Origin of the sequence: Demequina maris, assembly GCF_000971155.1 — a bacterium.
In the GTDB taxonomy this organism is placed as follows: domain Bacteria; phylum Actinomycetota; class Actinomycetes; order Actinomycetales; family Demequinaceae; genus Demequina; species Demequina maris.
Genome location: NZ_BBLX01000003.1, coordinates 55,869 through 112,510, shown reverse-complemented (window position 1 = coordinate 112,510; position 56,642 = coordinate 55,869). Strand labels below are relative to the sequence as shown.

General features: G+C 71.3%; 55 protein-coding genes and 1 riboswitch (2 of these 56 cut by a window edge). Of the genes, 42 read left to right on the top strand and 13 right to left on the bottom strand.

What is annotated here, in order from left to right:
• The 8 genes from ftsZ to AOM02_RS04465 all read left to right on the top strand — a co-directional run.
• A protein-coding gene (gene ftsZ, locus AOM02_RS04500; RefSeq protein ID WP_062297104.1) for a cell division protein FtsZ crosses the window boundary here: on the top strand, positions 1-1,078 show its 3' portion. The gene continues 95 nt to the left of window position 1, outside the view; the window shows 1,078 of its 1,173 coding nt (coding positions 96-1,173); the start codon falls outside the window, past its left edge; its stop codon occupies positions 1,076-1,078.
• Positions 1,079-1,084: 6 nt separating this feature from the next.
• Positions 1,085-1,816: a purine nucleoside phosphorylase YfiH/LACC1 family protein gene (locus tag AOM02_RS04495; RefSeq protein WP_062297102.1), complete on the top strand. Its 732-nt coding sequence runs from the start codon at positions 1,085-1,087 to the stop codon at positions 1,814-1,816.
• A 60-nt stretch (positions 1,817-1,876) separates the two neighbouring features.
• The gene (locus AOM02_RS04490; RefSeq protein ID WP_369344285.1) at positions 1,877-2,356 is read left to right on the top strand and encodes a cell division protein SepF; all 480 of its coding nucleotides are present in this window, start codon (positions 1,877-1,879) and stop codon (positions 2,354-2,356) included.
• 21 nt (positions 2,357-2,377) lie between these two features.
• Positions 2,378-2,674: a YggT family protein gene (locus AOM02_RS04485; RefSeq protein ID WP_082099683.1), complete on the top strand. Its 297-nt coding sequence runs from the start codon at positions 2,378-2,380 to the stop codon at positions 2,672-2,674.
• 102 nt (positions 2,675-2,776) lie between these two features.
• Positions 2,777-3,676, top strand: coding sequence for a DivIVA domain-containing protein (locus tag AOM02_RS14620; protein WP_169746597.1), 900 nt, complete (start codon positions 2,777-2,779; stop codon positions 3,674-3,676).
• A gap of 100 nt (positions 3,677-3,776) precedes the next feature.
• The gene (locus AOM02_RS04475) at positions 3,777-4,229 is read left to right on the top strand and encodes a TraR/DksA family transcriptional regulator (RefSeq protein ID WP_062297099.1); all 453 of its coding nucleotides are present in this window, start codon (positions 3,777-3,779) and stop codon (positions 4,227-4,229) included.
• Positions 4,226-4,825 (top strand): signal peptidase II, encoded by a 600-nt coding sequence (gene lspA / locus AOM02_RS04470; RefSeq protein WP_062297097.1) that lies wholly within the window; start codon positions 4,226-4,228, stop codon positions 4,823-4,825. The genes AOM02_RS04475 and lspA overlap by 4 nt, the downstream gene beginning before the upstream one ends.
• Complete coding sequence (locus tag AOM02_RS04465) at positions 4,818-5,735, top strand: RluA family pseudouridine synthase (protein ID WP_062297094.1); 918 nt, start codon at positions 4,818-4,820, stop codon at positions 5,733-5,735. The genes lspA and AOM02_RS04465 overlap by 8 nt, the downstream gene beginning before the upstream one ends.
• A gap of 2 nt (positions 5,736-5,737) precedes the next feature.
• Here AOM02_RS04465 and AOM02_RS04460 read toward each other — a convergent pair whose 3' ends face one another.
• The gene (locus tag AOM02_RS04460) at positions 5,738-6,667 is read right to left on the bottom strand and encodes an alpha/beta hydrolase (RefSeq protein WP_062297092.1); all 930 of its coding nucleotides are present in this window, start codon (positions 6,665-6,667) and stop codon (positions 5,738-5,740) included.
• A 10-nt stretch (positions 6,668-6,677) separates the two neighbouring features.
• Complete coding sequence (hrpA, locus tag AOM02_RS04455; protein ID WP_062297090.1) at positions 6,678-10,832, bottom strand: ATP-dependent RNA helicase HrpA; 4,155 nt, start codon at positions 10,830-10,832, stop codon at positions 6,678-6,680.
• A gap of 196 nt (positions 10,833-11,028) precedes the next feature.
• Here hrpA and dnaE point away from each other — a divergent pair, with 196 nt between their 5' ends.
• The 4 genes from dnaE (at position 11,029) to AOM02_RS04435 (ending at position 18,269) form a co-directional block, all read left to right on the top strand.
• A complete protein-coding gene (dnaE, locus tag AOM02_RS04450) occupies positions 11,029-14,574 on the top strand; it encodes a DNA polymerase III subunit alpha (protein WP_062297567.1) in 3,546 nt (1,181 codons plus the stop codon).
• A gap of 154 nt (positions 14,575-14,728) precedes the next feature.
• Positions 14,729-15,106, top strand: a complete 378-nt coding sequence (locus AOM02_RS04445; protein ID WP_062297088.1) for a DUF4260 domain-containing protein — start codon at positions 14,729-14,731, stop codon at positions 15,104-15,106.
• Between the two features lie 9 nt (positions 15,107-15,115).
• Complete coding sequence (gene hisD / locus AOM02_RS04440; RefSeq protein ID WP_062297086.1) at positions 15,116-16,420, top strand: histidinol dehydrogenase; 1,305 nt, start codon at positions 15,116-15,118, stop codon at positions 16,418-16,420.
• Positions 16,421-16,580: 160 nt separating this feature from the next.
• A complete protein-coding gene (locus tag AOM02_RS04435; protein ID WP_062297084.1) occupies positions 16,581-18,269 on the top strand; it encodes an Rv1352/Rv1906c domain-containing protein in 1,689 nt (562 codons plus the stop codon).
• 121 nt (positions 18,270-18,390) lie between these two features.
• Here AOM02_RS04435 and AOM02_RS04430 read toward each other — a convergent pair whose 3' ends face one another.
• Complete coding sequence (locus AOM02_RS04430) at positions 18,391-20,622, bottom strand: RecQ family ATP-dependent DNA helicase (protein ID WP_062297081.1); 2,232 nt, start codon at positions 20,620-20,622, stop codon at positions 18,391-18,393.
• 257 nt (positions 20,623-20,879) lie between these two features.
• Between AOM02_RS04430 and AOM02_RS04425 the strand changes: the two genes are divergently transcribed.
• The 9 genes from AOM02_RS04425 (at position 20,880) to AOM02_RS04385 (ending at position 27,916) form a co-directional block, all read left to right on the top strand.
• The gene (locus AOM02_RS04425) at positions 20,880-22,145 is read left to right on the top strand and encodes an Nramp family divalent metal transporter (protein ID WP_082104875.1); all 1,266 of its coding nucleotides are present in this window, start codon (positions 20,880-20,882) and stop codon (positions 22,143-22,145) included.
• 88 nt (positions 22,146-22,233) lie between these two features.
• Positions 22,234-23,328: a histidinol-phosphate transaminase gene (locus AOM02_RS04420; protein ID WP_062297080.1), complete on the top strand. Its 1,095-nt coding sequence runs from the start codon at positions 22,234-22,236 to the stop codon at positions 23,326-23,328.
• The gene (gene hisB, locus AOM02_RS04415) at positions 23,325-23,924 is read left to right on the top strand and encodes an imidazoleglycerol-phosphate dehydratase HisB (RefSeq protein ID WP_062297077.1); all 600 of its coding nucleotides are present in this window, start codon (positions 23,325-23,327) and stop codon (positions 23,922-23,924) included. The genes AOM02_RS04420 and hisB overlap by 4 nt, the downstream gene beginning before the upstream one ends.
• A complete protein-coding gene (locus AOM02_RS04410) occupies positions 23,921-24,373 on the top strand; it encodes a hypothetical protein (protein WP_062297075.1) in 453 nt (150 codons plus the stop codon). Before hisB ends, AOM02_RS04410 begins: the two co-directional genes overlap by 4 nt.
• Positions 24,370-25,026: an imidazole glycerol phosphate synthase subunit HisH gene (gene hisH, locus AOM02_RS04405; protein ID WP_062297074.1), complete on the top strand. Its 657-nt coding sequence runs from the start codon at positions 24,370-24,372 to the stop codon at positions 25,024-25,026. Before AOM02_RS04410 ends, hisH begins: the two co-directional genes overlap by 4 nt.
• 10 nt (positions 25,027-25,036) lie before the next feature.
• The gene (locus AOM02_RS04400; protein WP_062297564.1) at positions 25,037-25,762 is read left to right on the top strand and encodes a formylglycine-generating enzyme family protein; all 726 of its coding nucleotides are present in this window, start codon (positions 25,037-25,039) and stop codon (positions 25,760-25,762) included.
• A gap of 108 nt (positions 25,763-25,870) precedes the next feature.
• On the top strand, positions 25,871-26,608 hold the full coding sequence (gene priA, locus AOM02_RS04395) for a bifunctional 1-(5-phosphoribosyl)-5-((5-phosphoribosylamino)methylideneamino)imidazole-4-carboxamide isomerase/phosphoribosylanthranilate isomerase PriA (protein WP_062297073.1): 738 nt from the start codon (positions 25,871-25,873) through the stop codon (positions 26,606-26,608).
• Between the two features lie 59 nt (positions 26,609-26,667).
• Positions 26,668-27,159: a hypothetical protein gene (locus tag AOM02_RS04390; protein ID WP_156156081.1), complete on the top strand. Its 492-nt coding sequence runs from the start codon at positions 26,668-26,670 to the stop codon at positions 27,157-27,159.
• 31 nt (positions 27,160-27,190) lie between these two features.
• Positions 27,191-27,916 (top strand): SseB family protein, encoded by a 726-nt coding sequence (locus AOM02_RS04385; RefSeq protein WP_062297071.1) that lies wholly within the window; start codon positions 27,191-27,193, stop codon positions 27,914-27,916.
• 18 nt (positions 27,917-27,934) lie between these two features.
• Here the strand turns inward: AOM02_RS04385 and AOM02_RS04380 are convergent, their stop codons facing one another.
• The 5 genes from AOM02_RS04380 to AOM02_RS04360 are packed head-to-tail and all read right to left on the bottom strand — an operon-like array spanning position 27,935 to position 31,211.
• Positions 27,935-28,645: a S1 family peptidase gene (locus AOM02_RS04380; RefSeq protein WP_062297070.1), complete on the bottom strand. Its 711-nt coding sequence runs from the start codon at positions 28,643-28,645 to the stop codon at positions 27,935-27,937.
• Complete coding sequence (locus AOM02_RS04375) at positions 28,638-29,237, bottom strand: coiled-coil domain-containing protein (protein WP_062297069.1); 600 nt, start codon at positions 29,235-29,237, stop codon at positions 28,638-28,640. The genes AOM02_RS04380 and AOM02_RS04375 overlap by 8 nt, the downstream gene beginning before the upstream one ends.
• Positions 29,234-29,980: a S1 family peptidase gene (locus AOM02_RS04370; RefSeq protein WP_369344275.1), complete on the bottom strand. Its 747-nt coding sequence runs from the start codon at positions 29,978-29,980 to the stop codon at positions 29,234-29,236. Before AOM02_RS04370 ends, AOM02_RS04375 begins: the two co-directional genes overlap by 4 nt.
• Positions 29,977-30,810 carry a hypothetical protein gene (locus AOM02_RS04365; RefSeq protein WP_062297067.1) on the bottom strand — a complete coding sequence of 278 codons (834 nt, stop codon included), beginning with the start codon at positions 30,808-30,810 and terminating at the stop codon, positions 29,977-29,979. The genes AOM02_RS04370 and AOM02_RS04365 overlap by 4 nt, the downstream gene beginning before the upstream one ends.
• Positions 30,811-30,857: 47 nt before the next feature.
• The gene (locus AOM02_RS04360) at positions 30,858-31,211 is read right to left on the bottom strand and encodes a DUF1844 domain-containing protein (protein ID WP_062297065.1); all 354 of its coding nucleotides are present in this window, start codon (positions 31,209-31,211) and stop codon (positions 30,858-30,860) included.
• A gap of 315 nt (positions 31,212-31,526) precedes the next feature.
• Between AOM02_RS04360 and infC the strand changes: the two genes are divergently transcribed.
• The 5 genes from infC (at position 31,527) to AOM02_RS04335 (ending at position 34,176) form a co-directional block, all read left to right on the top strand.
• Positions 31,527-32,189 carry a translation initiation factor IF-3 gene (gene infC / locus AOM02_RS04355; RefSeq protein WP_082099687.1) on the top strand — a complete coding sequence of 221 codons (663 nt, stop codon included), beginning with the start codon at positions 31,527-31,529 and terminating at the stop codon, positions 32,187-32,189.
• Positions 32,190-32,283: 94 nt separating this feature from the next.
• Positions 32,284-32,478, top strand: a complete 195-nt coding sequence (gene rpmI / locus AOM02_RS04350; protein WP_062294442.1) for a 50S ribosomal protein L35 — start codon at positions 32,284-32,286, stop codon at positions 32,476-32,478.
• Positions 32,479-32,514: 36 nt separating this feature from the next.
• The gene (rplT, locus tag AOM02_RS04345; RefSeq protein ID WP_062297061.1) at positions 32,515-32,895 is read left to right on the top strand and encodes a 50S ribosomal protein L20; all 381 of its coding nucleotides are present in this window, start codon (positions 32,515-32,517) and stop codon (positions 32,893-32,895) included.
• Between the two features lie 27 nt (positions 32,896-32,922).
• The gene (locus AOM02_RS04340; protein ID WP_062297059.1) at positions 32,923-33,774 is read left to right on the top strand and encodes a TrmH family RNA methyltransferase; all 852 of its coding nucleotides are present in this window, start codon (positions 32,923-32,925) and stop codon (positions 33,772-33,774) included.
• Positions 33,775-33,852: 78 nt separating this feature from the next.
• A complete protein-coding gene (locus AOM02_RS04335) occupies positions 33,853-34,176 on the top strand; it encodes a hypothetical protein (RefSeq protein ID WP_062297057.1) in 324 nt (107 codons plus the stop codon).
• Between the two features lie 30 nt (positions 34,177-34,206).
• Here AOM02_RS04335 and AOM02_RS04330 read toward each other — a convergent pair whose 3' ends face one another.
• Positions 34,207-35,700 carry an HNH endonuclease gene (locus AOM02_RS04330; protein WP_062297055.1) on the bottom strand — a complete coding sequence of 498 codons (1,494 nt, stop codon included), beginning with the start codon at positions 35,698-35,700 and terminating at the stop codon, positions 34,207-34,209.
• A gap of 160 nt (positions 35,701-35,860) precedes the next feature.
• Between AOM02_RS04330 and AOM02_RS04325 the strand changes: the two genes are divergently transcribed.
• The 11 genes from AOM02_RS04325 to AOM02_RS04280 all read left to right on the top strand — a co-directional run bounded on the left by AOM02_RS04325 (position 35,861) and on the right by AOM02_RS04280 (position 48,299).
• Entirely contained in the window at positions 35,861-37,549 is a 1,689-nt protein-coding gene (locus tag AOM02_RS04325; RefSeq protein WP_082104874.1) for a GGDEF domain-containing protein, read from the top strand.
• A gap of 10 nt (positions 37,550-37,559) precedes the next feature.
• Positions 37,560-38,015, top strand: a complete 456-nt coding sequence (locus tag AOM02_RS04320; protein ID WP_062297053.1) for a hypothetical protein — start codon at positions 37,560-37,562, stop codon at positions 38,013-38,015.
• 25 nt (positions 38,016-38,040) lie between these two features.
• On the top strand, positions 38,041-39,552 hold the full coding sequence (locus AOM02_RS14715) for a GGDEF domain-containing protein (protein ID WP_082104873.1): 1,512 nt from the start codon (positions 38,041-38,043) through the stop codon (positions 39,550-39,552).
• 237 nt (positions 39,553-39,789) lie between these two features.
• Positions 39,790-40,875, top strand: a complete 1,086-nt coding sequence (gene pheS, locus AOM02_RS04310) for a phenylalanine--tRNA ligase subunit alpha (protein ID WP_062297046.1) — start codon at positions 39,790-39,792, stop codon at positions 40,873-40,875.
• Positions 40,875-43,457, top strand: a complete 2,583-nt coding sequence (gene pheT / locus AOM02_RS04305; protein ID WP_062297044.1) for a phenylalanine--tRNA ligase subunit beta — start codon at positions 40,875-40,877, stop codon at positions 43,455-43,457. Before pheS ends, pheT begins: the two co-directional genes overlap by 1 nt.
• 89 nt (positions 43,458-43,546) lie before the next feature.
• Positions 43,547-44,203 carry a HEPN domain-containing protein gene (locus AOM02_RS14060; protein WP_169746596.1) on the top strand — a complete coding sequence of 219 codons (657 nt, stop codon included), beginning with the start codon at positions 43,547-43,549 and terminating at the stop codon, positions 44,201-44,203.
• Positions 44,203-45,855, top strand: coding sequence for an AAA family ATPase (locus tag AOM02_RS14055; RefSeq protein WP_082104871.1), 1,653 nt, complete (start codon positions 44,203-44,205; stop codon positions 45,853-45,855). Before AOM02_RS14060 ends, AOM02_RS14055 begins: the two co-directional genes overlap by 1 nt.
• Before the next feature lie 470 nt (positions 45,856-46,325).
• Positions 46,326-46,874, top strand: coding sequence for a hypothetical protein (locus AOM02_RS04295; protein WP_156156080.1), 549 nt, complete (start codon positions 46,326-46,328; stop codon positions 46,872-46,874).
• A 370-nt stretch (positions 46,875-47,244) separates the two neighbouring features.
• A complete protein-coding gene (locus AOM02_RS04290; protein WP_156156079.1) occupies positions 47,245-47,655 on the top strand; it encodes a hypothetical protein in 411 nt (136 codons plus the stop codon).
• A gap of 9 nt (positions 47,656-47,664) precedes the next feature.
• Positions 47,665-47,982, top strand: coding sequence for a hypothetical protein (locus AOM02_RS04285; RefSeq protein WP_169746595.1), 318 nt, complete (start codon positions 47,665-47,667; stop codon positions 47,980-47,982).
• Positions 47,943-48,299 (top strand): hypothetical protein, encoded by a 357-nt coding sequence (locus AOM02_RS04280; RefSeq protein WP_169746594.1) that lies wholly within the window; start codon positions 47,943-47,945, stop codon positions 48,297-48,299. The genes AOM02_RS04285 and AOM02_RS04280 overlap by 40 nt, the downstream gene beginning before the upstream one ends.
• Here the strand turns inward: AOM02_RS04280 and AOM02_RS04275 are convergent.
• Positions 48,263-48,784: a hypothetical protein gene (locus AOM02_RS04275; RefSeq protein ID WP_062297031.1), complete on the bottom strand. Its 522-nt coding sequence runs from the start codon at positions 48,782-48,784 to the stop codon at positions 48,263-48,265. The two genes, AOM02_RS04280 and AOM02_RS04275, sit on opposite strands and share 37 nt — an antisense overlap.
• A gap of 17 nt (positions 48,785-48,801) precedes the next feature.
• Positions 48,802-48,915: riboswitch (SAM riboswitch) on the bottom strand.
• A gap of 132 nt (positions 48,916-49,047) precedes the next feature.
• On the opposite strand from AOM02_RS04275, the gene AOM02_RS04270 reads away from it, so the two are divergent.
• Both AOM02_RS04270 and AOM02_RS14235 read left to right on the top strand, forming a co-directional pair.
• A complete protein-coding gene (locus tag AOM02_RS04270; protein WP_062297029.1) occupies positions 49,048-49,392 on the top strand; it encodes an AIM24 family protein in 345 nt (114 codons plus the stop codon).
• 123 nt (positions 49,393-49,515) lie between these two features.
• Positions 49,516-49,665: a hypothetical protein gene (locus tag AOM02_RS14235; RefSeq protein ID WP_156156077.1), complete on the top strand. Its 150-nt coding sequence runs from the start codon at positions 49,516-49,518 to the stop codon at positions 49,663-49,665.
• A 29-nt stretch (positions 49,666-49,694) separates the two neighbouring features.
• Here AOM02_RS14235 and AOM02_RS04265 read toward each other — a convergent pair whose 3' ends face one another.
• Both AOM02_RS04265 and AOM02_RS04260 read right to left on the bottom strand, forming a co-directional pair.
• On the bottom strand, positions 49,695-50,918 hold the full coding sequence (locus AOM02_RS04265) for a mechanosensitive ion channel family protein (protein ID WP_062297027.1): 1,224 nt from the start codon (positions 50,916-50,918) through the stop codon (positions 49,695-49,697).
• A gap of 155 nt (positions 50,919-51,073) precedes the next feature.
• Positions 51,074-51,676 carry a hypothetical protein gene (locus AOM02_RS04260; RefSeq protein ID WP_062297025.1) on the bottom strand — a complete coding sequence of 201 codons (603 nt, stop codon included), beginning with the start codon at positions 51,674-51,676 and terminating at the stop codon, positions 51,074-51,076.
• 228 nt (positions 51,677-51,904) lie between these two features.
• Here AOM02_RS04260 and AOM02_RS04255 point away from each other — a divergent pair, with 228 nt between their 5' ends.
• Complete coding sequence (locus AOM02_RS04255) at positions 51,905-52,969, top strand: phospholipase D-like domain-containing protein (RefSeq protein WP_082104870.1); 1,065 nt, start codon at positions 51,905-51,907, stop codon at positions 52,967-52,969.
• A 550-nt stretch (positions 52,970-53,519) separates the two neighbouring features.
• Entirely contained in the window at positions 53,520-54,086 is a 567-nt protein-coding gene (locus tag AOM02_RS04250) for an HAD domain-containing protein (protein WP_062297021.1), read from the top strand.
• 77 nt (positions 54,087-54,163) lie between these two features.
• On the opposite strand, the gene AOM02_RS04245 is transcribed toward AOM02_RS04250, so the two are convergent.
• On the bottom strand, positions 54,164-55,609 hold the full coding sequence (locus AOM02_RS04245) for a hypothetical protein (RefSeq protein WP_062297020.1): 1,446 nt from the start codon (positions 55,607-55,609) through the stop codon (positions 54,164-54,166).
• A gap of 215 nt (positions 55,610-55,824) precedes the next feature.
• Between AOM02_RS04245 and AOM02_RS04240 the strand changes: the two genes are divergently transcribed.
• Positions 55,825-56,642: the 5' portion of a sodium-dependent transporter gene (locus tag AOM02_RS04240; RefSeq protein WP_062297018.1), read on the top strand. 799 nt of this gene lie beyond the right edge of the window; only the first 818 of its 1,617 coding nucleotides appear in the window; the start codon lies at positions 55,825-55,827; its stop codon lies beyond the right edge, outside the window.

Genomic DNA, 56,642 nt, shown 5'->3' with positions numbered 1-56,642 from the left:
CAAGGGCGCCGAGTTCATCGCGATCAACACCGACGCGCAGGCGCTGCTCATGTCCGACGCGGACGTGAAGCTCGACATCGGCCGCGAGCTCACGCGCGGCCTCGGCGCGGGCGCCGACCCGGAGGTCGGCAAGAAGGCGGCCGAGGACCACGAGGACGAGATCGCGGAGGCGCTGCGCGGCGCCGACATGGTCTTCGTCACCGCGGGCGAGGGCGGCGGCACCGGCACGGGCGGCGCACCCGTCGTGGCGCGCATCGCCCGCTCGCTCGGCGCGCTCACCGTCGGCGTCGTGACCCGCCCGTTCGGCTTCGAGGGCCGCCGCCGCGCGGACCAGGCCGACAACGGCATCGCGACGCTGCGCGACGAGGTCGACACCCTCATCGTCATCCCCAACGACCGCCTCCTCGACATCTCCGACACGCAGCTGAGCGTGCTCGGCGCGTTCGCCGCGGCCGACCAGGTGCTCCAGGGCGGCGTCCAGGGCATCACCGACCTCATCACCACCCCGGGCCTCATCAACGTCGACTTCAACGACGTCAAGTCCGTGATGCAGGGCGCGGGCACCGCGCTCATGGGCGTGGCGAGCGCCCGCGGCGAGTCCCGCGCGCTCGAGGCCGCGGAGGGCGCGATCGCGTCGCCGCTGCTCGAGGCGTCGATCGAGGGCGCGCACGGCGTGCTGCTGTCGATCTCGGGCGGCTCGAACCTGGGCATCAAGGAGGTCGAGACCGCGGCCCGCCTGGTGCGCGAGGCGGCCCACCCCGAGGCGAACATCATCTTCGGCACCGTGATCGACGACTCGCTGGGTGACGAGCTCCGCATCACCGTCATCGCGGCGGGCTTCGACGGCGGCGCCCCGACCCACCGTGCCCACGCGGGCGCGCTGGGCGCGATCGAGTCCGCCCCGGCGCCCAAGGCCGAGGAGCTCGAGCCGATCGACGCGCCCGTCGAGACGGACGTGATCCCGGCCGGCCCGACCGCCGAGGCGCGCGACGCCGCCCCGGCCACGGACGCGATCCCGCTCAAGCCGCAGGCTCGTCCCGCCGCGGACACGCTCGACGTGCCCGAGTTCCTCCGGTAGGGACGGGTGCTCGACGCCGGGCTGCCGGTTCGCGCGTTCTTCACCTCCCGGGCAGGCGGCTCGTCCGCCGCCCCCTACGAGTCGCTCAACCTCGCCACCCACGTGGGTGACGACCCGGACGCGGTCGCGCTCAACCGCGCGGCCGTCTCCGTCATGGCGGGGGCGCCCGTGTCCTTCCTTCACGCGGAGCACGGCATCCGGGTCGCCGAGGTGACGCGTCCGGGCGAGGACCCCGCGGTCGCGGACGTGCTCGTCACACGCACGCCCGGCGTCGCGGTCGCGGCGATCGCCGCCGACTGCGTCCCGATCCTCATGCACGATGCGGTGACGGGCGCGGTCGCGGCCGTCCACGCGGGCCGCGAGGGCGTCCGCCTCGGCGCGGTCGACGCGGCGGTCGCGGCGCTGCTCGACCTCCGCAGCCCCGCCGAGCGGCGCGCGCGCGAGGGCATGTCCGCGAGCATCGGCCCCGCGGCCTGCGGGCGCTGCTATGAGGTCCCGCAGGAGATGCGGGACGCCGTCGCCTCGCGCCATCCCACGGCGCGCTCGACGACACGGGCGGGCACGCCCGCGCTCGACCTCCCGCGCGCCGTCGAGACGCGCCTGGGGGAGCTGGGCTTCACGACGGTCGTCCGCCACCGGGTGTGCACCCTCGAGGACCCCCGGCTGTTCTCGCATCGTCGCGACGGGGTCACGGGACGGCACGCCGGCGTCATCGTCTGCGGCGTGTCGGTCCGCTGACCAGGGGAGTCGCGGCCCTACCGTGAAGGCGTTGAACGGCACCACGACCAGGGGGTCATGATGAGCGCAATGCGCAAGGCGATCCAGTACCTCGGATTCGACGTGAGCGAGCAGGAGGAGTACGACTACGCCGAGCCCGAGCTCGCGCCCGTGACGAACCTGCACGACGTCTCCGAGGTCAAGCAGGCTCAGCACGGTCCGAAGGCGGCGCCCACCAAGCACGCCCGTGCGCCGCGCGAGGCCGCCGAGGCGCCCGCGAAGGACCTGCGCCGCATCCAGACCATCAAGCCGCGCAGCTACAACGACGCGCGGCTCATCGGCGAGGCGTTCCGCATGGGCGTGCCGGTGATCATGAACCTCACCGAGATGACCGACGCGGATGCCAAGCGCCTCGTCGACTTCTCGGCTGGCCTGTCGTTCGGCCTCCACGGCTCGATCGAGCGCGTCACCACCTCGGTGTTCCTGCTCTCGCCGGCGCACGTGGAGATCGGCATCGACGAGGAGCCCGTCCAGGACCAGGCCTTCTACAACCAGGCCTGAGCCTCGCGGTAGGCTCGCAGCGTGTCCTTCCTCTTCGGCGCGCTGCAGTTCGTGCTCTTCCTGTTCATGATGGCGCTGCTGGGCCGCGTCATCGTCAGCCTCGTGATGGCCTTCGCGCGCGACTGGCGCCCCACCGGCGCGGCGCTGGTCGCGGTCGAGGGCGTGCTGACCGTGACCGACCCGCCGATCAAGGCCGTGCGACGCGTGGTGCCGCCGCTGTCGCTGGGACAGGTGCGCATCGACCTCGCGTTCCTCATCGTCTTCCTGGCGGTGTCCCTGCTCTACCAGGTCGTCAGCGCCGTCGCGATGAGCCGCTGACCTGGACCTCTCAAGTGCGTGCCGATAGACATGTCGGTACAGTGACGAAGTATCCGCAAGGCCGGGAGAACCGGCCCCTACCCGCGTGAGGTGGAAGTCGACATGGCATTGCTGACCGCCGAGGACGTCCTCAACAAGGCCTTCTCCAAGACCAAGTACCGCGAGGGCTTCGACCAGGACGAGGTGGACGACTTCCTCGACGAGGTCGCGGCCACGATCGCGCAGCTCACGCAGGAGCGTGACGAGCTCGCCGCGAAGGTGCAGGAGGGCGGCGTCGCACCCGCCCCGGCCCCGGAGCCGACGCAGGAGACCGGCCTGCTCCAGGCGGCCACCGACGTCAACCCCCCGACCCCGACCGGCATGCTCGCGATGGCGCAGAAGCTCCACGACGAGTACGTCGCCGCCGGCGAGGAGGAGAAGGAGCGCCTCGTCGAGGAGGGCAAGGCCAAGGCCGAGTCCATCGTCGAGCGCGCCGAGACCGACGCCCAGGCCCGCATGGACGAGCTCACCGCCGAGCGCTCGCTGCTCGAGACCAAGATCGACGACCTGCGCCGCTTCGAGCGCGACTACCGCGCCCGCCTCAAGTCGTACCTGTCCAACCTGCTGGGCGACCTCGACCACGCCGAGGGCACCGCGCCCGCGCCGGTCGCGTCGTTCGTGGGCGAGGACCTCATGGAGGACGAGGCCCCGGCGGAGGAGGCCCCCGAGGCCGCCGCCGAGGAGGACTTCGCGGCGGAGGCGCCGGCCGAGGCCGCCGACACCGCCGAGGAGGCACCTGAGGGCGAGGCGTCCGAGGAGGGCGACGAGACCGCCGAGGAGCCCGAGGGCGAGGCGTCGGAGGAGCAGGCCGAGGAGCCGCACCCGTTCGCGCCGGTGACCGGCATGACGCCCAAGCTCGCGGAGCAGCCGTACCAGCCGCAGGCGACGCAGTACGGCACGCCGTACACGCCGCAGAGCCCCTGGAGCCAGCCGTCCGAGGGCGACGAGGACAAGCAGGGCTGACGCTCGAGACACGCACGGCGCCGCGCCTTCGGGCGCGGCGCTTTGCTATGTGCTCCGGAGGGGACTACCCTCCTTTCACCAGGCAGAGACGAGGACAGTCATGAGCAGCACCGATGTGACCATCGTGGTGGTGGACCCCGCCGAGCTGAAGCCGGCGGACGTGAAGAAGCTTCCCGTGCGTGAGGGTGACGACGCCTGGAAGATCTCGGACCTCCGACAGATCGTCGAGGTGCTCAACTCCGACGTCGAGCGGCTCGTCACCGAGCTGGGCGTCACGGAGCACGAGCTCGACGACCTGCTGCACACGTCCGAGGGTGCGGGCGACGACCAGGCCGACGCCGGCTCGACCGCGCTGGAGCGCGAGCAGGAGATGTCGATCGTCAACAACACCCGCGACATGCTGGAGCAGAGCGTCGACGCGCTGCGCCGCATCAAGGTGGGCACCTACGGCGCCTGCCAGTCGTGCGGCCAGGGCATCGGTCGGGCGCGCCTCATGGCGTTCCCGCGCGCGAACCTCTGCGTGACGTGCAAGCAGCGCGAGGAGCGTCGTTGACCTGGAGGCCGGCGTTCTGGCTGTACGCCGCGGGCGTGGTCGTCGTCGACCAGCTCACCAAGCAGTGGGCGCTCGAGACCCTCGAGCCCTACGTGAAGCACCCGGTGATCGGTGACCTGCTGTCCATCCAGCTGGTCTTCAACTCGGGTGCGGCGTTCAGCCTCGGCGACGAGACGACGTGGATCCTCACGATCATCGCCGCGCTCGTCACCGTCGGCATCGTGGTCTACGGCCGGCGCGCCCAGCGTCCCTGGGCCGCCGCCGTGTTCGGCATCGCCCTGGGCGGCGCGCTGGGCAACCTCATCGACCGCCTGCTCCGCCAGCCGTCCTTCGGCGAGGGCCACGTGGTCGACATGATCAACTACGCCGACCAGTTCGTCGGCAACGTCGCGGACATCGCGATCGTCGGCGCCGCGATCGCGATCGTGGGCGCGGGCCTGCTCTCGAAGCCGATCCTCGAGCCCGCCGCCGGCGAGGCGGGGGACGATGCGGCGGTCACGTCCGCCGGCACCGACGCCTCGCCCGAGGCGCCCGAGGCGTCCGCGGAGGACGCAGGCTCCGACGTCGACACCGACGGCGCGCAGCGGCGTGGCTGACACCCGCTACCTGCCCGTCCCCGACGCGCTCGTGGGGGAGCGGGCCGACGCGGCGCTCGCGCGCATGCTCGGCCTGTCGCGCACCAAGGCCGCGGACCTGCTCGACGACGGCCACGTCATGCTCGACGGCCGCGGCGTGGGCCGCTCCGATCGCCTCGCGGACGGCATCCTCGCGGTCGACATCCCCGAGGACCGGCCCGCCGCGCCCGAGCCGCCCATCGAGGGCGGCCTCGAGGTGGCGTACGAGGACGAGGACATCGTCGTCGTGAACAAGCCCATCGGCGTCGCGGCGCACCCGTCGCCCGGCTGGACCGGGCCGACGGTCGTGGGCGCGCTGACCTCGGCCGGCTACCGGCTCGCGGAGGCGGGTCCGCCCGAGCGCCAGGGCATCGTGCATCGTCTCGACGTCGGCACGTCGGGCCTCATGGTGGTCGCCCGCACCGTGCCCGCGTACTCGGCGCTCAAGCGCGCCTTCAAGGAGCGCACGGTCGACAAGATCTACCACGCGGTCGCGCAGGGCCACCTCGACCCGACCGAGGGAACGATCGACGCGCCCATCGGGCGTCACCCCAGCTCCGACTGGAAGTTCGCGGTGGTCGAGGGCGGCAAGCCGTCCGTCACGCACTACGAGGTGCTGGAGATGTTCCCGAGCGCGTCGCTGCTCGAGATCCACCTCGAGACCGGCCGCACGCACCAGATCCGCGTGCACATGGCCGCGATGCGCCACCCGCTCGCGGGCGACCTCACGTACGGCGCGGACCCGACGCTCGCGAAGCGCCTGAACCTCACGCGCCAGTGGCTGCACGCGCACGAGCTCGCGTTCGAGCACCCCACGCGCGGCGGGGAGGTGCGGGTCACGTCGCACTACCCGGACGACCTGGCGGCCGCGCTCGAGCTCCTGCGCGGCTGAGCTCAGCCCGCCGCGTCGAGCAGCGCGAGGCTAGCGGTGACGATCGCCGCGCGGGCCTCGTCGTCCGAGATCGCGGGCTCGCCGTCGCCCGGCTGCGCGCCGTACGCGCCGAACTGCGCGTGCACCGCGCCCTCGACCTCCGTGAAGACGGCCGCGTCCGGCAGGTCCGCGCGCGAGGCGTCGATGTCGGCGGGCGTCGCGAGGCCGTCGAACGAGCCGGAGACGGATCCGACGGCGCCGCCGTACGACGACATGTCGCCGGCCGGGTAGGACGCCCACAGCAGCAGGCCCGCGGGATCCTCCCGATCCGCCTCGAGGGCCGCGACGGTGCCGCCGAGCGAGTGCCCGCCGACCGCCCATGCGCCTCCTCGCTCGTCCAGGACGGGCGCGAGCGCGCCCATCGACAGGAACGCGATGCCGAGCGGCTCCTTGACGATGACGACCTCGTGGCCCGCCTCGGCGACCGCGCGCAGGTGCGCCGCGTAGGCCCGCGGGTCCACGCGTGCGCCCGGGTAGAACACGACGCCGGCGCCGGTCGCCTCGGCGGGCTCCATCACGATGCGGGTCGCGCTCTCGGTCACGGTCACTGCGTCGTCCGAGGTCATCGCGGACAGCGCCGGCTCGGTGGCGACGAAGGGCTTGAGCCACGCGATCATGCCGACCCACGCGAGGGCGGCGAAGATGCCCACCACGCGCAGGACGAGCAGGCCCGCGCCGCCGGCTCGGCGTGCGCGGCGCCACCGCCACAGCGTGAGGCCGCCGACCACGACGGTGACCGCGAGCATGATCGCGTAGGCGGGGTGGCCGTGCACGACCGCGCCCCACGCGATCGCGGCGAGCACGAGGGCGACGACCACCGCGAGCGCCGCGACGCCGCGGATGGTCCAGGCCTCCCAGGCCGGGGAGGTGCGGGGCGAGGTCTCGTCGGTCATGACGGGCAACCTAGCCGATCGCGGCCAGCGCCTTGCGGATGCGCTGCTCGCTCACGGGCCCGTCGGTGCCCAGGCGCTGCGCGAAGAGCGAGACCCGAAGCTCCTCGATCATCCACCGCACCCCGTCGAGCGCGGCGAGGGTGCCGGCGCCCGCGCGGCCCTTGGCGTGCGCCGCGCGCACCGTGTCGTAGGCATCGACCACCTGGGCCACCTGCCACGCGAGCTGCGCGTCCTTGGACGGGTCCTGCTGCGCCTTCTCGAGGCGATGCGCGCCGGCCCTGAGGTAGCGCGCGAGGTGGGGGAGCCGGTCGGCGGGGGTGGCGCGCACGAAGCCGTCGCCCACGAGCGCCGCGGACTGCTCGCGCAGCTCCTGCAGGGTCGCGAGCAGCGCCAGCGAGGTCGCCCCCCGGACCGCGACGTCGAGCTCGCGCGCCGCGGTGAGCGCGGCCGCGGCCTGGCGGGCGACCTCGAGGACGGTGTCCTCGAGACCGTCCCGCACGCGCGCGCGGAGCGCCTCGTACGCGGCGCGGTCCCGCACGGCACCGGCGTCGGGGGCAAGGCGCGCGACCGCCGCGAGCTGGAGGTCGTCCACCAGCGCGTCGGTGCTCCGGTACGGCGACGCCCCGAGCGCGAGCGACTCGGCGGGCGACCACCGGGTCGTCACGCGCTTGGTCGCGAGCCCCACCTCGGTCACGAGCAGGCGGCGGACGCCGCGCGCGTGGGTCGTGTCGCGCTCGGAGGCGTCGGCGAGCACGCGCAGCGCGGCGCGCGGGCCGCCCTTCCGTTCCTCGACGATCGCCGGGTACCCGCGCGCCACGACGCCGTGCACGGTGCCCTCGACCTCGTCGGGCAGCACGTCGAGGTCGGGCCAGGTGGTCAGCGCGTCGACCTCGGCCACCGCGGCGCTCGCGGGGCGCGGAGCGGGGCCGGGGCCGGCGCCGGCGGCGGGGGAGGTGCGTCGCGCATCGTCCCGTCCGCCGCGGGTGGCGGCGTCCGCCGCCCGCTGCACCGCGGTGCGCACCGCGGCCTCGGCCTGCGGCGCGAGCGCGCGCTGCAGCAGCACGAGGTCGTGCGACTCGTCGAGGATCCGCTCGCCGCGCCCGCGCGGCTCCACCACGCGGAAGGTCATGCGCAGGTGCGCGGGCAGGCGCTCGGCGAGGCCGTCCCACGCGTCGTCGGGGATGTCCACGTCGCGCAGCTCGCGCACGGCGCGCGCGAACGCGTCGTGGAAGGGCTCGGCCATGTCGCCGGCGCGCACCATGTCGGCCCACGCGGGCAGGTGCGCCTCCATCCACGCGACGATGTCTCGGGCGGCGTCGGGTGCCGGCACCAGCAGGCGCCGCACGGGCTTGGGCAGGGCCCGGATGGTCGCGGTGACGAGCTCGGGCAGCATGCCGGGCACGAGCCAGTCGAAGCCGTCCGGGAGGACGCGCGCGAGCACCCCCACCGGGACGTGCACCGTGACGCCGTCCGCCGCGGTGCCGGGCTCGAACTGGTACGTGAGCGGCAGCTCGAGGTCCAGCTGCGGCCAGCGCTCGGGGAACGCGGACGGGTCCACCGCGGCGTGCTCGGGGACCAGCTCGTCGAGGGTGAGCGTGAGCAGCTCGGGGTCCTCGAGGCGCGCGCCCTTCCACCAGCGGTCGAAGTGGGCCGCGGACACGATCGACTCGGGCAGCCGCGCGTCGTAGAACGCGACGAGCGTCTCCTCGTCGGCGATCACGCCGCGCGTGCGCGCGCGGGCCTCGACCTCGGCGGCCTCCTCGAGGACGCGCTGGTTGCGGCGCCAGAAGCCGTGGTGCGTGGTCCACTCGCCCTGCACGAGCGCGTGGCGGATGAACAGGTCGCGCGCGCCCTCGCGGTCCACCTTGGCCCACAGCACGGGGCGGTCGGCGACGATCGGCACGCCGTAGAGCAGCACCTTCTCCGTCGCCATCGCGGCGCCGCGCTTGGACGACCAGTGCGGCTCGGAGTACGTGCGCTTGGCGAGGTCGCCGGCGAGGTCCTCGGCCCAGGCCGGGTCGATGCGGGCGACGTCGCGCGCCCACAGCCGGCTCGTCTCCACCAGCTCCGCCGCCATCACGAACTCCGGCGGCTTCTTCGACAGCGGAGAGCCGGGGTTGATCGCGAAGCGGATCCCGCGTGCGCCGATGAACTCGTTCGACGCGCGCTTGCGCGCCCGCCGCATCTCCTTGGCGCGCGCCTCGCCCTTGAGGTGCGAGAAGGAGCTCGCCTTGAGCTGCAGCACGTCCTGCGCGCCCACCTGCGACAGCAGGCCCGCGAGGATCGAGCGATGGATCGCGTCGTCGTCCCAGACGTGGCGCAACGCGCCGGTGCCGTCGGGGTCCTCGACCGGCGACGGCTTGCGGTACGCCATCGCGATGTCCATGGACTTGGCGGCCTCGCGCAGCTGCTGGACCAGGTCCTGCCACTCGCGGATGCGGAGGAAGTTGAGCATCTCCGCCTTGCACAGGCGCCGGAACTGGTTGCCCGACAGCGCGTGCTGGCGCTCGCGGACGTGCTCCCACAGGTTGAGGTACGCGAGCAGGTCGGAGCCCGGGTCAGCGAAGCGCCGGTGCAGGAGGTCGGCCTCCTCGCGGCGTTCGGCCGGCCGCTCGCGCGGGTCCTGGATGGACAGCGCGGCGGCGATCACGGCGACCTCGCGCGCGACGCCGTGGCGCGCGCCCTCGACGATCATGCGGGCCTGGCGCGGGTCGATCGGCAGCCGGGAGAGCTGGCGGCCCACCGCGGTGAGCGCGGTGCGCCCGTCGCGCGTCGAGATCGCGCCCAGCTCGGACAGCAGCTGCACGCCGTCGCGGATCGCGCGGGTGTCCGGCGGCTCGACGAACGGGAAGCGGGCGACGTCCTCGGGCGACTCGACGACGCCCACCGAGATCATCTGCAGCAGCACCGCCGCGAGCGACGTGCGCAGGATCTCGGGCTCGGTGAAGGCGGGACGGGACTCGAGGTCCTCCTCGGAGTAGAGGCGGATCGCGATGCCGTCGGCGAGACGGCCCGCGCGGCCCGAGCGCTGGCGGGCGCTCGCCTGGGAGATGGGCTCGATCGGCAGGCGCTGGACCTTGGTGGCCTTCGAGTACCGCGAGATGCGGGCGGTGCCGGGGTCGACGACGTAGTGGATGCCGGGCACCGTGAGCGAGGTCTCGGCGACGTTGGTCGCGAGGACGATGCGGCGGGTCGAGTGCCGCTCGAACACCCGGTGCTGCTCCGCGGCCGACAGGCGCGAGTACAGCGGCAGGATCGCGACCCGGCGCGGGTGGCGCGGGTCGCGGGCGCGGTCGCCCAGGTGCGCCTCGAGCCCGTCGGCGGTGTCGCGGATCTCCCGCTCGCCCGAGAGGAACACGAGGATGTCGCCGTCGCCCCAGGTCATGAGCTCGTCGCACGCGTCGACGATGCCGGTCACCAGGTCCCTCTCGTCGCCCTTGGTCTCGCCCTCGAGCGGGCGGTAGAGGATCTCGACGGGATAGGTGCGGCCCGTGACCTCGACCACGGGCGCCATGCGGGGGTCGTGCTCGCGCTCGTCGGCGACCGCCGCATCGTCCACCTGCGCGGGCTGCGGCAGCGGGCCCCCGGCCGCGAAGTGGCGGGCGAAGCGCTCCGAGTCGATGGTCGCCGAGGTGATGACGATCTTGAGGTCGGGGCGGCGCGGCAGCAGGTTCGTGAGGTAGCCGAGCAGGAAGTCGATGTTGAGGCTGCGCTCGTGGGCCTCGTCGATGATGAGCGTGTCGTACGCGAGGAGGTCGGGGTCGCGCTGGATCTGCGCGAGCAGGATGCCGTCCGTCATCACCTTGACGAGCGTGGTGTCGGAGCTCTGGTCCGTGAAGCGCACCTGGTAGCCGACGATCCCGCCGAGCTCCGTGCCGATCTCCTCCGCGATGCGCTCCGCGACCGAGCGCGCCGCGATGCGGCGCGGCTGGGTGTGCCCGATCTGGCCGGCACGGCCGCGGCCGAGCTCGAGGCAGATCTTGGGCAGCTGCGTGGTCTTGCCCGAGCCGGTCTCGCCCGCCACGATCACCACCTGGTGGTCGCGGATCGCGGCCGCGATCTCCTCGCGGCGCGCGGAGACGGGCAGCTCGGCGGGATACGTGAGGGGCGGGACCTCGACGGCCGCCCGCGTCGCCGCGGCCGCCTCGAGGGCGCGCCGGCTCACGCGGGGACGATGCTCGGGCGAGCGGGTCGCGCCGGTGCCCCGCGCATCGTCCCGCCGTCCGCGCCCGCGTCCGCGCCGGTTCCGCCGGGGCCTCGTGTCCTCGCTCACCCCGACATTCTCCCAACTCGCGCCGACACTCCCGACCGGCCGCCGCATCGTCCCGTCGCTGTCGGTCGGGGCTCCTAGAATCATCTCCATGCCCGGCAAGGATTTCGTCCATCTCCACGTCCACACCGAGTACTCGATGCTGGACGGGGCGGCGAAGATCGGCGACCTCTTCAGCGAGGCCGAGCGGCTCGGGCAGAAGGCGATCGCCACCACGGACCACGGCTACCTGTTCGGCGCGTACGAGTTCTGGAACAAGGCGCAGGCCACGGGCGTCAAGCCGATCATCGGCCTCGAGGCGTACCTCACGCCCGGCACCGCGCGCGGCGACCGCACGCGCGTGCGCTGGGGCGAGCGCGGCCAGGAGCAGGACGACGTCAGCTCGGGCGGCGCGTACACGCACGCGACCATGTGGGCGCGCGACACCGCCGGCATGCACAACCTGTTCCGGCTCGCGTCCTACGCCTCGCTCGAGGGCCACTTCTACAAGGCGCGCATGGACCGCGACCTGCTGCAGCGCTTCTCGAAGGGCATCATCGCGACCACGGGCTGCCCGTCGGGCGAGGTGCAGACGCGTCTGCGCCTGGGCCAGTACGACGAGGCGCTGCGCGCCGCCGCCGAGTTCCAGGACATCTTCGGCAAGGACTCGTACTACGTCGAGCTGATGGACCACGGCCTCGACATCGAGAAGCGCGTGTTCGAGGACCTGCTGCGTATCTCGAAGGCGATCGGCGCCCCGCTGGTCGCCACCAACGACCTCCACTACACGAAGAAGGAGGACTCGACCGCGCACGAGGCCCTCCTGTGCGTGCAGTCGGGCTCGACGCTGAGCGAGCCGACGTACGACCAGGGCGGCAAGCGCTTCGCGTTCTCGGGCGACGGCTACTACGTGAAGTCGTCCGAGGAGATGTGGGACATCTGGGGCGACTACCCGGAGGCGCTCACCAACACGCTCGCGATCGCCGAGCAGTGCGAGGTCGAGTTCAACACCAAGGCCGACTACATGCCGGTCTTCGACTGCCCGCCGGGCGAGGACGAGCACTCGTGGTTCGTCAAGGAGGTCCAGAAGGGCCTGCACGAGCGCTTCGGCCCCGAGATCCCCGCGCACGTGCAGGAGCGCGCGAACTTCGAGATCGAGGTCATCGCGGGCAAGGGCTACCCGGGCTACTTCCTGGTGGTCGCCGACTTCATCCAGTGGTCCAAGGACAACGGCATCCGTGTCGGACCGGGCCGCGGCTCGGGTGCGGGCTCGATGGCCGCGTACGCGATGAAGATCACGGACATCGACCCGATCGTCCACCAGCTCTACTTCGAGCGCTTCCTCAACCCCGAGCGCGAGTCCAAGCCCGACTTCGACATCGACTTCGACGAGCGCAGGCGCGGCGAGGTCATCCAGTACGTCACCGAGAAGTACGGCCAGGACCGCGTGTCCATGATCGTCACGTACGGCACCATCAAGGCCAAGCAGGCGCTCAAGGACTCGACGCGCGTGCTGGGCAAGCCGTTCTCGCTGGGCGAGCAGCTCACCAAGGCGTACCCCGAGGCGATCATGGGCAAGGACATGCCCCTGATCGGCGTCACCGACGAGAAGCACCCGCGCCACCACGAGGGACAGGACTTCCGCGCGCTGCTCACGCAGGACCCCGACGCGCAGCAGGTGTTCGAGCTCGCGCAGGGCCTCGAGGGCCTGAAGCGCCAGTGGGGCGTGCACGCGGCCGGCGTCATCATGTCGTCCGACCCGCTCATCGACATCATCCCGATCATGCGCCGCGAGCAGGACGGCGCGGTCATCACGCAGTTCGACTACCCGACGTGCGAGACGCTCGGCCTGGTCAAGATGGACTTCCTGGGCCTGCGCAACCTGACGATCCTCGACGACGCGCTCGAGAACATCGTCGACAACGGCAAGGAGCCGCTGGTCCTCGAGGACCTCGAGCTCGCCGACGACGGCACGTTCGACCTGCTGGCGCGCGGCGACACCCTCGGCGTGTTCCAGCTCGACGGCGGCGCGATGCGCCAGCTGCTGCGCCAGATGAGGCCCGACAGCTTCGAGGACATCTCCGCGGTGCTGGCCCTGTACCGTCCGGGCCCGATGGGCATGAACTCCCACACCAACTACGCGGAGCGCAAGAACGGCCGCCAGGAGATCGTGCCCATCCACGCGGAGCTCGACGAGCCGCTGCGCGAGGTCCTCGGGATCACCTACGGCCTCATCGTGTACCAGGAGCAGGTGCAGCGCATCGCGCAGATCGTCGCGGGCTACACGCTGGGCGCGGCGGACCTGCTCCGCCGAGCGATGGGAAAGAAGAAGAAGGAGATCCTCGACAAGGAGTTCGAGCCCTTCAAGAACGGCGCGCTCGAGCGCGGCTTCTCCCTCGAGGCGATCAACGCCCTGTGGGAGACGATGCTCCCGTTCGCCGACTACGCCTTCAACAAGGCGCACACGGCGGCCTACGGCGTGCTGTCCTTCTGGACCGCGTACCTCAAGGCGCACTATCCGACGGAGTTCATGGCGGCGCTGCTCACCTCGGTGGGCACCGACAAGGACAAGTCCGCGCTGTACCTGGCCGAGTGCCGCCGCATGGGCATCACGGTGCTGCCGCCGGACGTCAACGAGTCGAAGGGCACGTTCGCGGCCGTCGGCGACGACATCCGCTTCGGCCTCACCGCGGTGCGCAACGTCGGCTCGAACGTGGTCGCGGAGATCGTGAAGGCCCGCCAGGAGCAGGGCGCGTTCACGTCGTTCGCGGACTTCCTCGACAAGGTGCCGGCGACGGTGTGCAACAAGCGCACCATCGACTCGCTGATCAAGTCGGGCGCCTTCGACTCGATGGGCTACTCGCGGCGCGCGCTCAACGCCGTGCACGAGCAGGCGATCGACTCGGTCATCGGCGTCAAGCGCCAGGAGGCGACCGGCCAGTTCGACCTGTTCGCGGACGCGGGCGACCTCGGCGGCGGCGTCACGGTCGAGGTGCCCACGCTCGAGGAGTGGGACAAGAAGACCAAGCTCAACCTCGAGCGCGACATGCTCGGCCTGTACGTGTCCGACCACCCGCTGTCGGGCCTCGACCACATCATCCGCTCCGAGGCCTCGCACCAGATCCTCAACGCGACGCCGGCCAACGGCGTGCAGGAGGGCTCGCAGATCACGTTCGCGGGCCTCGTCACGCGCGTCGACCGGCGCATTGCGAAGTCGGGCAACCCGTACGCGATCGTCACGCTCGAGGACATGACGGGCGAGACCGAGGTGTCGTTCTTCTCCAAGACGTACGAGACCTATGCGCGCGACCTCGCGGAGGACGCGGTCATCGCGATCAAGGTGCGCGGGCGCGAGCGGGGAGACGGCGGGCTGCAGTTCTCGGCCATCGACGTGCGCATCCCCAACCTCAACCAGCAGGACACCTCACCGGTCGCCATCACGGTGCCGGCCTCGCGGGTGACCCCGCCACTGGTCGAGCAGGTCAAGGGCATCCTTCGGTCCCACCCCGGCTCGATCGAGGTGCGCATGGTGCTCACGGGTCCCGACAAGCCGCTCACGATGCGTCTCGGGGACGAGTTCCGGGTGGCGCGCTCGTCGGCGCTCTACGGCGATCTCAAGGCGGCGCTCGGGCCGAGCTGCCTCTCGGGCGCGGCGTAGGCGAAGCGGGGGTTCGCCGCCCCCGCGCAGTCCCACCCCCGCCCGGTCTCCAGCGCGCCCCGGCGCCATCCCCACCCCACCTCGGCTTGGGGGAAGTGAGCGACGCTCTCCGGAGATCCTCGACTCCTGCGGGGAACTGGGCGACGCTGGGGGCATGACGCCGATCGCCTGGCAGCGCCTCGAGGGAGCGGTCGTCGCCGTCGCCGCCTACGTCGCGGTGCTCGTCCTGGGCTTCTCGTGGTGGTGGCCGCTCGCGCTGTTCCTCGCCTTCGACCTCTCGGCGGCGGGCTACGCCGCGGGTCCGCGGGTCGGCGCGGCGCTCTACAACGCGGCCCACAACTACGCGGTGCCGGCCGCGCTCGGCGCGATCGCCCTCGTCGCCGACCTGCCGGCGCTCGGGCTCGTCGCCCTGTGCTGGGCCTTCCACGTCGCGGTGGACCGCGCCCTCGGCTACGGGCTGAAGCTGCCCGACGACTTCCAGCACACCCACCTGGGCTGGATCGGCAAGGGCGGGGGCCGTCCGGGTCAGTAGACTCGACCCGTGCTTTCCAGGATCGATCTGCGCGACCAGGACCTCTCCGCCCGCGAGCTGCTCGACGTCGTGCCGCGCGCCGACGTCAACGTCGGCGACGCGCTCGCGGTCGTCGAGCCCATCATCGAGGACGTCCGCGTGCGCGGCGAGCACGCGCTGCGCGAGCTCGGCGAGCGCTTCGACCGCGTCGTCCCGGAGCACCTCCGGGTGCCCGCCGACGCGATCACCCACGCCCTCGAGACCCTCGACCCCGCGGTGCGCGACGGCCTCGAGGAGGCCATCGACCGCGTGGGCCGCTTCCACCGCGCCACGGTGCCGCCGCCGGTCGACGTCGAGCTCGCGCCCGGCGCGACCGTGTCCCAGCGCTGGATCCCCGTCGGGCGCGTGGGCCTCTACGTGCCGGGCGGCCTCGCCGTGTACCCGAGCTCGGTCGTGATGAACGTCGTCACCGCGCAGGCGGCGGGCGTGCCGTCGATCGCGGTGACGAGCCCGCCGCAGCGCGCCTTCGACGGGCTGCCGCACCCGACCATCCTCGCGGCGTGCGCGCTGCTCGGGGTGACCGAGGTGTACGCGGTCGGCGGCGCCCAGGCGATCGCCATGCTCGCGCACGGCGTCGAGGGTCTGTGCGACCCGGTCGACGTCATCACCGGTCCGGGCAACGTCTACGTCGCCGCCGCCAAGCGCGCGGTCAACGGGCTGGTCGGCATCGACTCGGAGGCGGGTCCCACCGAGATTGCCGTGATCGCGGACCGCACCGCCAACGCGCGCTACGTCGCCGCCGACCTGCTCAGCCAGGCCGAGCACGACCCCATGGCCGGCTCCGTGCTCATCACCGACTCGCCCGAGCTGGCCGAGGCCGTCGAGCGCGAGCTCGGCGTGCTCACGGACGCCACCAGGCACCTCGCGCGCACCAAGGAGGCGCTCACGGGGCGCCAGAGCGCCGTCATCCTGACCTCGGGCATCGATCAGTCGGTCGCGGTCGCGGACGCCTACGGGGCCGAGCACCTCGAGATCCACACCGTCGACGCGCGGGAGGTCGCCGGCCGCATCCGCAACGCGGGCGCGATCTTCGTCGGCGAGCACTCGCCGGTGCCGCTCGGCGACTACCTCGCGGGCTCGAACCACGTGCTGCCCACCGGCGGCACGGCGCGGTTCGCGTCGGGCCTGGGCGTCACGGCCTTCCTCAAGGCGGTCTCGTTCATCGACTACAGCGCCGACGCGCTCGCCCAGGTGGGGGAGAAGGTCGTGGCGCTCGCGGAGGCGGAGGACCTGCCGGCGCACGGCGCCGCGATCCAGGCGCGCCTCGAGGGCTGATCGCGCGGGGAGGGCCCCCGCCCGCACCCGCGACGGACTGTCCTGCGACCTGCCCTCGCGACACGCCGTGTCGGTTTTGTCACCGGATGTACGTCGCGGGTCGCCGCACCTGTCATGATCACCTCACCGCCACCGTCGGCGGCTTTCCTCTGGGGGACCCATGACCACTGTTGCAGGCGCGCCCGCGCGCCCGTCCGGACGCCTGATCGCGAGCATCCTCGCGCTCGCGGCGGCCCTGACCTTCCTCGTCCCGGCCGCCGCCCGCGCCGCGGACGCACCGCAGAACACCGAGCAGCCGAGCATCGGCGGCGCCTACCTCGTGGGCGAGACCGTGACCGCCCAGCCGGGCATCTGGACGCCCGAGCCCGAGACCTTCGACTACGAGTGGTTCGTGGACGATGCGCCGGTCGGGACCGGCGACAGCTACACGATCGCCGCCGCCGACCTCGACGGCGCCCTCCAGCTCAAGGTGACCGCGCACCTCACCGATGCGCCCGACGGCGTCGCCTGGTCGGAGCCGTTCGCGGTGTCGGCCGGCGTCCTCGACGCCTTCACGACCTCGATCACGGGCGTGCTCGTCGTCGGCAGGACGCTCACGGCGGCCCTGCCGGCCACCGGCGACGTCACCGTCCAGTGGCGCCGCGACGGCAAGGCCATCACCGGCGCGACCGCCCGTACGTACACGGTCAAGTCCATCGACGCCGGCCACGTGCTCTCGGTGCGCGTCGTGCGCAGCCAGCCCGGCTACCTCACGCAGGTGTCGATCGCGAAGGCGTCGGCGACCGTGAAGAAGGCGTTCTCGACCACCGCCGCGCCGACCATCTCCGGGACCCGCGCCGTCGGCAAGACGCTCACCGCGAACGTCAAGCCGTGGTCGCCCACCGCGTCGTTCTCGTACGAGTGGAAGCGCGACGGCGTCGCGATCTCCGGCGCCACGAACCGCACCTACGCGCTCAAGGCCAAGGACCTCGGCGCCCGCATCGCGGTCACCGTGACCGGCCGCAAGAGCGGCTACGCGACCGTGTCCCGCACCTCGGGCGCGACCTCCGCGATCGCGAAGGGCACCATCGTGGCGCCCACGCCGACGATCACCGGCACGGTCCGCGCCGGCTCGACCCTCACCGCCCGCACGGGCACGGTCAAGCCGTCGACCGTCGCGAAGTCCTTCCAGTGGCTGCGCAACGGCAACCCGATCGCGGGCGCCACCAAGGCGACGTACGCGCTCAAGAACGTCGACGCGGGCAAGCGCATCGCCGTCAAGGTGACGTACCGCAAGACCGCCTTCGCCACGGTCACCAAGAAGTCCGCCGCGACCGTCACGGTCAAGGCGCGCCCCGAGGTGGCGGTGAAGGACGGCTACTACCGCGTCGGCACGGACATCAAGCCCGGCACGTACTACCGCACCGGCACGGGCATCTGCTACTGGGAGCGCCTGTCGGCCAAGTCGTACGACACCGACGCCCTCAACGGCTCGAACATCGGCCTCGGCCGCTCCTACGTCACCATCAAGTCGACCGACAAGTGGTTCTACACCGAGGACTGCGGCGGCTGGACCCGCTTCGACGGCACCGGCGCGAACAAGAGCTCCGTGACCGCGAAGGTCGGCACCTACGCGGTCGGCACCGACATCAAGGCGGGCACGTACCGCAGCCCCGCGGCCACCGGCTTCAGCTTCGCTGGCGAGCCGTTCGAGATGTGCGTCATCATCGTCGAGAGCGCGCCGCTCGGCGTCATGGACGTGGCGACGCAGGAGGCGTACTACGAGGTGGGCGACCCCGTCGAGGTCACCGTCGCCAAGGGCGAGTACCTCACGTCGTTCGGCTGCGGGAAGCTCACGCGCGTCTCGTAGCCGCGAGCCATCGCACGGAGGGGGCGTCGAACACGCGGCGCCCCCTCCGCGCGTCCGGGCGCCGACGCGCCCGCCCACCACCGCGTCCGCCGCGCCCGCTCACGACCGCCGGACGATGCGCCTACCGCACCCCGAGCACGAACGGGTGCACCGCCTCCGCGCCCGCCCGCAGCAGGAGGCGTGACGCGACGGTGAGGGTCCAGCCGGAGTCGGTGGAGTCGTCGACGAGGAGCAGCCGCCCGCCGGCGAGCCGTGCGCCCGCCTCGGCATCGGGCGAGACCTCCAGCCCGAGGCGCCGCACCACGCCCGCGAGCCGGATCGCCGAGTTCACGTCGTGCCGCTCCGGCGCCTCGCGCTCGGGCACCGGCCCGACGGAGCCCACGAACGGCACCTCGAGCCACCGCGCGAGCCCTCGCGCCAGGTGGTCGACCAGCACGGGCCGCGACACGGACCGCACCGCGACCACGCCGTCGATCACCGTGGCGGAGCCGCCGTCGACCCACAGCGCCTCCCAGTCGCGCAGCACGCGCACGGCCGCGGTCCGCAGCGGCACGGGCGTCTCGCCGTCGACGGGCAGCCCGTTCTCGGTCCGCGATTCGAGCAGCTCGCGCAGCTGCACCGACCACCCGAGCCCGTCGAGCCGGGCGACGGCCCGCCCGGGCGCCGCCTGCTCGTCGGCGGGGATGCGCCCGCGCAGGTCCAGCCCCAGGGCGCCTAGCCCCGTGGGCCACTGCCGGCGCGCGACCACCTCGACGCCCACGCGGTCGAGCCCCGCCTGCGCCGCCTCGACCGCCTCGGCCGAGGGCGCCTCGGGCAGCGACACCCCGCCGCACGCGTCGCATCGTCCGCACGTCCAGCCGTCCTCGAGCTCCGGGTCGTCCAGCACTCCGCGCAGGAACGCCATGCGGCACGACCCCGCCGCGCCCGGCTCGAGCCGCTCGTAGGCGAGCATCGTGGCCTCCTCGGACCGCCGCGCCGCCGCGACCCGCGCGTAGCGCTCCGCGTCGTACTCCCATGGCGCGCCCGTCGCGATCCAGCCGCCCTGCACGCGGCGGACCGCGCCGTCGACGTCGAGCACCTTGAGCATCGCCTCGAGCCGTGACCGGCGCAGGTCCACGCGCGCCTCGAGCGCGGGGATCGAGGTCGCGGCGTCGGGGGAGAGCGCCGCGAGCGTCGCACGCACCGTGTCCTCCGGCGGGAAGGCCTGTGAGCCGAACCATTCCCAGATCGCGCGGTCCTCCTTGCCCGGCAGCAGCACGACCACGGCGCGCGCGACGCCGCGGCCGGCGCGCCCCACCTGCTGGTAGTACGCGATGGGCGACGACGGCGCGCCCAGGTGCACCACGAACGCGAGGTCGGGCTTGTCGAAACCCATCCCCAGCGCCGACGTGGCGACCAGCGCCTTCACCCGGTTGTCCTTGAGCTCGCCCTCGAGCCGCTCGCGCTCCGCGGGATCGGTCTGGCCCGTGTAGGCCGCGACCTCGAGCCCCGCCGCGCGGAGCTGCGACGCGACCTCCTCCGCCGCGGACACGGTGAGGCAGTAGACGATCCCCGAGCCCTCGATCGAGCCGAGCGACTGCGCCAGCCACGCCACGCGCGCCGCCGGGTCCGGCAGGTCGAGCACCGCGAGATGGAGCGACTCCCGATCGAGCGGACCGCGCAGCACCAGCACCTCCGTCGCCACCTCCGAGCCGGTCACCCCCAGCTGCTCCGCGACGTCCGCCGTCACGCGCGCATTGGCGGTCGCGGTGGTCGCGAGCACCGGGATCCCGGCGGGCAGGTCCGCGAGCAGGGTCCGGATGCGCCGGTAGTCGGGGCGGAAGTCGTGGCCCCAGTCGGAGATGCAGTGCGCCTCGTCGATGACCACGAGCCCCGCGTCGGCTGCGAGCCTTGGCAGCACCTCGTCGCGGAAGGCCGGGTTGTTGAGCCGCTCGGGCGAGCACAGCAGCACGTCGATCTCGCCGCGCGCGATCGCGGCGTGCACGTCCTCCCACTCCGTCACGTTCGCCGAGTTCACGGTCGCCGCCCGGATGCCGGCCCGTGCCGCCGCGGCGATCTGGTCGCGCATGAGCGCGAGCAGCGGCGAGACGATCACGGTGGGGCCGGCGCAGCGGTCGCGCAGCAGCCGCGTGGCGACGAAGTACACGGCCGACTTGCCCCACCCCGTGCGCTGCACCACGAGCGCGCGCTCCTGCCGCGACACCAGGGCGTTGATGGCCGTCCACTGGTCGTCGCGCAGCGCGACGTCGTCCCGTCCGACGAGGCGCCGCAGCGCGGCCTCGGCGTCCTCGCGCAGGGACGATGCGGCGGTCGCGGACGATGCCTCGGTCACGGGAACAGCCTCGGGAACCATGGCCACGATGGTAGGGCCCGCCACCGACACCGGGCCGGGCCGCCCTCCACGCCACGACGCCAGCCCAGGTATCCGCGCGATCGATGCCGCGCATCGGCGCCACGCGCACTCCTGCGGCTCGCGCACCGCGGAAGTTCGGCTAGCCTAACTTTCGTGCGACGGCGCCCGGACGGGCCCGCGCGCCGTCCCGGGACACCGGGCCGACCGACCGTTCGACCGGCCCCGCGCCGGACGACCGCACGAGAGGGGACCGACGGGTGTCGAGCACGCTGGTGGAGCGCAACCGGGAGCGCGCGGAGCGCACGCACGGCCCGATCCGGCGCATCGTCACCCTGATCGGCCCGGCGTTCGTCGCGGCCGTCGCCTACGTCGACCCCGGCAACGTCGCCGCCAACCTCACCGCGGGCGCCGAGTACGGCTACCTGCTCGTGTGGGTGCTCGTCGTGTCGAACCTCATGGCGGTGCTGATCCAGTACACGTCCGCGAAGCTCGGCCTCGTGACCGGGCACTCGATGCCCGAGCTGCTGCGCGGCCGCCTGGGCCGCCGCGGCCGGCTCGCCTACTGGGGCCAGGCGGAGATCGTCGCCGCGATGACGGACCTCGCCGAGGTGATCGGCGGCGCGCTCGCGCTCTACCTGCTCTTCGACCTGCCGCTGGTGATCGGCGGCCTCATCGTCGGCCTGGTCTCGCTCGCGCTGCTCGCGGTCCAGTCGCGCCACGGCCAGCGTCAGTTCGAGCTCGTCATCATGTTCCTGCTCGCGATCATCGCGATCGGCTTCATGGCGGGCCTCGTGGTGTCCGACACCGACTGGGGCGGCGCCGCCGCGGGCCTCGTGCCCCGCTTCGAGGGCCCCGGCACCGTGCTGCTCGCCGCGTCGATGCTCGGCGCGACGGTGATGCCGCACGTGATCTACCTCCACAGCTCGCTGTCGCGCGACCGCCATGGCGTGGGCCACGACAAGCCGCGCCTGCGCCGCCTGCTCCACGCGAGCAAGTGGGACGTGGCGGCGTCGCTCATCATCGCGGGCTCGGTCAACATCGCGATGCTGCTGCTCGCCGCCGGCAGCCTCCGCGGCGTCTCCGGCACCGACTCGATCGAGGGCGCCCACGCCGCCATCGAGTCCGCGCTCGGCCCGATCATCGCGGGCGCCTTCGCGGTGGGCCTGCTGGCCTCGGGCCTCGCGTCCACGTCGGTCGGCTGCTACGCGGGCTCCGCGATCATGGGCGGCCTGCTGCACCGCCACATCCCCGTGTGGCTGCGCCGCTCGATCACGCTGATCCCGGCGCTCGTGCTGCTGGGTGCGGGCGCGAACCCCACGTGGGCGCTCGTGATCTCGCAGGTGGTGCTGAGCCTCGGCATCCCGTTCGCGGTGATCCCGCTCGTGCGCCTGACGTCCGACCGCGCGCTCATGGGGGAGCACGTCAACTCGCGCACCACGCAGGTGGTCGCGTGGACGGTGGTGGGGCTCATCGTCGCGCTCAACGGGGCGCTGCTGGTGCTGACGTTCGCGGGGCAGATCTAGGGACGCCCGCGCGGGCCCGCGCGAGGGCGCCGTGCGCAGGGACGATGCGGCGATCGGCCGCCGCGCCGACGCTCACTAGAATCGCCCCATGACCCTGCCGATCCGCCCCGACCTGGTCGGGCTCGAGCCGTACGGTGCGCCGCAGCTCGAGGTCACCGCGCGCCTCAACGTCAACGAGAACCCGTACGCGCCGCCGAACTCGGTCGTCGACGCCATCGCGACCGCCGTCCGCAAGGCGGCCGAGGGCCTCAACCGCTACCCGGACCGCGACTTCCTCTCGCTCCGTCAGGACCTCGCCGCGTACCTCGCGGCCGAGAGCCACGTCGACTTCCTCGAGGCGCGCAACATCTGGGCCGCGAACGGCTCCAACGAGGTCATGCTCCACCTGCACCAGGCCTTCGGCGGCCCGGGCCGCACGGTGCTGAGCTTCGCGCCCACGTACTCGATGTACCCGGAGTACGCGCGCGACACCCTCACCGAGTACGTCACCTTCCCGCGCAGCGACGACTTCACGCTCGACATCGACGCCGCGGTGGCCGCGATCGCCGAGACGTCGCCCGCGATGGTGATCGTCGCGAGCCCCAACAACCCGACCGGCACCGCGCTGCCCCTCGACCAGGTCGAGGCGCTGCTCGCGGCGGCGAACGAGGTGGAAGGCGGCTGCGTCGTCGTGGTGGACGAGGCCTACGCCGAGTTCCGCCGCCGCGGCGTCCCCAGCGCCGCGTCGCTGCTGCCGGCCCACCCGAACCTCGCCGTGAGCCGCACCATGTCGAAGGCCTTCGCGCTCGCGGGCGGCCGCCTCGGCTACCTCGCCGCGCACGAGGAGTTCATCGACGTGCTGCGCGTGGTGCGCCTGCCGTACCACCTCAGCGCCGTCACCCAGGCGACGGCCTGCGCGGCGCTCGCGCACCACCGCGAGCTCCAGGCCCAGGTCGACGAGATCCGCGCCGAGCGCGACGAGACCGTCGACTGGCTGCGCGCCCAGGGCTACACGGTCGCGGACACCGATGCGAACTTCGCGCTGTTCGGGCCGTTCGAGGATCGTGAGAGGGTATTCCAGGGCCTGCTCGCGCGCGGGGTCCTCATCCGCGTCACCGGCCCCGAGGGTTGGCTGCGCGTGTCGATCGGCACGCCGCAGGAGATGGCGCTGTTCCGCAGCGCGCTGCTGGAGGTCACTGCATGAGCCGCACCGGTCGCATCGAGCGCACCACGAGCGAGTCGTCCGTCCTGGTCGAGCTGGACCTCGACGGGTCGGGCCGCACCGAGATCAGCACCGGCGTGCCGTTCTACGACCACATGCTCACGGCGCTCGGCAAGCACTCCCTCATGGACCTCACGGTCCGCGCCACGGGCGACGTGCACATCGACTCGCACCACACGGTCGAGGACGTCGCGATCTGCATCGGCGAGGCGCTCAAGCAGGCCCTCGGCGACAAGGCCGGCATCTCGCGCTTCGGCGACGCCCTGGTGCCGCTGGACGAGGCGCTCGCGCAGTGCGTCGTCGACGTGTCCGGGCGCCCGTACTTCGTGCACGTGGGCGAGCCGGTCGGCCAGGCCACCCACCTCATCGGCGGCAACTTCGCGGGCTCCCTCACGGGCCACGCGCTCGAGTCGATCGCGCACCACGCGGGCATCTGCGTGCACATGCGCGTGCTCGCGGGCCGCGACCCGCACCACATCGTCGAGGCGCAGTTCAAGGCACTCGCCCGCGCGCTCCGCTTCGCGGTCGCGAAGGACGAGCGCGTCACCGGCATCCCCTCCACCAAGGGAGCCCTGTGACCGACGTCGCGATCATCCTCACGCCGATCCCGCGACCCCGCTTCCTCACCGCGCTGTGCGCGGTGAACGGCATCCGCGGCCACGTCCTGGAGACCAGCGGTGGCCCCATCGCGGTGCTGGACGATGCGGAGCCGGCGTCGGTCGAGAAGGCCGCCCGGGCGGTGTCGGGCTTCATCAAGGGCCCGGAGTTCCTCGTCGCCGAGAGCCGTGAGGGCAACGTCCGCGTGCAGGTGTGGAAGGCCGGGGCGATGGAGCGCGAGGTCCCCGCAGGGCTCGCGCTCGCGGACTCGCCCGGCGTGGTGACCTCGCTGCTCACGCGCGCCTCCACGTTCGCCGAGATCGCCGAGACCCACGAGGACAAGGTCCACAGCACGCACCTGGGCCGGATCAAGGCCTACCGCGAGCTGATCAAGGAGGCGAACGCGCTACGGAAGGACATCGGCGCATGACCCAGCCCCTCGTCTGCGTCTTCGACTACGGCTTCGGCAACGTCCGCTCCGCCACCCGCGCCCTCGAGCACGTGGGCGCCAGAGTCGAGCTCACCAGCGACCGCACGGTCGCCGAGCACGCGCACGGCCTCGTGGTCCCCGGCGTCGGCGCCTTCGAGGCCGTCATGAACGGCCTCAAGTCGGCCCGCGGCGACCAGATCGTCGGGCGCCGCCTGTCCGGCGGCCGCCCGGTGCTGGGCATCTGCGTCGGCATGCAGGTGATGTTCGAGCGCGGCGTCGAGCACGGCACCGAGTCCGAGGGCCTCGACCAGTGGCCCGGCACGGTCGAGCTGCTCCAGACCTCCGTGGTGCCCAACATGGGCTGGGCGACCGTCGAGGCGCCGGAGGCCTCCACGCTCTTCAAGGGCGTGGAGGACGAGCGTTTCTACTTCGTGCACTCGTACGGCGCACGCGAGTTCCCGCTCGGCACCACCGAGGACACGGGCCGCTTCGCGGCGCCGCTGGTGACGTGGTCGACCGCGGGGCACGAGGGTGACGAGGACCGCTTCGTCGCCGCGGTCGAGAACGGCCCGCTCATGGCGACGCAGTTCCACCCCGAGAAGTCGGGCGAGGCCGGCCTCCAGCTGCTGCGCAACTGGGTCGAGACGCTCTAGCGTGACCGCGATGGCGCCGCTGGACGTCGACCTCGTCGACGTGCCGGGCGGCACCGTCGTGATGCGGGACGCGCGACGCGGCACGGTGCGGACCGTCGCCCTCGAGCCATACGCGATCGGCAGGCTTCCGGTCGCCGTCGGCGATCTCCCCGCGACGGGCGTCGCGTGGGACGACGCGGTCGCACGCTGCAACGCGGCCTCCGTCGCGCACGGCCTGCTCCCTACGTACCGGGCGGATCGGGCCCTGGTGCGGTGGGACCCGACCGCCGACGGCTACCGGCTCCCGACGGAGGCCGAATGGGAGCACGCGTGCCGCGCGGGCACGCAGGGCCCGACGTACGGCCCCCTGAGCGACACCGCCTGGACGGCGGACGACGCCCTCGACGGGCCCGCACCGGTGGGCCTCAAGGCGCCCAACGAGCTCGGGCTGCACGACATGCTCGGCAACGTCTGGGAGTGGTGCTGGGACTACGCGGATCCCGCGCGCTACGGCGGCTACCGCACCCTCAAGGGCGGCGGCTGGGCCGACGCCGCGTGGAGCTGCCGTGTCGGCGTGAGGCGGGGGAGCTCGCCCGACGTCCGGCTCGAGGACGTCGGCTTCCGTGTGGCGCGTGGCGCAGTCCGCGGTGCCGACGGGGTCTGGCAGGGGTGGTCCGACGATGAGGACCGGCGTCGCGCCGGCATCCGCGGACCTCTCCCGGTCGGCTGGACACCGTTGAGGGAGCTCCTCGACTGACCGGAGCCCCACGTCGCGTCCCGCGGCACCGGTCCTTCCTCGTGTACCGGTAGCCTGGGATGCGCCGCATCGGCCTCCATCACAAGGTTGTCCCACGAAAGCGAGACCATGACCGAGACCCCCCGCCTCGAGCTCCTGCCCGCCGTCGACGTCGCGGACGGCCAGGCCGTCCGTCTCACGCAGGGCGAGGCCGGCTCCGAGACCAGCTACGGCGACCCGCTGTCCGCGGCGCAGGACTGGGTGAACGGCGGTGCGGAGTGGATCCATCTGGTGGACCTCGACGCGGCCTTCGGGCGCGGCTCCAACGCCGAGCTGCTCGCGAGCGTCGTCAAGGCTGTTGACGTCAAGGTCGAGATGAGCGGCGGCATCCGCGACGACGAGTCTCTTGAGCGTGCCCTCGCGACCGGCTGCGCGCGCGTCAACCTCGGCACCGCCGCGCTCGAGAACCCCGAGTGGACGGCCCGCGCGATCGACACGTACGGCGACCGCATCGCGGTGGGCCTCGACGTGCGCGGCACCACGCTGGCCGGCCGCGGCTGGACCCGCGAGGGCGGCGACCTGTGGGAGGTGCTCGCGCGCCTCGACGCCGCCGGCTGCGCCCGCTACGTCGTCACCGACGTGAAGAAGGACGGCATGCTGTCGGGCCCGAACCTCGAGCTCCTCCAGCAGGTGTGCGAGGCCACCGACGCGCCCGTGGTCGCGAGCGGCGGCATCAGCTCGCTCGACGACATCGCCGCGCTGCGCACCCTCACGGGCGCCGGCATCGAGGGCGCGATCGTGGGCAAGGCGCTCTACAACGGCAACTTCACGCTCCCGCAGGCGCTCGACGTCGCCGGTCGCCCGTAGCGCCCGCCGCACCGAGCGGCCCGCCCCTCGATACGGTGGACGTATCGAGAGGGGCGACGATGCGCGGGCGGGGGATGGTCGTGGCGGCGATGGCGATCGCGGTGCTGGCCGGGTGCAGCGCGGCCGATGACGCGGGCGGCGGCTCGTCCGGCGGTGCGACCGTGATGCCGACGTGCCCCGACACGATCGCCCCCGAGGCGAGCGGTGTCGAGGCCGCGGAGGCGGCCCCCCGGATCGGCGCCTTCGACTCCGCGTGGCTCTGCGTCTACGCGCTGGGCGACCAGTGGACGCTCTCCGAGGGGCCCGCGCCCATCGAGGATCTCGACGGCGTCCGGGAGCTGGTCGACGCGCTCGAGCCCGCCGACCTCCTGCAGCCCTGCACCCTCGAGCTCGGACCCACGTACCTGCTCACGCTCGCCGACGGCGAGGACCTCACGAGCATCCTCGTCGACGCGTACGGTTGCCGCTGGGCACGGGTCGCGGGCGAGCCCGGGCTGCTCTCGACGCCGGACGGCGTCGTCGGCGATCTCGACACGCTCGCGGGTCTCTGAACGGTCGACGCCTGCCTCTAGGCTGGGACCCATGAGCGACGACGAGCCCCGCAAGGAGATCCCGGAGTCGATCTTCGCGGACGACGACGGCAGCGCCGACGCGCGCCTCGCCCAGGCCCTCATCCGCTTCTCTCACGGCAAGACGCCGCTCACCGACGTGGTCGACGCGCTCGCCTACGCGCGCGTCCTCATCCCCGTGCTGGCGTCGGGGGAGAAGCGCGTCATCGGCAAGCACGGCCTCGAGCAGGACGAGGTCGCCTCGACCGGCGTCGTCGCCGTCGAGATGCCGGACGGCCGCACCGCGCTGCCGGTCTTCACCGACGTCGACGCCGTCAAGGCGTGGAACGAGCGTGCCCGTCCCATCCCCGCGGAGGGCCCGCGTGCGGCGCTCGCCGCGGTCGCCGAGGGCTGGAGCGCGCTGGTGCTCAACCCCGGCATGGAGACGGTGCTCATCCCGCGCCCCGCGGTGTGGGCGCTCGGCCAGGGCGAGCCCTGGCGCCCCGCCGTCGTCGACGGCCAGGTGGCCGAGGACATCCGCGCCGCCGTCGCCGAGGCCGTCGCGTTGGACGATGCGCTCAAGGGCGTCGACGCCGTCGTGGGCCGCGGAGCGGAGGTCGCGATCGTCCTGCGGCTGGTCGCGGGCCTCACGCAGCCCGAGGTGAACGCGGTGGTCGAGCGCGTGCAGCACGAGCTCGCGCGCTCCAACGTGGTCGCGCAGCGCGTCGACTCCGTCGAGCTGCGGCTCGCGCAGGCGTAGGCCCACCCGGCCCGGCGATCAGCAGGACGCGTCGACCTCGGTGCGCTTCGCATCGTCCGCGAGGAAGGCCTCGAGCCGCGGGAGCGTGACCGCGCCCGCGTACCTCTCGCCGTCCGACGAGAAGACGACGCCCACCACGTCGCCGGCCGCGTCGGTCACCGGCGAGCCGGAGTTGCCCTCGCGCGCGAGCAGCCGGAGGTAGTAGATCTCGGCGCCGGTGGGGTCGAGGTCGTTGACGCGCAGGTCGACGTACGGCCCGGTCACGGAGGCGAGCGGCCCGCCGAGCGCGTAGCCGCTCACGGTCAGGTCGTCGCCGAGCGCGGGCTCGTCGGAGGCGAGCGTGCCGGCCTCGGGGAAGGTGCCGTCGATGGTGACGAGCGCGAGGTCGTCGTCGCGCGAGTACTCGGCGGACACCACCCGGTACTCGCGCCCCTGGTAGTCGGTGAGCTCGATGTGGGTGGTGTCCCTGACCACGTGGCGATTGGTGACGGCGTGGGTCTCGTCGAGCATCCACGCGGTGCCGTTGCGGTACGCGTCGCAGCTGATCGCCCACACGCGCAGCGCGATGCGCTCGGCGTGGGTGAAGCCGTCGTCGGACGATGCGGCGGCGGTGGCCAGCACCGGGCTGGGGGTCGCGTAGGGCGGGGGAGCGAGGGGGACGCAGGCCGAGACGGCCGTGGCGCAGGCGAGCGCCAGGGCGACGACGCCGAGGCGGCGCCGCTCACCCATGCTTCTCCCGGAAGTCCTGGTACGCCGCCGTCACCTCGTCGCAGAACGCGACGATCGACTGCTCGGAGTCGTCGATGCTCGACCGCACGTACAGCTCGGAGTTGCGCAGCACGTCGAAGTGCTCCTGCTGCGCCTCCACGCACTTCTGGTACGCGTCGGCGATGTCCTCGAGCTCCTCGACGAGCTCGGTGCCCTGCGCGCCCTGGTTCACGGCGGAGGAGTACTCCTCCTTGAGGGTCGCCAGCTGCGCCTCGGTCTGCTCGAGCTCGGCGATGCGCGCGTTCTGAGCGGAGACCTCGTCGGTGAGCGACTCCACATGGGCGCGCAGCTCGTCGTTCTGGCCCTCCCACGTCGAGCGCGCCGTTGCGAGCATCGCGAGGGGGACGGCGAGCGCGACCACGGCGACGAGGCTGAGCCCGAGGGCGATCGCGAGGCCCCGCCGGCGGGCGGGCGCCGGAGCGGGGGTGGGCTCGGGGACGGGCGCGGAATCCTGCGCGGGGACGGGCGCGGGCGCGGAATCTTGCGCCGCCTCCGGCGCAGGAACAGGCTCCGGCTGCGGGCCGTTCGGGCCGCGCGGGTCGTCCTCGGTCACGTCGACCCCACGCTGGACGACGTGCAGGTCGACTCGGGCACGAACAGCGAGGCCTCGTCGAGCAGCGTGTTGAGGGTCGAGATGGGCACGATGAAGCTCTGGTTCGAGTAGTTCTTCGCGTAGATGACGCCGACCACGGTGCCGGCCTCGTCGAGCACGGGCGAGCCCGAGGAGCCCTGCTCGACCTTCGCGCTCGTCGCGAGCACGGTGCCGACGGCGCCGCCCAGCGGGTCCGTGGTCGGTCCGAGCACCACGCCCGCGGACGTGGTGAGGCGCCCGCCGTTCGGGTAGCCGACCACCGTGATGACGTCGCCCTCGGCGGGGTCCTCGTCGGCCCGCACCGCGTACGACGAGCCGAGCGACTCCTCGGTGGTGATGATCGCGATGTCGGCGATGGTGGTGGTCGCGGCGGCGGTCGCGGCGATCGAGCGGCCGTCGTAGGTGGTGAGGGTGATGCGCTTGGCGTCGGCGACCACGTGGCGGTTGGTCACCAGCGTGTGGTCGTTGAGCGCGAAGCCGGTGCCGGTGGCGATGAACCCGCAGCCGACGTTCCGCACGCGCACCGTCATGCGCTGCGCGGCGGAGAAGCCGTCGGGGGAGAGGGCGACCGCGACCTCGCCCGGCGACGCCGAGGGCTCGGGGACGAAGTCGTCGGGCATCGCGCCGGGGGCCTGCGGCAGGGCCGCGCAGCCGGTCAGCGCCAGGGCCGCGAGGGTGAGGGCCGCGACTCGGGTGCGGATCACGGGGCCACCGACTGCTGGAACGTGAGGTTGGCGTCGGCGGCCGCCTGGCACAGCTCGTCGACGCTCGCCTCGAAGCTGCGCAGCTCCTTGGGCTTGAGGTCGTCGGGGTTCGCGAGGTACTCGGCGAGCTGCTCGTGGCCCTGGATGCAGCGGCTCAGCGAGTTCGCGACCGACGTCGCGTCCGTGATGATCTCCTGCAGGCCCGCGATCTGCTCCTGCGCGTACGCGGCGTCGTCGCCCCACTGGGCGTTCTCGGCCTGCAGGCGGCTCACGGTGTCCTTCGAGGCGGACAGCTGCTGCGACACGAGGTCCAGCTGCTCTTGCGTGGTGGTCAGGGTGTCCCGCTCGGAGGCGAGGTCCTCGCCCAGGCCGTAGCTGTACGCGGTCATCTCGACCACGCGCTCCTCCCACGCCTCGGACACGCGCCACAGGTACGCGATGAGCGCCGAGGCCGCGAGCAGGAGGACGGTGAGCATCGCGATCGTCACCACCAGGCCGACCGGGCGGGGACGATGCGCGTACGCGGTCTCCGCGGCGGCCGCCTCGTCCTCGGGGTCGTCGGGCACGACGGGGTCGGCGTCGTCGTCCTCGCCGTAGCGATGGGCCTCGTCGATGGTCGGGGACGAGGTGGGCGAGGAGGAGGGCGGCGCGGCGGGCTCGGGCGTTGCCGCGCGCTCGCCGGCGCTCTCGCCGCCGGCGACAGGGATCTCGTCGGTGTCGACGTGGTCGGTGGGCTCCGCGGGCTCGCCAGCGGCCGGATCGGGCTGCGTGACGGGGAGGAACGGGACGCGAGGGCGGTTGACACCCTCGGGAGGGCTCGCCGAGATCACGAGGTCACCCCTCGCGCCGTCTCGACGGCTGTCCTCCCCAGTCGTCACTACGTGACCGCCCCCGTGTACTTCTCGCCGGGCCCGTCTCCGGGCCTGTCCGGGACCACCGAGGCCTCCCGGAATGCCAACTGTACGCTTCGCAACCCGTCCCGCAGGACGCGCGCGTGGGTGTCACCGAGATCCGGGGCGGCGGCGGTGACGAGTCCCGCAAGCGCGTTGATGATCGTCCGCGCCTCGTCGAGGTCCTTGAGGTCCTCGCCTTCCTCCGCCAGACCGCACCGAAGCGCGGCGGCACTCAGGAGATGAACGCTTACCGTGGTGATAAGTTCCACGGCGCCCACCTCGGCGATGTCGCGGGCCGCGTCGGCGACCCCCGCATCGTCCCCGGGCACGCCCGTCATAGGCGCTCCGGTGGTCTCATCGTGGGCCTCTGGTCCGTCCGATCCGGAGGGACCGGGACCTGCTGCCTGGTCATTGCTGCTCATGCTTGCTATTCTTGTCCATCGACCGGTTGCGGCAGGTGTCGCAACACGCAAGTGGAGTCCACCTCCCACCCTAGGACCGCGAGGACCAGGGTCTCGGTTCCGGCGGCCGCCGTATGACGGGCCGTCGTTGCTGCGGTGGCCTCTGCTCGTGTTCGGGCAGGGGCCTTTTCCCGTTTCTGGGGCAGGGCGCCGGCCGGGAGGTCGTTCAGGAAGCAACGGTAAGGAGCCGCTATCAACGAGCCGCGCATCAACGAGCGCATCCGTGTCCCCGAGGTCCGCCTGGTCGGTCCGAAGGGCGAGCAGGTCGGCATCGTCCGCATCGAGGATGCCCTCCGTCTGGCGCAGGACGCCGAGCTCGACCTGGTCGAGGTGGCGCCCAACTCGCGTCCTCCCGTCGTCAAGCTCATGGACTACGGAAAGTTCAAGTACGAGGCTGCGGTCAAGGCACGCGAGGCACGTCGCAACCAGGCGAACACCGAGATCAAGGAGATGCGGTTCCGCCTGAAGATCGACGAGCACGACTACGAGACCAAGAAGGGTCACGTCGTCCGGTTCCTCAAGGGTGGCGACAAGGTCAAGATCACGATCATGTTCCGTGGTCGCGAGCAGTCCCGTCCTGAGATGGGCCGCCGCCTGCTGATGAAGCTCGCGGAGGAGGTCCAGGAGTTCGGCGTCGTGGAGAACGCGCCGAACCAGGAGGGCCGCAACATGTCGCTGGTCCTGGGTCCGCTGAAGAAGAAGGCGGAGGCCAAGGAGGAGCAGCGCAAGGTGCGCGAGGAGCGCAAGGCCGCGGAGGCGGCGGCGCGCGAGGAGCGCAAGGGCCCCCACAAGGGTGTCGATGAGGCAGCCGAGGAGTCGGCCGCCGAGGTGGTCGAGGAGTCGGCCGCCGAGTAGTCGTCGCGAGACGCACACAGGCTTCGGGCGCCAGCCGCCCGTGAAACGTGCTGGGTTCCACCGGGCCCAGCCAGACCTAGAAGGAGAGGCAGCAATGCCCAAGAACAAGACCCACTCGGGTGCCAAGAAGCGCTTCAAGCTCACCGGCACCGGCAAGGTGAAGCACGCCTCGGCGATGAACGTCCACAAGTTCGAGGAGAAGCACTCCTCGCGCAAGCGCCGCGTGGCCCAGGACCAGATCCTGTCGGACGCCGACTCGAAGAAGATCAAGAAGCTGCTGGGCAAGTAAGCCCCGCCCCCTACACGTACCTTTAGGAGAACTGAAATGGCACGCGTCAAGCGGGCGGTCAACGCCCAGAAGAAGCGCCGGACGACCCTCGAGCGCGCTGCGGGCTACCGCGGCCAGCGCTCGCGCCTCTACCGCAAGGCGAAGGAGCAGGTCACCCACTCCCTCGTCTACTCGTACAACGACCGCCGCAAGCGCAAGGGCGACTTCCGCAAGCTGTGGATCCAGCGCATCAACGCTGCGGCCCGTGCGAACGGCATGACCTACAACCGCTTCATCCAGGGCCTCAAGGCCGCTGGCATCGAGGTGGACCGCCGCATGCTCGCCGAGCTCGCGGTGAACGACGAGGCCGCCTTCGCGACCCTCGTCGACACGGCGAAGAAGGCCCTCCCGGCCGACGTCAACGCGCCCGCCGCGTAAGACGCCTCCACGGAAGGCACCCGCCGCATGACAGAACGCCCCGCTGGGCCAGCAGACCTCACCGTCACGCTTTCGAATCCGAAGGCGGAACGGGTCAAGAGAGTCGCGGCCCTGGCGGGGCGTTCTGCGCGTTCGCGGGCGGGTGCCCTCCTGGTCGAGGGCCCGCAGGGCGTGCGCGAGGCCGTGCGCTTCGCCGCCGAGCGGGTTCGCGACGTCTACCTGTCGCCTGACGCGTCGCTGCGTTACCCCGAGATCGCCACCGAGGCGCTCGCCGCCGGGCTGTACGTCCACCTCGGCACCGACGCGGTCCTCGAGGCGATGAGCGCCGACGCCCAGGGTGTCGTCGCCGTGATCGACTCGACGGGTACCTCGCTCGACGACGTCATCGCGGCCGCGCCCACGCTCGTCGCGGTGCTCTCCAACGTCCGCGACCCCGGCAACGCCGGCACCGTGATCCGGTGCGCCGATGCGGCGGGCGCCGACGCCGTCGTCCTCGCCGGCGAGTCCGTCGACCCCGGCAACCCCAAGGTGATCCGCTCGACCGCGGGCAGCCTCTTCCACCTCCCGGTCGCGCGCGCCCCGCTCGCCGAGGCCGTCGCCGCGCTGCGCGGGGCCGGCCTCACCGTCCTGGCCGCCGACGGCTCGGGCGAGGACCTGCTGGGCGACCCGTCCGCCGGCGCCGGAGCGGGCGGCTCGGAGTCGCTCGCCGCTCCCACCGCGTGGGTGTTCGGCAACGAGGCGTGGGGCCTGCGCCCCGAGGAGCTCTCGCTCGTCGACGCCGTGGTGCGGATCCCCATCCACGGCCACGCCGAGAGCCTCAACCTCGGCACCGCCGCCGCCGTGTGCCTCTACGCCTCGGCGACCGCGCAGCGGGCCTAGGGCCAGGGGGCGCTTGACGCGTCACGGCCGCGCATCCATGCTTGTCAGGTGGACGCGTCGGCGAGGGCTCTACCAGGGATGAAGCGGCGATCGACCGCCGTGGTCGTGCTTGCCGCGATCTGCCTCGGCGCGGCGGCATGGGGCGCGTACCTCCTTGCGACGCAGTGGAGCACCGTCTACTGGAACCTCGGTTCGAACTCCCACGCGTACGCCTACGCACTTCCCGTCCTCTACGCCTCGACGGCGGTGCTGGCCGTGACGGCGCTCGTGCGGGCGGGCAGGACGCGATCGGCGGTGGAACCCGTCGTGGCTCGCGGCCACGTCATCGTGCTGGCGGTGCTCCTCGCGCTCACCGCGTGGGGCGCGGTCGCGACCCTGGCGGGACGCGCCTTCGCTGTCTAGCCCCCGCGGAGCCCTCCACGGCGCCGGTTGTTAGAACAACCCTGTGGGCGCACCCCGCGTAGGTGCCGACGCCCTCACCCCATGCGTCGCGGTGGGCGACACTGGCGGCGAGCCTCCCGCGCGCGCTCCACCCCCTGCGTCAGGTCCGCTCGAGGCCACTCGCGCGCTGCCGCCGAGCCTCGGCTCCCTCGACGGGTCCACCTCGGGCGGGGGGATGAACCACACCTGGCCGTCCCGCACCTCGATCTCCCATCCGGTCGCGTGGAGCTGCACATGGCACGAGCGGCAGAGGAGGACCCCGTTGCTCAGGTCCGTGCGGCCGCCCTTGCTCCACTCGAGGATGTGGTGGGCGTCGCACCAGGCCGGCGGGCGTCCGCACCAGGCGCAGCCGCCATCACGGCGCGCCAGCGCGATCTTCTGATACCGCGTGAAGAGCCGCTCCCGGCGTCCCAGATCGAGCGGCACGGACTGCCCGCCCATCACCGCAGGGATGACACCTGCGTCCGCGAGAAGGCCCCGGAGCGACTCGATGCTGAGACGCGTCGACAGGTGCTCCGTATCGACGAGCCCGGATCCGCGCCGCAGGTCCTCGAGATCGACGTGCACCACCATGGTCGTCTTCACGCCATTGGTCATGGTCGAGCAGTCGAGACCGTGCTGGGCGAGGTCGGCGAGCACGTCGGCGCGGATCTGCCCGGCGGTGCGATGGTCGTCGAGCTCGCGGTCGCGGCGTCGCTGGAAGGCGTCCTTCACGTGCGCGTCGAGCAACGCGACGATCGGAAGCGCGGTCGCGGCGTCCAAGCGGCCCGTCAGCGTCACCATGCCGTCCGCGTCCTGTCGCACCAGCAGGTGGCGTGCGTCGCGCCGCCGCCGCTCGTCCTCGAGGAAGCGCCGGTGGTCGTACGCCTCGCGCTCCCGCTGGCACGCGCGTCGCAGGTCCGGGATGTCCAGCCGGAAGGCCTTCTTCACGAGGCGCTCCTCGACGTCCATGGCCGTCTCGTCGTCCATCCCCTCGAGCGCCTTGACGATGAGGGATGCCGCCTCGGCGCCGATGAGCCCGGCGCGGAGCGCCTCGCCGACGGGGGAGAGCGGCTCGTCGTCCTGGTCCTCGTCGTCGCCCGAGCCATCGTCCGGGTCCTCGGGCGACGGATCGGGCGTCTTCTCAGGCTGCGGATCTGGTCCAGGCTTCGGACCCGGGTCGGGCACCGGCTCCGGCGGGAGCATCGCGAGCCCGGCCTCGATGAGCCGCCGCGCCTCGGCAGGCGACACCCCCGCGCGGCTGCCGATCATCCGCTCGGCCGACGCGAAGCCCTCCTGCCGCGCGAGCCCGATCGCCCCGCCCATCGACCTCTTCGAGATCTCGGCGGCGAACGCCGCGTAGACCACCTTCGACGCCGCCATCACCGCCGCCGCGACTGCCTCGCCGTCAAGCAGCTCCGCCCGGCTCAGCGCTCCCGGGTCAGCCCCGTCCAGCCCGCGCGCGCCGGCGACCGAGGTCTCGAGCCGGGCCGTGGAGATCGCCATGTGACAAGTCCACCATCAGGGTCAGACAATTCGGACGTTCTCCACAGGTCGGATTCGGGGGATCGGCAGCGGACCCCCGAAGCGGCAGAACAGACACCCTGTGACGAAGACCACCCCTGGTCCGGCCCAGAACTCACCGGGAAGAACGGACAATAGAGACATGTGGTTCGGGACCTTGAGATGGCGGATGGCGCGCTCGCGCGGCGTCATCGTCGCGGTCGTCATCGTCGCCACCGTCCTGATCGGCCAGATGGCCACCTCGATCCTCAACGCCGTCCTCGCGGACCGCGCCCTCCAGGCCGCGGCGGAGGACACCTACACGTACGTCGGCGACCTCATGTCGGAGCGGGTCGGCGACTTCGCCGGCGCCGCCCAGGACGTGGTCGCGGGCACCGCGTCGGAGCTCGTCCGCCACGGCGGCTCGATGGACGAGGACATCCTCGTGCGCGCCCTCGCGGACCGCCTGTCGCGCGAGCCCTCCGTCGGCACCGTCTTCGTCGCCGACACCGACGGCCACCTCCTCGCGCTCGCGGGCACCGACACCGGCTACACCCGCCTGGACGTCGCGCCCACGACCACGAGCGGCTCCACCGTCCTGCGCACCGACTACGACGACGACCTCGTCGAGACCGCCACCGAGACCACGACCGTCGCCTACACCGCGGCCTCGCGCCCCTGGTACCGCGACGCCCTCGCTGCGGACGGCATCGTCTGGACGGACCCGTACGTCTCCGTCCGCACCGGCGAGATCGTCGTCTCCCCGGTCACCGCCGTGACGGTCGACGGCGAGGTCAGGGCGATCGTCGGCGCGGACCTCGACCTCGACCTCCTCGGCGAGCTCCTCGAGGACATCCCCATCGGCGCCGACGCCCGCGCCTTCATCCTCACCGGCGACGGCCAGGTGGTCGCCGCGCCTACCGCCCGCCGCGACGAGCTGCAGCGCCTCCTCGACGAGCAGGCCGGCCTCCCGAATGCGGAGGACCTTGGCCTCCCCACGGTCGCGCCCAGCGCGCTCGACGACGAGGGCGACGCCATCCGCACCCGCGACGACACCGTCAGCCTCGAGCGCACCATGGACCCCGACACGGGCCTCGACTGGGTGCTCCACCTCGACGCCAGCACCGCGGACCTCACCCCGGCGGTCGACGACTTCAAGCGCGCCTCGTCCTGGGTCACGATCATCTCGATCCTCATGGTGCTCGTCGCGGCCGTGGTCGCCCTGCGCCTGTGGCGCCCCATCCGCACGATGCGCGTCCGCGCGGCGACCGACGCCCTCACCGGCCTCGCCAACCGTTACGAGTACACGCGCCGCCTCCGCGCGATCCTGCGCTCCGCCGAGCACACCGAGGACACCGTCCTGCTCATCGCGCTCGACCTCGACAACTTCAAGCAGGTCAACGACGAGCACGGCCACGATGCGGGCGACGTGGTCCTCGCGGCCGTCGGCGACACGCTGCTGGAGTCCGTCCGCGTGCGCGACGTCGCGGCGCGCGTCGGCGGCGACGAGTTCGTCGTCGTGATGCGCCTGGGCGAGCGCGGCTCGCCCGTCGAGCTCACGCGCCGCCTCCGCGACGACGTCGCCACCGCGATCCACGAGTCCTTCGCGGGCGCCGCCGGCGTCGGCGCGACCGCCGGCTTCGCCACCACCGCCGACGTCGGCTACGACCCGCGGCACCTCCAGACCGCGGCGGACGATGCGCTGGTCGCCGGCAAGCGTGTCCGCAAGGGCCGCACGTACGCGTACGGCCACGCGGCGGGCAGCGAGTCCGCGGGCGACGCCGTGGGAGACGATGCGACGGCCGGGTCCGAGGACCCCGCACGGCAGGCTGATAGTCTCCCCGGGAACTGAGGGAGGCCCCATGGAGAACACGCGCCGGCTCGAGATCCCCGGAGCGCGCGGCAAGGTCGAGGTCGACGGTGTCCTGGGACTCCTCTACAAGGTCCGGATCGACGGCCAGGTCGTCAAGCGCCGCAAGGGTCGCTGGGACGTCCCGATGCGCAACGGCAAGACCGCCGCGCTGACCTCCAATGGCGTCATCCCGGGCTTCCAGACCCTCTACTTCGACGGCCAGCCGATCCTCAAGATGGGCGCCCACGTCGAGCCCGCGGTCAAGGTCGCGATGTTCGCCCCCGTGATCCTCATCCTGTGGGGCTTCATCGGCGCGATCCTCACGGTGCTGATGCTCCTCACCAACATCATGCTGGTGAAGAACCCGCAGATGCCCATGGGGCTGCGTCTGGGCCTGCCGGTGGTCAACACCGTGGTGATGGCGATGGCGCTGACCCTCATCGGCGTCCCGAGCCTCTTCTTCTAGCCGCCGCCAGCCGCCAGCCCCGGCCATGTCCCGCCGCCTCGCCGTCCGCAGCCCGTCGGACCCGTTGCCGTGGGCCTTCGCGTCGGTGATCGTCGCGCTCGTCGTCATCGGGCTCACGACGGTGGGCGTGCGCGCGAGCGTCACCGCCGACTCCGCGCACGCCGCGATCGAGGGCACCACCCTCGTCGGCGACGCGACCGCGGTCCAGCTCGAGGGCGCGACGCGCCCCGCCGAGGCCACCGTCCGCACGGTCGCGGGCGCCATCGGCGTCGACCGCACGCTCCTCACGGATCCGGCGCGCATGCTCGACGAGCTCGGCCCGCTCATGGACGGCCAGTCCACCCTCGCCGCGATCACCGTGGTCGCCGCCGACGGCACCGAGGCGGAGATCGACCGCCGCGAGCCCGGCTTCGTCTTCCGCACCATCGCCGCCGACGGCACCGTCGACGTCACCGTGCTCGACGAGTCGCTCGAGCCCGTCGAGACCCGTGACGACGCCCCCGCCCGCGCCCGCCCTGAGCGCGCCTGGCTCGAGGACGCGCAGTGGTCCACGTCGGTGGTGTGGAGCGACCCGGCCACCGTGCCCGAGGTCGGCCGCACCGTCGTCCACGCCGCCATGGCCGCGCGCAGCCCGCGCGGCGACCTCGTCGCGGTCGTCGCGGTGCGCCTCGACGCCGAGGTCTTCTCGCGGCTGCTGCAGGCGTCTCCCGCGACCAGCTACGGCGAGGCGTCCGTGGTGGGCGAGAACGGCGTGGTCCTCGCCGGCGCCGGGGAGGTCGCGATGGGGGACGATGCGGCGACCGAGCCGGCCTCCGCGGGCACCGTCGCCGTGGGCGACGTGGTGACCTACGCGCGCCCCGTGAGCGACACCCTGCCGTGGACGCTCACCGTGGTGGTCGACGGGGACGAGGTCCTCCCGGCCGTCGCCTCGCTCGACCGCACGATGCTGCTCTACACGGTCGTCATCGTCGTCGTCACGCTCATCATGGTCCTGGTGCTGTGGGCCCTCCGCCGCCCCGCCGGCGAGGTCTCCGTGCGCGCCCGCACCGACGCGCTCACCGGGCTGAGCAACCGTCACCACTTCGAGGTGCGCGGCAACGACGTCCTGCAGGCCGCCAGCCGGCGCGGCGCGACGGTGGCGGTCGCGGTCTTCGACCTCGACAACTTCAAGGCTGTCAACGACGGCGCCGGGCACGAGTTCGGGGACGATGCGCTGCGCGCCGTCGCCGATGGCCTCGCCCGGGCGTCGGGCCCGCGGGACGTGGTCGGCCGCCTCGGCGGCGACGAGTTCGCCGCGGTGCTGTGGCTCGGCGTCGACGAGGACGCCCCGACCGCCGTCGAACGGCTCCGCACGAGCGCGCACATGACCCTCGAGCGCGCCGTGGGGGACCGCTTCGACGTGGGCGTGAGCGCCGGCTGGGTGGACACCGCCGCGGGCGAGTACCGGCTTCCCAACCTCGTGCGCGCCGCGGACGCCGCCATGGTCTCGGGCAAGCGCACCAGCAAGGGCGTCGCCTACGAGGGCTCGCACGCCTGACGGGACCTCCCCGTCCTACCGGGCCCGCGCATCGTCCTGCTACCGTGGCCGCATGAGCACGAGCCTGGCCCGCATCACGCGTCGCGCCGCCGTGCGCTTCTTTCTCTAGGCCCGGGGAGATCCCCCGGGCCTGACGGCATGCCCCGCGCCCGCATCGTCCCGCGCCCCGCCGCCGGACCTGCCCGCGCTCCCGCTAGACTTCCCCCGGTTGTTTTCGAGGCTGTGAAGGGCCCATCCATGACTGATCTTTCCCCGCTCGACGCCGCCGGCGTCGACGCCGCGGTCGAGGCCGCGCTCGCCGCGTTCGCCGCGGCGTCCACCCTGGACGAGCTCAAGGAGGCGCGGCTCGCCCACACCGGCGACAAGGCGCCGCTGACGCTCGCCAACCGCCAGATCGGCGGGCTGTCCCCGGAGGAGAAGGCGCAGGCCGGCAAGGCCATGGGCGCCGCCCGCGCCGCCATGGGCCGCGCGCTCGCCGCGCGGACCGCCGAGCTCGAGGCCGAGCGCGACGCCCGCGTGCTGGTCGAGGAGGCCGTGGACGTCACGCTGCCGACCTCGCGCCAGCAGCCCGGCGCGCGCCACCCCATCGAGACGATGCAGGAGCGCATGTGCGACCTGTTCGTGTCGATGGGCTGGGAGGTCGCCGAGGGTCCCGAGATGGAGGCGGAGTGGTTCAACTTCGACGCCCTCAACTTCGACCCGGACCACCCGGCGCGCGAGATGCAGGACACGTTCTTCATCGACCCGCCGTCGTCCGGCTTGTTGCTGCGCACCCACACCTCGCCGGTGCAGGTGCGCGCCGCGCTCGAGCGTCGTGACTCGCTCGAGGGGGGCCGCGGCATCTACGTCGTGTGCCCGGGCAAGACGTTCCGCACGGACGAGCTCGACGCGACCCACACCCCGGTGTTCCACCAGATCGAGGGTCTCGCGATCGACAAGGGCCTCACGATGGCCCACCTCAAGGGCACGCTCGACCACTTCGCGCGTGCGCTCTTCGGCCCCGACGCGATCACGCGCCTGCGCCCGGCCTTCTTCCCCTTCACCGAGCCCAGCGCCGAGATGGACCTGCGCTGCTTCGTGTGCGGCGGGGACGATGCGGCGTGCCGCACGTGCCGCGGCACCGGCTGGATCGAGTGGGGCGGCTGCGGCATGACGCACCCCAACGTGCTCCGCGCCGCCGGGATCGACCCGGAGAAGTACACGGCCTTCGCGTTCGGCATGGGGATCGAGCGCACCCTGATGTTCCGCCACAACGTCACCGACATGCGCGACATGGTCGAGGGCGATGTGCGCTTCTCTCAGCAGTTCGGGATGGAGATCTGATGCCGAAGATTCCGCTCAGCTGGCTCGCGGAGTCGGTTGCTCTGGTGCCCGATGCGACGCCCGTGGACATCGCCACGTCGCTCGCTCGCGTCGGACTGGAAGAGGAGGGCATCCACGGTTCGGGTGTCGAGGGCCCGCTCGTCGTGGGCCGCGTGATGTCGCTGGTCAAGGAGGAGCAGTCCAACGGCAAGACCATCAACTACTGCCGCGTGGACGTGGGGGAGTTCAACGACCCCGAGGGCCCGGGCCACAAGCCTGACAACAAGGTCGAGTACCCGTCGTCGAAGGGCATCGTCTGCGGTGCGCACAACTTCGTCGAGGGCGACTGGGTGGTCGTCGTGCTGCCCGGCGCGACCCTGCCCGGCCCGTTCCCGATCTCGGGGCGCAAGACGTACGGCCACTGGTCGGACGGCATGATCTGCTCGTCGCGCGAGCTGGGCCTCGGCGACGACCACACCGGCATCATCGTGCTGACCGAGATGGGCTTCTCCGCTTCTGATCTGACGCCCGGCCAGGACGCGATCGCGCTGCTCGGCCTCGACGAGAAGACCATCGAGATCAACGTGACGCCCGACCGCGGCTACTCGTTCTCGATCCGCGGCGTGGCGCGCGAGTACGCCCACGCCACCGGCGCATCGTTCACCGACCCGGCCGGCCTGCCGGTCACGGGTGCGGCGGGCGAGGGCTTCCCGATCCTCATCGAGGACGAGGCGCCCGTGCGGGGCAACGTCGGCTGCGACCGGTTCGTCGCGCGCGTCGTGCGCGGCTTCGACCCCTCGGCCTCGTCGCCGACGTGGATGAAGACGCGCCTCGAGGCGGCCGGCATGCGGTCGATCTCGCTCGCGGTGGACGTCACCAACTACGTCATGCTCGAGCTCGGCCAGCCGCTGCACGCGTACGACCTCGGCACGCTCACCGCGCCCATCGTCGTGCGTCGTGCGCGGCCCGCGGAGAGCATCGTCACGCTGGACGACGCGACCCGGGTCCTCCACGGCGAGGACCTGCTCATCACGGACTCGGAGGGCGGTCACGCGGAGCGCGCGATCGGCATCGCCGGCGTCATGGGCGGCGCGCTGACCGAGGTGTCGTCGTCGACCACCGACGTGCTGCTCGAGGGCGCGCACTTCGACCCGATCACCGTCGCGCGTACCGCGCGTCGTCACAAGCTCGGCTCGGAGGCGTCGCGCCGCTTCGAGCGCGCCGTCGACACCGCGCTGCCGCCGGTCGCGGTGCAGCGTGCCGCGAACCTGCTGGTCGAGTTCGGCGGGGGCGTCATCGAGGAGGTCTACACGGACGTCGACAACGTCCCGGCCGTGGAGCCCATCGAGATGGACACCGACTACCCGTCGCGCATCGTCGGCGTGGCCTACATCGCGGAGCAGGTCATGGACTCGCTCGAGCAGGTGGGCTGCGAGGTCGAGCGCGACGGCGAGGTGCTGATCATCACGCGCCCGACGTGGCGTGCGGACCTCGAGGGGCCGATCAACCTGGTCGAGGAGGTCGCGCGGCTGCAGGGCTACGAGGGCCTGCCCTCGGTGCTGCCTGTCGCGCCTCCCGGTCGCGGCTACACCCACTCGCAGCTGGTCCGGAAGTCGGTCGCTCGCTCGCTCGCCGAGGCCGGCCTCACCCAGGTGCTGACCTACCCGTTCATCTCGGAGGCGCGCCTCGACGAGGTGATGCTGCCCGAGGACGACGTCCGCCGCGACGTCATCCGCCTGGCGAACCCGATCAGCGCCGAGCAGCCGCTGCTGCGCACCGCGATCCTCGAGACGCTCGTGGACGCGGTCAAGGTGAACCTGGGCCGTGGCGCGCAGGACGTGGCTCTCTACGAGACCGGCCGCGCCTACCTGGGCCGCCTGGTGGGTGCCATCCCGGCGACCTACTCGGGCACGTCCATCACCCCGGACGACGTCGAGGCGCTCAACGAGGCCATCCCCGGCCAGGTGCGCCGCGTCGCGGGCGTCATGTCAGGCAACAAGATCGCCGCCGGCTGGGACGGACACGCCACGCCGTGGAAGTGGACCGACGCGCTCGCGATGGTCGAGAAGGTCGAGCGCGCGTGCGGCGTGGTGCTCGAGATCTCGAACGAGGTGGGGGAGCGGCAGTCGACGGCGCCGTTCCACCCGGGCCGCGTGGCGATCTACCGGCTCGAGGGTCAGATCGTCGGCGTCGCCGGCGAGGTGCACCCGAAGGTCTGCGAGAACCTCGGCCTGCCGGCGCGGACCGTGGCGTTCGAGCTGCTGCTCGACCCGCTGATCGATGAGTCCGAGGGCGTGCTGGTGACGGCGTCGCCCGTGTCCGGCCAGGTGCTGGCGAAGGAGGACTTCGCGTTCGTGGTCTCCTCGGATGTGGCTGCGGGCTCGCTGGTCGACGCGGTGATCTCCGCTGGGGATGGGCTGGTCGAGGACGCGCGCGTGTTCGACGTCTACACGGGCGAGCAGATCGGCGAGGGCAAGAAGTCGCTCGCCATCAACGTGCGCATGCGCGACGCGGACCACACGCTCTCTGCTGACGAGGTGCTCGAGGTCCGCAACGCGATCATCGCGGCGGCGGGGGAGAAGTTCGGCGCTGTGCTGCGGTAGGTCCGCACGATTGCACGATGCGGCGGCCGGAGGGGGCTTCCCCGTCGGCCGCCGCTCGCGTTTGTGGCGGGGACTACACCTGGACCCTTGTGGCAAACGAAGTTTATGGCGCGTTGAGCCAAATACCGAGGGTGCGGCGGGTCACCTGGTTAAATGGCCAAGGTCAGTTTCACATCGCACGCCGGGACGTCGTCTGTCCGGGGCAGGGGGAAGCGTTGCCGGTCATTGGTCTTGAAGAGCAAGTGCTGCGATCGTTTGCGACCTATAGTGCAGATCGCGTGGAGCAGCTCAGGCTGCGCCCTAAGGGGACGCCTCATCACGCGCCGACCATGCCGATTGCGCAAATGACCAGCAGGGTGTGTCTAGATCGCCTTGAGTTGTCGGCCGCGCACCTAGTCGTGGCTGATCAACTATTGCGCGACCAACGCTACAGAGTGGCTATCGGCCGCTACTACTACGCTATGTATCACACAGCGAGGTCGGCCGCATTTGCATTCTATCGCGGCGATGACCACGAGAAGCACTCCGTACTACCCCAAAAACTTCCTGGTGAATTACCGGATCGCGAAGCGCTCGTGCAGGATTTGCAATATGCGCGCCTGTTGAGAAACGACGCAGACTATGACCCTTACCCAACAAGCGACCTGGTTTGGGAGCAGGATGCGCGAGCAGTGGCGGCCAGCGCGTCGAGATTCTGTGCCGCAGTCGAAGACTTTGTCCTCGGACAGATTGTGAATGGTGAATAATGCGTGACGGCGTCCGGGAGGCGGTCACAGAGGTGCTATCTCGCGTTGAGATCGTGCCGGTTGAGATTTCCGATCGAGAGTTTCCCGATGAATATTGGGTGCTGGTCCACGTCGCGCCATCGCAGGTGGCCGTGGGACAGTCGTCAGTGGGCCTCATTGAGGTTGCGGTGCGCGAAGCCGGTGTGAATGCGGCCGACCTGGTCGTCGTTGTGCGGCCGGCGCGCACAGTCGAGCAGCCACCCGCAAGCGCAGTCTCACAGGGGCGCCTCTATCGCTCCGAGATTGACCAATTGATCCAGCTACTGGAAGCGCGTTCCAGGACGTCAGATGCCTTGCCGAGCCTTCGGTATGTGGAGGACCCGCGTGCGAGCTTGAGTACGGTCGCTGCATCTCGGCACCAGTTCGTCTTTGGGCGACGGGGTGTCGGCAAGACTGCGTTGTTGCTTGAAGCGAAACGAATCGCCGAGCAGGCTGGCTACGTGGCTGTCTGGTTCAACGCTCAGGTCTTTCGACGCACTACTCCCGAAATGGCATTCCTATCGATAGCGGAGCAGATTTGCGGCGATATTGGGCGATCGCTCGGGAATTCGACAAGTGATGTCTCGAGCGCATTGCGAGCATTGCGAGACCGTGTCTCAAGAATGCGAGCAGATGGGCAGGCCGACTCGAATACGGTAGGGGCCGTCGTGCCAGATATTAACGCAGCGCTGCGTGATGTACTGAAGGCCGATCTGTTGCGTCTATACGTATATATTGACGATTTCTACCTCCTGGACATGTCTACTCAGCCAGCCGTGCTCGACTATCTGCACTCGGCGCTTAGGGACTGTGATGGTTGGATCAAGGTCGCGAGTATCGAGCGGCTCACACGTGCATTCGATTCGGGTACACGAGTCGGTTTGGAAGCCCCTCACGACGCGACGACGATCAATCTTGATGTAACTCTCGAAGACCCGCAGGCTGCACAGCGCTTCCTCGAACGAGTGCTGTCGGACTACACGCTCGCGGCGGGGATCGCGTCGCCCCGCCGAATTGCGAAGCCTGAGGCGTTGGCGCGCCTAGTACTCGCGTCGGGGGGTGTGCCGCGCGACTATCTCAACTTGCTCGCATCGTCGATCGTTGTTGCGCGCAAGGCGCGTGCGCTTGCACGCGAGGTGGGTAGAGAGGATGTCGCGCAGGCTGCTGGGCAGGCCGCTCGGACAAAGCGCAATGATCTTGAGCAAGACGTCGGTGACGATAGCGCGCAGAAACTGCTTGCGAACCTGGACGGTCTTTCAACCATCGTTCAGGGTGAGGGCTTCACATACTTCCGGGTGCGTGTCGATGTCGCATCGGGCGGCGCATATGAACACCTAGAGCGGCTCGTAGATTTGCGCTTCTGTCATCTTGTGTCGACGTCATTGTCGGACCAGCACCGGCCGGGCGTCCGCTATGAGGCATACATGCTCGATCTGAGTGAGTTCGCTGATATTCGACTCAAGCGGGGTCTCAACGTCCTTGATCTGCACGATGGACTTTGGACGTGGCGTCTGACAGGTGAAAAGGGGCGCGTCGAGCCTTTGACGGGCACGAAGTTTCGCGATCGATTGCGGCGCGGGCCGGTCATCGACGCCACGGGGCCGGACCTCGTCCTCGCGCGTTCGACGGCGTAGCTGTAGCCCGCTCGCTGCAAGTTGAGGCCCGTTTCGGTGGCGGGTTCCGTCCGCGATGGTCGCGTCATCTGTGGTTTCAATCGTTCTGCTCGTCCGTCTCGGGCTTCGTTTCACGCAGATAGTCGGTACTTCGAGGTCGCCGCCGTGGCGGCACACCTGTGCAGTGTGTTGTTCACGGCAGCGCGGGGCGAGCGAGTCATGACTCGCGCCGTGGCTCAAGGAGTCTTCGGCCAGTCCCAGCGGGGCTGATGTGAGCTCACCACGACGTTCGACGACCGTGACCGCTTGAACGACGGGCGTTAACGGCTTTGGAGCATTCGCGCTGATCTTGTTCCGCCTCAATGTCACGCGCCAATTTCAGTTGGCCACGGGCAGCTCGCCCGCGGCAATAGCGATGTCATTTCCGTCGTCGAGATGCTGGGTCACAAGGTTGGTCCTGAATTGGTGGGCCCAGGCGCTATTGTCTCCGTGTGACAAACGACAATCGCGAACGCGAAGTAACCGACCTGGCAGTGATGGTTTCGATTGACGCAGGGAGTGGTGCGCCTGTCGAAGCGTCGCTCGCAAGCCTGGCCAGTCTGCATCGCATTGTGGCGCAATCAATGGTTGATGCAGGTGGCGGCGACCTCCAAGTAGAGGGTCCCGTCCTTACCTTCTTGGCGCGGTTGCCGGATGGTGGTATCCCCGTGAAGAGCATCGGGTACGGGAGTCCCCTGCACATTGTCTTCGACGTGTCCGGCGTACTCAACATTCTCGCCCCCGCTCTCGTAGGCAACTTCACGTACGACCTACTCAAGGCATTGGCGCGCAATGTTGCCAGTGTGCTCGCGGGTGAAAAGATCGATGCGATGGGCGCGACCCCCGAGTTGCCAAGGGTGTATGTGACTCACTCGCAAGCTGACGGCACGGAAACCCGCGTTGAGTTCCTCGGTGCTACCGGGACCGTGGAGGTAACTGCGGGCGAACCGCCTCGGGATGGCGCCGCCCGCAGCACGACAATCACGACGAGGATTGGCTAGTTAGCTACGAGACCTCGTCGGCACGGGCTGGTCACAGGGCAGGCACATGCTGGTCACACGACATGAGAGCCTGAGCCCAAGCCAAACGGGGTTGCCGGTCAACTGGTTCGCGTGAAGTGCGCGCTGACCGCCATGAACGGGCTCGGTGCCGCACATGCGATAGCTCGGCGGTGGTCTTGCAGGTGAGGGTCGATCTCGGGGTGCGCGGGCCCGGCGCGGTGCCGCGTTGGCGAAAGCTCTAGGGCGACCTTGCACGCCGACCCTGGACGAGGTCCAGTAGCAAGTCGCGCCCAACCCCTTTGACGCGCTCGCGTCCCGACCGCGCCCCGCGCCTCCATAGACTGAAAGGACGGTCAGGAAGCGTGGATTTGTGACCAGCGCACCAGCACCTCCACACGGCGAGCACTCCCAGAAGCGCCGCGGAAGCCTCGCGCCGGCCCAGCTGCTCGTGGGCGAGGACTACGTCTCCGACGCGACCCGCCGTATCCGTGACGCCAAGCGGCGAGTGCTGCTGACGACGCTCACCATCGCTCACGACCATCGCACGGACGACCGCAGCGAGGCGCTCGTGTGGGCCGCCAGGCGCGGGGTCGAGGTATCGGTCGCTGCGGACGTCTTCACCTACGCCGATGCCGCCGGCACATTCGTCCCCACGGGCTATCGCACCAAGGCGTGGCGCAAGTCGGACACTCTTGCCTCGAAGCTCATCCGAGAAGGCGTCCGCTTCACGTGGCTGTGGCGTGAGAAGGGACTGCCGTGGCGGCGCCGGACGCACACGTAGTTCTGCGTGGTGGATGACGCCGCCTATGCGTTCGGCGGCGTCAACCTCGACCGCAAGGGCGTCGAGAATGCGGACTTCGTGCTTTGCATCGCCGACGCGCGGCTCGCCGACGACCTTGAGACGGTGTATCACCAGATTCAGCACATGAACGCGCACGAGCGCGGCCACGAATCGCTCGAGGACCGCGACGGCAGCGACCGGGTGCTGGTAGACGGGGGCATCCGCGGCGACTCGATCATCTACCGCCACGCACTCTTGCGGGCACGGCAGGCGGACAGGTGCTTCTCGTGTCTCAGTACCGCCCCACGGGGGAGCTCGTCAAGGTGATCAGCGAACGAGACAACGCGCTGTGGTTCAACCCGCCACGTAACGCCAGCCCCGCCAATCGCGTGCTCATCGCCTCCTCGATGAAGTGGACCGGCCATCGCTCGATGTTCACGAGGGATCGCTATCTCCATGCCAAGGCGATGGTCTTCTTCCGCCGGGATGGCGCGCGTGCGACGATCACGGGGTCGCACATATTCGCGGAGGGTGGCGTGCGCCTCGGCACGCGCGAGATCGCGTTGGAGACCCACCGCACGGGGACGATCGACCAGATCCTGGGCTTTCACGCACGAAACGTCCGCGGCGTCGACGAGGACTGAGCGCCCGGAAGGCGGCTCCGAGCCGCGAGCCGCGACCCGGAACTGCGCGCCGACACCCATGCAGGCCGAGGCTCCGCGCCAGGCCATCGGCCGGCGGCCACCTCGCCCTCGAACTCCGCGCGCGTGACCCACGGCCTCTCCCAGACCCGCAGGTCCGCGATCCCGGGGCACTCGCGCCAGCGTTCCGGCGAGACGTACGAAACCTTCCGGTCCAGGATCTCCGCGAGCCCATGCGAGTAGGCACGGATGTGCGTGCGGTGCCGCGCGATGGCCTGGTGTGCGATCTCGCGCCACTCGTCGTGCATGCACCAGGTCTCGACCTGGTCGGGGGTGTCCAGCGGCGCCGCGTAGATGCCGCGTTCGTGGGCGCCGACGATCCGCATGTCGCGCGCCGGTCCGTCTCGCAACGCGCGCTTGATCTGGATGAGGTGGACGAGGTGTCCGCTCGCCGAGTACAGGCAGCGCGGACGCGTGGCATCAGCCATGGCTCTCTCCTTCAGAGAATCCGTTCTTCCGCACGCCGGGCGGCGTGCGGCGGATCTTCCTCCAGGGGCACCGTGTCGGGACGCGGTTGCCAGCTGGCCGGCTGGAGGGCTTGTGGCCAGGCTTCGTGATCCAGCACCGACCCTACCAACGCCCGCCGACACTCGCCGCACCCGGCCGGACCAGGCGACACGCGCATCGTCCCTCGCTACGGTCGCACCGCGCCCGTACTGCGGGCTGTAACCGACGAGGCAAGGAGCACGGAATGGACGTCACCATCTTCGCGGGACCCGCGTTCGGGATGGGCGCGGTGACGATGCCTCCTGGCGGCTCCGTGCGGGTCGAGGTCGGCGTGATGGCGATGACGCGCGGCGACATCCAGATCGAGACCTCCACCCGCGGAGGGTTCATGAAGGGTCTCAAGCGCTCGCCCGGCGGCCAGACCTTCTTCGTCCACGACGTCCACTCCGGCATTGGCGGCCAGGTGGGCGTCGCGTCTACCCTCGCGGGCGACATGGCGACGGTGAAGCTCGACGGCAGCGCCGGGCTCATGGTGCAGTCCGGGTCGTGGAGCGCATCGGACCCGACCATCGACATCGACTCGAAGTGAGGCGGCGGCAAGTGTTTTTTCAGCGGCGAGGGGCTCATCCTGCTGCCGCGCTCCGGCGCGGGCGACCTGCTGCTCTCCCCCTAGGGGGCGATCCTCGCCGCCGAGCTCCAGCCCGGCGAGTCCATGACGCTCGACACCGGCCTCGTGGTCGCGGTCGACGCAGAGGCGTCGACGCAGGCGGATACGAGTGCCGACGCGCTGCGCGCGCGACGGGCAGAGGTGGACGCCGCGCGTGCACAGGTACGGACCTGGATCGGCGCGGTGCGGCGATAGCTCGACGGTGCAGCCGCATCACCGCCGCGTCACGACCGCACGGGCGCGTCCTCCGGCTCCTCGACCGCCGCATCGTCCCCCTGCGCCTCCCCGGAGACCCGCGGGATGGCGTGCGTGAAGTGGCTGGCGCGCTCCTCGGCCTCGGCGGAGCCGGTGAAGAAGCCAGAGTCGCCTGCCTGCTCGGCGCGCGTGGTCACGCCGCCACGCTTGCGCGGCGCGGGCGCCGCCTGCTCGGAGATGAGCACGCGCTGGGCGGGCGCCGCGTCGGGCATCACGGACTGGATCCACAGCACCATGGCCTCGCGCACGAAGCACCGCAGGTCGTACAACGTGGGCGCGTCCTTCGCGGTGACGAGGATGCGCACGCGCACGTAGCCGGCGGTCGCCTCGGTGACCTGGAGGACGTTGGCGCGGCCGTCGTACAGCGGCGTCTCGGTGAGCACCTGCTCGAGGTGTTCGCGCATCCGCTGCGGGGAGACCCGCCAGTCGAGGTCGAACTCGACCGAGCCGAGCAGCTCGGAGCCCTGCCGCGTCCAGTTCTCGTACGGCGTGGTGGTGAAGTAGGTGCAGGGCAGGACGAGGCGGCGGTCGTCCCACAGGTCGAGCACCACGTAGCTGAGCGTGATCTCGCCGACGCGACCCCACTCGCCCTGGGCGACGATGACGTCGTCGACGCGCAGCGCGTCGCTGAAGACCAGCTGGATGCCGGCGAACATGTTGCCGAGCACCGACTGTGCCGCGAGGCCCGCGACGATCGACGCGATGCCCGCCGAGGCCAGCACCGACGCTCCGACCGCGCGCACCGAGTCGAAGCTGAACAGCTCCGCGCCCACTGCGATCACGACGATGAGCGCGATGGCCAACCGCTTGACGATGAGCGTCTGCGTCCGCAGGCGGCGTGCGAGCCGGTTGTCGGGCATGTCGATGTTGTTGTACGCGAGCGCGAGGTCGGCGACGAACCTCACCAGCGCGATGAGCAGCCACGCGAGCATCGCGATCGAGGTGACCGTGAAGACGCGCCCGACGAGCGGCAGCCAATCCGTGCCGCGCAGCGCCGCATGCACGCCGACCCACAGGCCGAGCACGATCACGAGCGCCCAGAACGGGTTGCGCGCCTTGGTCTGGAGGTCGCGCGCCCACGGGTAGCGGCGGGCCACGAGCCGCATGATCACCTCGACGGCGAGCGCGAAGAGCAGCGCTCCTCCCACGCCGATCGCGATCGCGATCCCGAATCCGAACCAGTCCTCGAGCATCTCTCCTCCTGGGGTCGAAGCGGAGATTCGACCGTACGGGAGGCGTGTTTCATCGACGTGAACCCCGGGTGAGGGATCGCTGGCAGCGCGTGCGCTGGGACGATGCGTGGGCACGGCTCACCCCGCCGGGGCGCCTCGCGCACGGCGTGCGCCGATCACTCCCAGGGCTGACCGGTGACGTCCGTCGGCGTGCCCGTGCCCCGCAGCGCTTCGTGGAAGTACGGCTGGTCGTACGGGTAGGTCCGGTAGATCTCCGTGATGAGGCCCTCGTCGTCGTACGTCGTGACGGCGACGGTGACGATCGCGAACGGATCCCCGAACATGTTCTCGCCGTGCCAGACCCAGAGGGCACCGCTGGTCGAGCCATCGGGATCGACCCAGCTCTGCATCGGCGTGATCTGCGAGACGGTGCCCGTGAACAGGTCGTACTTGAGGCCCTCGGCCAGGTGCTGCGGGCCGATGTAGATGTCGTCGAGTATCGCGGTGTCGGTGGCGAGGGCAGCGATGGCCTCGACCATGGCATCGGGGTCGTCGTAGGAGGCCTCGTCGGCGAGGATCGCCTCGAATGCCTGCTGGTTGGCGACCACGGTGTCGTATCGCTCGGCCGTCGCATCGGCCTGTGCCTGGAGCGCGTCGCGCTCCTGGGTGACCGCGGCGACCTGCTGCTCGAGCTCATCGTCGCCGCCGCTGCATCCCGTCATCACCGCGAGCCCTGCCGCGCCCGCCACGGCGCATGCCAGAGTCTTGCGCGCGAACATGACGCACCTCCGTTCCCTGCCCATCCGGAGGTGTCCGGGTCCACGGGCGAACGGGTCTCTCCTTGCGTCGTCGTTGCCCTTTCAGGCTATGCCCGGGCGTGGTCGGGCGCAGGGCGATGCATCGACGCAACCGCGCTCCGCCGGTTCCTGCGAATCGGCTCTCATGGGGCGCGTCCGCGTAGCCGCCGTGCACCGTGCCTCCGTAGACTGAAGGGACAGTAGGAAAGCGTGGATCTGTTGTCCAGTGCACCGGCACCCGCACACGGCGAGCACTCTCAAGACCGCCGCGCGAGCCTTGCGTCGCCCCAGCTGCTCCCGGCCGAGGAGTATGTTGCCGACGCGACCCGGCGCATCCACGACGCTAAGCGACGCGTGCTGCTGACGACGTTGACCATCGCGCACGACCACCGCACGGACGACCTCATCGATGCGCTCGTGTGGGCCGCGAGGCGAGGGGTCGAGGTCTCTGTCGCGGCGGATGTCTTCACCTACGCGGATGCCGCCGGCACGTTCCTCCCGACCGGCTATCGCACCAAGCTGTGGCGCCGTTCCGACACGCTTGCCTCGAAGCTCATCCACGCAGGCGTGCGCTTCACCTGGCTCGGAAGGGAGAAGGGGCTGCCGTGGCGGGGCCGGACGCACACGAAGTTCTGCGTGGTGGACGACGTCGCATACGCGTTCGGCGGGGTGAACCTGGACCGCAAGGGCATCGAGAACACCGACTTCATGCTCCGCATCGCCGACGTGCGCCTCGCCGACGACCTGGAGATGGTCTACCACCAGATCCAGCACATGAACCTGCACGAGCGCGGGCACGAGTCGCTCGAGCTGCCATACGGCACCGACCGGGTGCTGGTGGACGGCGGTATCCCCGGCGACTCGATCATCTACCGTCGGGCGCTCGAGCTGGCGCGGCAGGCGGAGCGCGTGCTCCTCGTCTCGCAGTACTGCCCCACTGGGGAGCTCGGCAAGGTCATCAGCGAGCGTGAGAACGAGCTGTGGTTCAACCCGCCGCGCAACGCCAGCCCTGTGAATCGTGTGCTCATCACCTCGTCGATGCTGTGGACCGGGCATCGCTCGATGTACACGAGCAGGCACTACCTGCATGCGAAGGCGATCGTGTTCTTCGGCGAGGATGGCGCGCGTACCGCGATCACCGGGTCGCACAACTTCGTGGAGGGCGGCGTGCGTCTGGGGACTCGCGAGATCGCGATGGAGACCCGGCGCACCGAGACGATCGACCAGCTGCTGGACTTCCACGCGCTCTACGTCCGAGGCGACGGCGAGGCCTGAGCGCTTCTACCGGTTCAAGTCGGTCCGCCAAGGGAGCCACTCGCGAATACATCCCCTGCGCGCGGAGCAGTAGGACTGCGGGTGTTTGCATGCCCCGGGTGCGCCAACGAGCTACGGCGTCTTGCGTACTGCGCGATAGACGGAGTAGCCGCACAGCGCGAGAGTTGCCCCCACCACGAACGCCATGCCCACAATGTCGACAAGCGCTAGGCCACAATGCGGGGGCTCGCCGCTCGGCGTTGTTCTTGCGAGGCATGTGTAAGCCGAGAGTCGGGTGAAAGCAGTGAACCCGCCGACAAGCGAGCCGATCGCGGCAGCAGTCCATCCCCAGCGCATGATGACCCCAGTCTGTTCGAGCGTTTCGGAGCCCAGTGCAACGAGACACTAGCGATCTTGTCGGACCGTAGCAGGCACCATGAAGTCCTGGGCGCGTCTCTGAGGACGGAAACCCTCATCACGCGTGGATGTACTTCCATCTCCAAGGGCGCCCCACTGTGCCCCCACGCCGCCAGCGTTCGACACCGAGAGCCGCAGCGCACAGCATCGAAGGATGAGGCACCGTCGCCACCAGGCCGAGCACGCCACCGTCGCCGTCCTGCTCGACGTCGACGGCGCTGTCAGCCCGTTCGCGTCGACCGCGTCCGACCGCGCCCAGTGGCCTGCCGACTCGTGGCGCTCATTCGTCCTCGACGGGATCTACGTGATCGAGTGGTCGGCGGCCCTCGTCGACCGGCTCCGCGCCATCGCCGAGACCCCCGGCGTCGCGATGCGCTGGTGCACCACGTGGGGTCGCCGCGCGCCGGCCGTCCTGGGACCCGCGATCGGGCTGGGCGCCGACTGGCCCGCGCTGGACGATGCGGGCGGCGCGTTCGCAGTCTCGCCCGGCTGGTGGAAGGCCCAGCGGGCGCGCGAGGCGCTCGAGGACTTCGCGGCGGTCGTCTGGATCGATGACTTCATCGACGGCTGGCAGGAAGCCCGCGACGAGTTCGACGAGCCCGGACCGCGCTGGTGGGAGACGGACCGGCTGCTGATGATCAGCCCGGACTCGGCACGCGGCCTGGAGCCCCGTCACCTCGACACGGTGGATCTCTTGATCGCAAATGCCGTCGCCACGTAGCAGCACGCCACAACCGTGCCGCTGGTTGTCGTTTCAGGGAGGCGAAGCCCGCTAACGATGCACCTGCTTGTCGCTCGCTAGATCTGCGGCTCGTCCTCGAACTCGTCGAAGCCCGCATCCGTGCGAGCCGGAGCAACCGCGACCTCCTCGACCACCGCATCGTCCCCCTCGCCCGTCACGGCGGGTCCGGGCCCTCGGAACACCAGGTAGATCGCGGCAGCGATCGCGAGCACCAGAGTGCCGATCACCACGTCCCACACGGTGAACGGACGCATCGTCGACACGAGCACCGCGAGCACCAGCCCGAGCCACAGCCACAGCAGCCAGCCCATGCGGTGCAGCACCACGCCCACGCCCTCCGGTCGCCAGCCGCGCGCGTCGAGCGCCGACGACCCCCGCGCCAGCCACGACGACCCCGAGCGCCGCACGCCGGAGCCCAGCGACGAGCCGCCGGAGAAGATTCCCGCGAGGATCAGCAGCACCCCGAGCACCGCGTAAGCGAGCATCACGGCCGAGATCTCGCCGGTGAGCTGCCCGTAGATGGCATCGGTCGCGTCGGTGGGCACCTGCGTCGCGATCATCGCCGCGGCGACCGAGCCGCCGATCGCGATCGAGCCCGCGAGCACCGCGCCGGTGATGAGCAGCAACGTGCCCGCCACGATGATGGCGCGCGGCCTGCGCGGGTGGATCACGATGCCGATGATCAGCAGCACCAGCGCGACCCACGGCAGCACGTTCCCCACGGTCGTCAGCACCGAGTAGCCGAGCCGCGCCTTGGCGATCGCCGGCACCTCGGCGACCGTGATGCTCGCGTTCACCTCGGGGATCGAGTCCGCGAGCGTGAACCCGGCATCCACGAGCGCCGGCTTGAGCTGCGCGATGATCGGCGCGAGCTGGATCGACACGACGCCGGTGTCGTCGATCGACACCGCGCCCTCCGCGTCGGCCTCGAGCACCGCGACAAGCTGCTTATGGGTGAGGCGCAGCGCCTCCTCCCACACCGTGGCGAAGGCGTCGGACTGCACCACGGTCGTGAGCGCGCTGCGGATCGCGACGCGCGCCTGGTCCGCGAGCAGCGGCCCGAGCAGCTCCGACGCGTTCGCAAGCCGCGGCGTCGAGTTCTCGTCGATGACGGACGACAGCAGCTCGTTCACCAGCGCGTCGGTGTCGAGCGCCTGGTCGATCGCCGCGCTCGCCTCGTCGACGATCAGGGCCTGCACCGCCGGGTCCTCGGCGAGCGGCGCGAGTGTCCGCACGAACGCGTCGGTGTCGCTGGTCTCGCGCGCCGCGAAGCCCACGACGGTCGCGACCGGGGCGAGCAGCGTCGCCACGACGATGAGCAGGATGCCCAGGAACGCGCGTCCCCGGTGCCGCGGCGCCGGAGCGGCGACCGCCACAGCGGCGGCGGGCACGGCCTCCGACCGCAGCGCGGCGTTCTCCTCGAGCGCGCCCCGCAGCCGCGCGTTCTCCGCCTCGAGCTCGAGCAGCCTTGCCTCGATCTGCGCCTTCGTCGGTCCGGCCATGACCCCTCCTCACGATGCGTGCTGCGCGCGACCGAACCCCCTGGTCACACGCCTCCCACCTCCGAGCGTAGGGCCCGCCCGGGGCCGAGCGCACGCGTTCCGCGGCACGATGCGCCGGGCGCCTTCCGCGCGCCCGCCGGGCCCGCGCATCGTCCACCCTCACCAGGCACGATGCGCGGCTCCGGTCTAGCGTGAGCGATGGAGAGGAGGACGCGATGACCGAGCACGCCGAGCAGCCCGCAGCAGCACCTCACACCCACGAGAAGCGCGAGCACTGGAGCGGTCAGACCGCCTTCATCCTCGCGGCGATCGGCTCGGCCGTCGGGCTGGGCAACATCTGGCGCTTCCCGGGCGAGGCCTACGACAACGGCGGCGGGGCGTTCATGATCCCGTACCTGGTCGCGCTGCTCACCGCCGGCATCCCGATCCTCTTCCTCGAGCACGCGATCGGCCACCGCTTCCGCGGCTCCGCGCCGCTCGCGATGAAGCGCGTCCACCGCCACGCCGAGGGGGTCGGCTGGCTGCACGTCGCCATCTGCTTCGTCATCGGGCTCTACTACACGGCGATCATCGCGTGGGCGCTCAGCTACTTCTTCTTCAGCTTCGACCTGTCCTACGCCGACGACCCGGCCGGCTTCTTCACCGCCGACTACCTCCAGCTGGGCGAGGCCGGCACCGTGAGCCTGTCCTTCGTGCCGCACGTCATCATCCCGCTGGTCGCGGTGTGGCTCATCACGATCGTGATCCTGGCGCTCGGACTCCACAGGGGCGTCGAGCGGCTCAACCTCATCGGCATCCCGGTGCTGGTCGCGACGTTCCTCGTGATCGTGGTGCGGGCGCTCATGCTCGACGGTGCGAGCGACGGGGTCGAAGCGCTGTTCACGCCCGACTTCGCGGCCCTGGGCGACCCGCAGGTGTGGATCGCCGCGTACGGCCAGATCTTCTTCTCGCTGTCCCTGGCCTACGGGATCATGATCACGTACGCCTCGTACCGTCGCCGGCGCTCCAACATCACCGCGCCGGGACTGGTGGT

Excerpts from the sequence above, each read along its gene's own strand:
- AOM02_RS04475 (WP_062297099.1), top strand. The coding sequence starts at position 3,777 with ATGAGCAGCACCGATGTGACCATCGTGGTGGTGGACCCCGCCGAGCTG.
- AOM02_RS04400 (WP_062297564.1), top strand. The coding sequence starts at position 25,037 with ATGGCGCCGCTGGACGTCGACCTCGTCGACGTGCCGGGCGGCACCGTC.
- AOM02_RS04390 (WP_156156081.1), top strand. The coding sequence starts at position 26,668 with ATGCGCGGGCGGGGGATGGTCGTGGCGGCGATGGCGATCGCGGTGCTG.
- AOM02_RS04250 (WP_062297021.1), top strand. The coding sequence starts at position 53,520 with ATGAGGCACCGTCGCCACCAGGCCGAGCACGCCACCGTCGCCGTCCTG.
- AOM02_RS04335 (WP_062297057.1), top strand. The coding sequence starts at position 33,853 with ATGAAGCGGCGATCGACCGCCGTGGTCGTGCTTGCCGCGATCTGCCTC.
- dnaE (WP_062297567.1), top strand. The coding sequence starts at position 11,029 with ATGCCCGGCAAGGATTTCGTCCATCTCCACGTCCACACCGAGTACTCG.
- AOM02_RS04445 (WP_062297088.1), top strand. The coding sequence starts at position 14,729 with ATGACGCCGATCGCCTGGCAGCGCCTCGAGGGAGCGGTCGTCGCCGTC.
- hisH (WP_062297074.1), top strand. The coding sequence starts at position 24,370 with ATGACCCAGCCCCTCGTCTGCGTCTTCGACTACGGCTTCGGCAACGTC.
- AOM02_RS04340 (WP_062297059.1), top strand. The coding sequence starts at position 32,923 with ATGACAGAACGCCCCGCTGGGCCAGCAGACCTCACCGTCACGCTTTCG.
- pheS (WP_062297046.1), top strand. The coding sequence starts at position 39,790 with ATGACTGATCTTTCCCCGCTCGACGCCGCCGGCGTCGACGCCGCGGTC.
- AOM02_RS04385 (WP_062297071.1), top strand. The coding sequence starts at position 27,191 with ATGAGCGACGACGAGCCCCGCAAGGAGATCCCGGAGTCGATCTTCGCG.
- AOM02_RS04330 (WP_062297055.1), bottom strand. The coding sequence starts at position 35,700 with ATGGCGATCTCCACGGCCCGGCTCGAGACCTCGGTCGCCGGCGCGCGC.
- AOM02_RS04360 (WP_062297065.1), bottom strand. The coding sequence starts at position 31,211 with ATGACGGGCGTGCCCGGGGACGATGCGGGGGTCGCCGACGCGGCCCGC.
- AOM02_RS04270 (WP_062297029.1), top strand. The coding sequence starts at position 49,048 with ATGGACGTCACCATCTTCGCGGGACCCGCGTTCGGGATGGGCGCGGTG.
- AOM02_RS04490 (WP_369344285.1), top strand. The coding sequence starts at position 1,877 with ATGAGCGCAATGCGCAAGGCGATCCAGTACCTCGGATTCGACGTGAGC.
- AOM02_RS04460 (WP_062297092.1), bottom strand. The coding sequence starts at position 6,667 with ATGACCGACGAGACCTCGCCCCGCACCTCCCCGGCCTGGGAGGCCTGG.
- rpmI (WP_062294442.1), top strand. The coding sequence starts at position 32,284 with ATGCCCAAGAACAAGACCCACTCGGGTGCCAAGAAGCGCTTCAAGCTC.
- AOM02_RS04325 (WP_082104874.1), top strand. The coding sequence starts at position 35,861 with ATGTGGTTCGGGACCTTGAGATGGCGGATGGCGCGCTCGCGCGGCGTC.
- AOM02_RS14715 (WP_082104873.1), top strand. The coding sequence starts at position 38,041 with ATGTCCCGCCGCCTCGCCGTCCGCAGCCCGTCGGACCCGTTGCCGTGG.
- pheT (WP_062297044.1), top strand. The coding sequence starts at position 40,875 with ATGCCGAAGATTCCGCTCAGCTGGCTCGCGGAGTCGGTTGCTCTGGTG.
- hisB (WP_062297077.1), top strand. The coding sequence starts at position 23,325 with ATGAGCCGCACCGGTCGCATCGAGCGCACCACGAGCGAGTCGTCCGTC.
- AOM02_RS04275 (WP_062297031.1), bottom strand. The coding sequence starts at position 48,784 with ATGGCTGATGCCACGCGTCCGCGCTGCCTGTACTCGGCGAGCGGACAC.
- AOM02_RS04380 (WP_062297070.1), bottom strand. The coding sequence starts at position 28,645 with ATGGGTGAGCGGCGCCGCCTCGGCGTCGTCGCCCTGGCGCTCGCCTGC.
- priA (WP_062297073.1), top strand. The coding sequence starts at position 25,871 with ATGACCGAGACCCCCCGCCTCGAGCTCCTGCCCGCCGTCGACGTCGCG.
- AOM02_RS04430 (WP_062297081.1), bottom strand. The coding sequence starts at position 20,622 with ATGGTTCCCGAGGCTGTTCCCGTGACCGAGGCATCGTCCGCGACCGCC.
- AOM02_RS04245 (WP_062297020.1), bottom strand. The coding sequence starts at position 55,609 with ATGGCCGGACCGACGAAGGCGCAGATCGAGGCAAGGCTGCTCGAGCTC.
- rplT (WP_062297061.1), top strand. The coding sequence starts at position 32,515 with ATGGCACGCGTCAAGCGGGCGGTCAACGCCCAGAAGAAGCGCCGGACG.
- AOM02_RS14620 (WP_169746597.1), top strand. The coding sequence starts at position 2,777 with ATGGCATTGCTGACCGCCGAGGACGTCCTCAACAAGGCCTTCTCCAAG.
- AOM02_RS04420 (WP_062297080.1), top strand. The coding sequence starts at position 22,234 with ATGACCCTGCCGATCCGCCCCGACCTGGTCGGGCTCGAGCCGTACGGT.
- AOM02_RS04320 (WP_062297053.1), top strand. The coding sequence starts at position 37,560 with ATGGAGAACACGCGCCGGCTCGAGATCCCCGGAGCGCGCGGCAAGGTC.
- AOM02_RS14235 (WP_156156077.1), top strand. The coding sequence starts at position 49,516 with ATGACGCTCGACACCGGCCTCGTGGTCGCGGTCGACGCAGAGGCGTCG.
- AOM02_RS04435 (WP_062297084.1), top strand. The coding sequence starts at position 16,581 with ATGACCACTGTTGCAGGCGCGCCCGCGCGCCCGTCCGGACGCCTGATC.
- AOM02_RS04265 (WP_062297027.1), bottom strand. The coding sequence starts at position 50,918 with ATGCTCGAGGACTGGTTCGGATTCGGGATCGCGATCGCGATCGGCGTG.
- AOM02_RS14055 (WP_082104871.1), top strand. The coding sequence starts at position 44,203 with ATGCGTGACGGCGTCCGGGAGGCGGTCACAGAGGTGCTATCTCGCGTT.
- AOM02_RS04260 (WP_062297025.1), bottom strand. The coding sequence starts at position 51,676 with ATGTTCGCGCGCAAGACTCTGGCATGCGCCGTGGCGGGCGCGGCAGGG.